The 44646-nt window shown below is 39.2% G+C and carries 42 protein-coding genes, 1 tRNA gene and 1 pseudogene; 13 read left to right on the forward strand and 31 right to left on the reverse strand.

The annotated features are described in order from the left end of the window. The first annotated feature begins 170 nt into the window (after positions 1-170). A pseudogene (locus C4E06_RS23740) lies at positions 171-601 on the forward strand (nucleoside deaminase). A 147-nt stretch (positions 602-748) separates the two neighbouring features. Here C4E06_RS23740 and glyA read toward each other — a convergent pair. Then, positions 749-2032, reverse strand: a complete 1284-nt coding sequence (gene glyA, locus C4E06_RS23745; protein ID WP_107670844.1) for a serine hydroxymethyltransferase — start codon at positions 2030-2032, stop codon at positions 749-751. A gap of 205 nt (positions 2033-2237) precedes the next feature. On the opposite strand from glyA, the gene C4E06_RS28425 reads away from it, so the two are divergent. The 3 genes from C4E06_RS28425 to C4E06_RS23760 all read left to right on the forward strand — a co-directional run bounded on the left by C4E06_RS28425 (position 2238) and on the right by C4E06_RS23760 (position 5908). After that, positions 2238-4676: an NACHT domain-containing NTPase gene (locus C4E06_RS28425; RefSeq protein ID WP_107670845.1), complete on the forward strand. Its 2439-nt coding sequence runs from the start codon at positions 2238-2240 to the stop codon at positions 4674-4676. Further along, on the forward strand, positions 4666-5037 hold the full coding sequence (locus C4E06_RS23755; RefSeq protein WP_107670882.1) for a nucleotidyltransferase family protein: 372 nt from the start codon (positions 4666-4668) through the stop codon (positions 5035-5037). Before C4E06_RS28425 ends, C4E06_RS23755 begins: the two co-directional genes overlap by 11 nt. 112 nt (positions 5038-5149) lie before the next feature. Further along, positions 5150-5908 carry a toll/interleukin-1 receptor domain-containing protein gene (locus C4E06_RS23760; RefSeq protein ID WP_107670846.1) on the forward strand — a complete coding sequence of 253 codons (759 nt, stop codon included), beginning with the start codon at positions 5150-5152 and terminating at the stop codon, positions 5906-5908. Between the two features lie 17 nt (positions 5909-5925). On the opposite strand, the gene C4E06_RS23765 is transcribed toward C4E06_RS23760, so the two are convergent. From C4E06_RS23765 to C4E06_RS23815, 11 genes are all read right to left on the reverse strand, one after another. After that, a complete protein-coding gene (locus C4E06_RS23765) occupies positions 5926-6192 on the reverse strand; it encodes a type II toxin-antitoxin system YafQ family toxin (protein WP_107670847.1) in 267 nt (88 codons plus the stop codon). Continuing rightward, positions 6192-6467: a hypothetical protein gene (locus tag C4E06_RS23770; protein ID WP_107670848.1), complete on the reverse strand. Its 276-nt coding sequence runs from the start codon at positions 6465-6467 to the stop codon at positions 6192-6194. Before C4E06_RS23770 ends, C4E06_RS23765 begins: the two co-directional genes overlap by 1 nt. Before the next feature lie 174 nt (positions 6468-6641). Further along, positions 6642-7586 (reverse strand): F0F1 ATP synthase subunit gamma, encoded by a 945-nt coding sequence (locus tag C4E06_RS23775; RefSeq protein WP_107670849.1) that lies wholly within the window; start codon positions 7584-7586, stop codon positions 6642-6644. Between the two features lie 88 nt (positions 7587-7674). Next, positions 7675-9186, reverse strand: coding sequence for a F0F1 ATP synthase subunit alpha (gene atpA, locus C4E06_RS23780; protein ID WP_107670850.1), 1512 nt, complete (start codon positions 9184-9186; stop codon positions 7675-7677). 44 nt (positions 9187-9230) lie between these two features. Further along, the gene (gene atpH, locus C4E06_RS23785; RefSeq protein WP_107670851.1) at positions 9231-9788 is read right to left on the reverse strand and encodes an ATP synthase F1 subunit delta; all 558 of its coding nucleotides are present in this window, start codon (positions 9786-9788) and stop codon (positions 9231-9233) included. A 2-nt stretch (positions 9789-9790) separates the two neighbouring features. Beyond that, the gene (locus tag C4E06_RS23790; RefSeq protein ID WP_107670852.1) at positions 9791-10327 is read right to left on the reverse strand and encodes a F0F1 ATP synthase subunit B; all 537 of its coding nucleotides are present in this window, start codon (positions 10325-10327) and stop codon (positions 9791-9793) included. Between the two features lie 30 nt (positions 10328-10357). Continuing rightward, positions 10358-10789 carry a F0F1 ATP synthase subunit B' gene (locus tag C4E06_RS23795; RefSeq protein ID WP_107670853.1) on the reverse strand — a complete coding sequence of 144 codons (432 nt, stop codon included), beginning with the start codon at positions 10787-10789 and terminating at the stop codon, positions 10358-10360. An 87-nt stretch (positions 10790-10876) separates the two neighbouring features. Next, positions 10877-11122: an ATP synthase F0 subunit C gene (atpE, locus tag C4E06_RS23800; protein ID WP_007303504.1), complete on the reverse strand. Its 246-nt coding sequence runs from the start codon at positions 11120-11122 to the stop codon at positions 10877-10879. Between the two features lie 258 nt (positions 11123-11380). Next, entirely contained in the window at positions 11381-12136 is a 756-nt protein-coding gene (atpB, locus tag C4E06_RS23805) for a F0F1 ATP synthase subunit A (RefSeq protein WP_107670854.1), read from the reverse strand. 38 nt (positions 12137-12174) lie between these two features. Next, the gene (locus tag C4E06_RS23810) at positions 12175-12594 is read right to left on the reverse strand and encodes an ATP synthase subunit I (protein WP_107670855.1); all 420 of its coding nucleotides are present in this window, start codon (positions 12592-12594) and stop codon (positions 12175-12177) included. Between the two features lie 247 nt (positions 12595-12841). Next, positions 12842-13633: an MlaE family lipid ABC transporter permease subunit gene (locus C4E06_RS23815; protein ID WP_107670856.1), complete on the reverse strand. Its 792-nt coding sequence runs from the start codon at positions 13631-13633 to the stop codon at positions 12842-12844. Positions 13634-13971: 338 nt separating this feature from the next. Here C4E06_RS23815 and C4E06_RS23820 point away from each other — a divergent pair, with 338 nt between their 5' ends. Next, entirely contained in the window at positions 13972-14436 is a 465-nt protein-coding gene (locus C4E06_RS23820; RefSeq protein ID WP_107670857.1) for a universal stress protein, read from the forward strand. A 126-nt stretch (positions 14437-14562) separates the two neighbouring features. Here C4E06_RS23820 and thrC read toward each other — a convergent pair whose 3' ends face one another. Continuing rightward, positions 14563-15693: a threonine synthase gene (thrC, locus tag C4E06_RS23825; protein WP_107670858.1), complete on the reverse strand. Its 1131-nt coding sequence runs from the start codon at positions 15691-15693 to the stop codon at positions 14563-14565. Positions 15694-15981: 288 nt separating this feature from the next. Between thrC and C4E06_RS23830 the strand changes: the two genes are divergently transcribed. Continuing rightward, a complete protein-coding gene (locus tag C4E06_RS23830; protein ID WP_107670859.1) occupies positions 15982-16638 on the forward strand; it encodes a DUF3386 domain-containing protein in 657 nt (218 codons plus the stop codon). A 90-nt stretch (positions 16639-16728) separates the two neighbouring features. Continuing rightward, positions 16729-16800 (forward strand) — tRNA-Gly (locus C4E06_RS23835). Between the two features lie 575 nt (positions 16801-17375). Here C4E06_RS23835 and C4E06_RS23845 read toward each other — a convergent pair. Together C4E06_RS23845 and miaB are read right to left on the reverse strand one after the other, a co-directional pair. Beyond that, complete coding sequence (locus C4E06_RS23845; protein WP_107670861.1) at positions 17376-18515, reverse strand: RRXRR domain-containing protein; 1140 nt, start codon at positions 18513-18515, stop codon at positions 17376-17378. Positions 18516-18747: 232 nt separating this feature from the next. Then, the gene (gene miaB, locus C4E06_RS23850; protein WP_107670862.1) at positions 18748-20094 is read right to left on the reverse strand and encodes a tRNA (N6-isopentenyl adenosine(37)-C2)-methylthiotransferase MiaB; all 1347 of its coding nucleotides are present in this window, start codon (positions 20092-20094) and stop codon (positions 18748-18750) included. A 223-nt stretch (positions 20095-20317) separates the two neighbouring features. Between miaB and C4E06_RS23855 the strand changes: the two genes are divergently transcribed. After that, entirely contained in the window at positions 20318-21040 is a 723-nt protein-coding gene (locus tag C4E06_RS23855) for a Crp/Fnr family transcriptional regulator (RefSeq protein WP_107670863.1), read from the forward strand. A gap of 10 nt (positions 21041-21050) precedes the next feature. Here the strand turns inward: C4E06_RS23855 and C4E06_RS23860 are convergent, their stop codons facing one another. Next, complete coding sequence (locus C4E06_RS23860; protein WP_107670864.1) at positions 21051-21413, reverse strand: hypothetical protein; 363 nt, start codon at positions 21411-21413, stop codon at positions 21051-21053. A 158-nt stretch (positions 21414-21571) separates the two neighbouring features. Beyond that, a complete protein-coding gene (locus tag C4E06_RS23865) occupies positions 21572-22285 on the reverse strand; it encodes a Crp/Fnr family transcriptional regulator (RefSeq protein ID WP_107670865.1) in 714 nt (237 codons plus the stop codon). Between the two features lie 341 nt (positions 22286-22626). On the opposite strand from C4E06_RS23865, the gene C4E06_RS23870 reads away from it, so the two are divergent. Then, complete coding sequence (locus C4E06_RS23870) at positions 22627-24234, forward strand: SpoIID/LytB domain-containing protein (protein WP_232826355.1); 1608 nt, start codon at positions 22627-22629, stop codon at positions 24232-24234. A gap of 206 nt (positions 24235-24440) precedes the next feature. On the opposite strand, the gene C4E06_RS23875 is transcribed toward C4E06_RS23870, so the two are convergent. From C4E06_RS23875 to C4E06_RS23900, 6 genes are all read right to left on the reverse strand, one after another. Further along, entirely contained in the window at positions 24441-25442 is a 1002-nt protein-coding gene (locus C4E06_RS23875; protein WP_107670867.1) for a phosphotransferase, read from the reverse strand. Between the two features lie 50 nt (positions 25443-25492). Next, positions 25493-27325 carry an ABC transporter ATP-binding protein gene (locus C4E06_RS23880; RefSeq protein ID WP_107670868.1) on the reverse strand — a complete coding sequence of 611 codons (1833 nt, stop codon included), beginning with the start codon at positions 27323-27325 and terminating at the stop codon, positions 25493-25495. A gap of 19 nt (positions 27326-27344) precedes the next feature. Next, on the reverse strand, positions 27345-28535 hold the full coding sequence (locus tag C4E06_RS23885; protein ID WP_198648997.1) for a glycosyltransferase family 4 protein: 1191 nt from the start codon (positions 28533-28535) through the stop codon (positions 27345-27347). A 55-nt stretch (positions 28536-28590) separates the two neighbouring features. Then, positions 28591-29808 (reverse strand): glycosyltransferase family 4 protein, encoded by a 1218-nt coding sequence (locus tag C4E06_RS23890; RefSeq protein ID WP_107670870.1) that lies wholly within the window; start codon positions 29806-29808, stop codon positions 28591-28593. Positions 29809-29859: 51 nt separating this feature from the next. Then, the gene (locus C4E06_RS23895) at positions 29860-31113 is read right to left on the reverse strand and encodes a glycosyltransferase family protein (protein ID WP_107670871.1); all 1254 of its coding nucleotides are present in this window, start codon (positions 31111-31113) and stop codon (positions 29860-29862) included. Positions 31114-31468: 355 nt separating this feature from the next. Continuing rightward, positions 31469-32368: an amino acid ABC transporter substrate-binding protein gene (locus C4E06_RS23900; RefSeq protein WP_198648991.1), complete on the reverse strand. Its 900-nt coding sequence runs from the start codon at positions 32366-32368 to the stop codon at positions 31469-31471. Positions 32369-32589: 221 nt separating this feature from the next. Between C4E06_RS23900 and C4E06_RS23905 the strand changes: the two genes are divergently transcribed. The 4 genes from C4E06_RS23905 to C4E06_RS23920 all read left to right on the forward strand — a co-directional run bounded on the left by C4E06_RS23905 (position 32590) and on the right by C4E06_RS23920 (position 36031). Further along, positions 32590-32853 (forward strand): DUF3146 family protein, encoded by a 264-nt coding sequence (locus C4E06_RS23905; protein WP_107670873.1) that lies wholly within the window; start codon positions 32590-32592, stop codon positions 32851-32853. A 136-nt stretch (positions 32854-32989) separates the two neighbouring features. Continuing rightward, positions 32990-33235 (forward strand): hypothetical protein, encoded by a 246-nt coding sequence (locus C4E06_RS23910; RefSeq protein ID WP_107670874.1) that lies wholly within the window; start codon positions 32990-32992, stop codon positions 33233-33235. 74 nt (positions 33236-33309) lie between these two features. Beyond that, positions 33310-34347, forward strand: coding sequence for a class II fructose-bisphosphatase (gene glpX / locus C4E06_RS23915; protein WP_107670875.1), 1038 nt, complete (start codon positions 33310-33312; stop codon positions 34345-34347). Between the two features lie 391 nt (positions 34348-34738). Beyond that, positions 34739-36031 (forward strand): glutamyl-tRNA reductase, encoded by a 1293-nt coding sequence (locus tag C4E06_RS23920; RefSeq protein ID WP_107670876.1) that lies wholly within the window; start codon positions 34739-34741, stop codon positions 36029-36031. Positions 36032-36203: 172 nt separating this feature from the next. On the opposite strand, the gene C4E06_RS23925 is transcribed toward C4E06_RS23920, so the two are convergent. From C4E06_RS23925 to C4E06_RS23960, 8 genes are all read right to left on the reverse strand, one after another. Continuing rightward, the gene (locus C4E06_RS23925; protein WP_107666397.1) at positions 36204-37385 is read right to left on the reverse strand and encodes an RNA-guided endonuclease TnpB family protein; all 1182 of its coding nucleotides are present in this window, start codon (positions 37383-37385) and stop codon (positions 36204-36206) included. 102 nt (positions 37386-37487) lie between these two features. Next, positions 37488-38411: a nucleoside hydrolase gene (locus C4E06_RS23930; RefSeq protein WP_107670877.1), complete on the reverse strand. Its 924-nt coding sequence runs from the start codon at positions 38409-38411 to the stop codon at positions 37488-37490. 17 nt (positions 38412-38428) lie between these two features. Beyond that, positions 38429-38626: a DUF2949 domain-containing protein gene (locus C4E06_RS23935; protein WP_107670878.1), complete on the reverse strand. Its 198-nt coding sequence runs from the start codon at positions 38624-38626 to the stop codon at positions 38429-38431. A gap of 399 nt (positions 38627-39025) precedes the next feature. Continuing rightward, positions 39026-39538, reverse strand: a complete 513-nt coding sequence (locus C4E06_RS23940) for a DUF192 domain-containing protein (RefSeq protein WP_107670883.1) — start codon at positions 39536-39538, stop codon at positions 39026-39028. Between the two features lie 59 nt (positions 39539-39597). After that, a complete protein-coding gene (nblR, locus tag C4E06_RS23945) occupies positions 39598-40278 on the reverse strand; it encodes a response regulator transcription factor NblR (protein ID WP_107670879.1) in 681 nt (226 codons plus the stop codon). Position 40279: 1 nt separating this feature from the next. Then, complete coding sequence (gene lptC / locus C4E06_RS23950) at positions 40280-41449, reverse strand: LPS export ABC transporter periplasmic protein LptC (RefSeq protein WP_107670880.1); 1170 nt, start codon at positions 41447-41449, stop codon at positions 40280-40282. A 150-nt stretch (positions 41450-41599) separates the two neighbouring features. Next, a complete protein-coding gene (locus tag C4E06_RS23955; protein WP_198648992.1) occupies positions 41600-43051 on the reverse strand; it encodes an NAD(P)/FAD-dependent oxidoreductase in 1452 nt (483 codons plus the stop codon). Beyond that, positions 43051-44646, reverse strand: a 1596-nt coding sequence (locus C4E06_RS23960) for an amylo-alpha-1,6-glucosidase (RefSeq protein WP_107670881.1), incomplete at its 5' end; no start/stop codon positions are given. The genes C4E06_RS23960 and C4E06_RS23955, both read right to left, overlap by 1 nt.

A 44646-nucleotide genomic window follows, 5' to 3' on the forward strand; every position in this document is an offset into this window, starting at 1 on the left:
TTCTGAGTTGCTGTGGCCTTCGGGGCCGGTTTCAAACGTAAATTAACTAAAACTCAGAAAAAATAGAAATAATGACTTTATAGAGAGAAGTTTCGTCCCTAATGATGGTTTCTTCTCTCTTTTTTCAGCTAAAATTATCAACTAATTCAGTCGTTGGGACAATTTTTATGATGGATAAGTTTATCCAAGCTGCGATCGCTGAAGCTAAACAAGGGTTAAAAACGGGGGTATTCCCATCGGTTCAGTGTTAGTCAAAGATAGTAAAATTATTGGTAGAGGACATAATAAACGAGTCCAAGATGGTGATCCCATTACCCATGCAGAAATTGACTGTTTAAGGAATGCTGGACGCATTGGTAATTATCAAGATACGGTACTATATTCGACGTTAATGCCTTGTTATTTATGTGCTGGTGCAGTGGTTCAATTTAATATTAAAAAAGTCATTGCAGGTGAATCAAAAACCTTTACAGGGGCGAAAGATTTTATGGAGTCTCATGGGGTGGAAGTGATTGATCTTGACTTAGCAGAATGTAAAGATTTGATGAGAGAATTTATTGAAAAAAATCCTCGATTATGGGACGAAGATATTGGTAAATAATATAATACGAACTCTGATTATCAAAGGTTACTAACGAAGACAGGCAAGAGGCAAAAGGCAACAGAGAGGTTATGTTAGTCTAATTTTAAAGTCTTTTGCATTCCTGTTGAGTAGGGGAATGAACCCCTACAACTGATTAAACTGAGTTTATGCTAGGACAGGAACAGGAATATTAAGGTGAGGATAAAGAGGAAAGCGATCGCATAATGCCTTAACTCGGTTTAAACAATCTTTTTTAACCGCTTCATCGTTGCGATTGAGTAAACAATCAGCGATAATATTACCAATTTCGGTAAATTCTTCAACCCCTAATCCTCTCGTGGTCATAGCTGGCGATCCCAACCTTAAACCACTGGTGACAAAAGGAGACTCAGGATCGAAAGGTACAGTATTCTTGTTAGCGGTAATATTAATTTCACTGACTAAGTTATTTGCTTCTTTCCCGGTCATGTCAATGCAGCGTAAATCAATTAACATTAAATGGTTGTCAGTGCCACCAGAAACCAGCTTAAAGCCTCGTTGTGTCAACTGATTAGCTAGAGCTTGAGCATTGGCAATTACTTGGCCAGAATACACCTTAAACTCAGGCTTAAGGGCTTCTCCGAAGGCGACTGCTTTCGCTGCAATCACCTGTTCTAATGGGCCCCCTTGCGTACCAGGAAAGACCGCCTTATCGAACTTCTTGCCCAACTCAGGGTTCTTGGTCATAATTAAACCACCCCTTGGCCCTCGTAGGGTTTTATGGGTAGTGGTTGTTACGACATCACAGTAGGGTAAGGGGTTAGGATGATGACCACTGGCTACTAAACCAGCAATATGAGCAATATCAGCCATGAGGTAAGCGCCTACTTCATCGGTGATCGCTCGGAATTTATCAAATTCAATAATTCTGGGATAAGCAGAGTAACCACAGATCAATAACTTAGGCTTCTCTTTTTTGGCTAATTCTAAAATAGCATCGTAGTCTAATCGTTCGGTGTCGGGACTTACGCCATAATGGGATACCTCGAACCATTTTCCTGAAACATTGACGGGGGAACCGTGGGTTAAATGGCCACCGTGGGATAAGTCCATCCCCATGATCTTATCGCCAGGGTTGAGAAGGGATAAGAAAACGGCAAAGTTGGCTTGTGCGCCGGAATGGGGTTGCACGTTGGCGTGTGCCGCACCGAATAACTCTTTAACGCGATCGATGGCTAATTGTTCGGCTTTATCAACCCATTCACAACCGCCATAATAACGTTTTTTCGGTAATCCTTCTGCATATTTATTGGTCAACACCGAGCCTTGTGCAGCTAAGACGGCGGGTGAGGTAAAGTTTTCACTGGCGATTAATTCTAAATGTTCCCGTTGCCGTTGTAGTTCCCCTTGGATCATGGCAGCAAGGGTGGGATCGGTTTGGGCTAAAAAATCTAAATTAGTATCAGTCACTGTTATTCAATCCTTTCGTTTTGGCTTACGGTGTTCCCAACCCCCAATTATACTTAATGTTTGCGTTACGGTTCAATAATACAAGATCAGTTTAATATTCAGGAGTCAGAATGCAGAATGCAGAATGCAGAATGCAGAATGTAGAATCTTTTCAAACTCAAGTTACTATAATCAAATCATGGTATTGATAAGTGTTTGATTTATCGTGACGGTTGATTTTTCGGGATATTTAGAGGCAATCTGCAATAATCCTAAGTATACGCAGTGGTGGGAGACTTACACTGTTACGGATGTTGTGGGCAAAGAAATCTCTAAACCTAGAAATGATAGTAAAACGCGATCGCCTTTTTTATTGGATTTAGATTTAAAGGTGCAAACAGTTCCGAAGAAGGAAGAGAGAGAAAATAGAGAAGAAGAAAAAGAAAAAATAGAAAGATTGGGGGTTTTAGAAGGTTTACGGAAATATGCAGCCAATCATGTCTTATTACGAGGAAAACCAGGATCGGGCAAGTCGACGGCGTTGGTTCGGTTATTGTTGGAAGATGGTGATCTTGCCCGAAGTCAAAAGGCAAAAGGCAAAAGTTCCTCACTCAGTTGCGGCGCGATCGCACAAAAGGAAGATAATATTAAAATTCCTGTATTGGTAGAACTTAGATCCTATAAAACATCAGTTCTAGATTCAATTCAAAACTTCCTATCACAAAATAAGTTAAATGTCAATACATCTGACTTAGAAACTTTATTAAAAGAAGGTAAATTGCTGTTATTGGTGGATGGGGTCAATGAGTTGCCCTCTGATGCAGCTTATCAAGATTTACAGCAGTTTAAGCAGCAATATTCCAAAACTCCGATGATTTTCACCACGAGAGAGTTGGGGTTACGGGGTGATTTAAACATTGAAAAAAAGCTGACGATGGAACCGTTAACGGAACCTCAGATGCGGCAGTTTGTTAAGGGTTATTTTGAATATTATAAGTTGCCTGAACAAGAAGCTGAGGCAATGTTAAAGCAGTTAGGGGGAAGAATTAAAAAGTTGGAAGAGACTCCTTTGCTGTTATGGATGTTATGTTCTGTTTTTGTACAGAATGAGCAAATTCCTGACAATTTAGGGGAGGTATTTCGGGTGTTTACTACCTGGTATGATAAAGAATTCAAAAAGAATGTTAGCCCAAGAATCACGATTAAATCAAAAGCAGATCCCTCAGTTTCAAAAAAGCAAATCGAAAAATGGCCAGATGTATTGCAATATTTGGCTTTTGAAATGACGAAGCGTAAGAATGAACCTGTCATCAGTAAAGCAGAAGCTCAGGAAATTTTAGGGGAATTTCTAACAAAATTAGGAGCTATCTCTGACCCTCTTATTAATGAGGTATTTTTAGAAGATTTGTTGAATTATCATCTCTTACAAGAACGGGGACAGGATGACATTGAATTTCGTCATCAGTTAATCCAGGAATATTATGCTGCAGAAACCCTAGTGCTAGAGTTTGATAAGCTAACCGATGAACAGTTGCAGTGGGACTATCTTAATTATCTCAAATGGACGGAACCGATGGCAGTGGTTGCAGGGTTATTGAGGGAGAAACCGCAAGCAGTTAGGTTAGTTAAGTTGGGGTTAGCAGTGGATTTACAGTTAGGTGCAAGGTTATCAGGAGAGGTAAATGATACATTTCAGGGTGAGACAGTTGATTTAGTCAAAAAGTTAGAGATTCCAGCATTATATAAAGTAGAGTTGTTGGGAAGAACGAAGTCTGACAAAGCTATTGAAAGTTTAGAAAAGGCTTTAAATGACTCTGATTATTACATTCGTAAAGAAGCAGTTTCTATATTAGAGGAGATTGGCTCAAAAACTTTTACTGAATCTTTTATTTCCGATTTGAATAACAATTTTAATTATAGTTGGGGCAATGATCCATTGAGTGATCTTGAGGAAGTTGCGGTAATATTAGCATCAAATAAAGGAGTTTTTTTAAAAGAGTCTCAAGATTTGATTATTGCTCTACTCACACTCAGAAGATGGATTATGATGAAAGCATCTCAAGCAATATCAAAATCAATTTTTTCAAAAGCAGATATCAAGCAGTTAATATCAGGTTTAAATGACTATGATTGGAATATTCGTGTGAGAACAGCCAACATATTGGGAGAAATTGGATCACAAATAGCGATTTTACCGTTAAACGATTATTTATTACATAATGATAGACAATATCTCAATCATAGTTTTTCTGATATCCTTAAAGCTTTAGAAACCATTCAAGATAAATGTCAAATCTATCAAACCCTTTGCTTACCATTCCTAAAAATCCCTCAAAATTCCCTTATCTCTGACACTAAGTTAACAGAATATTGCTTAAAATATAAACAAAATTATGATAAATCAAGACAACTAACTCAAGCAGGATTTACTCTATCGAACCCCCAACAACTCAAACAAACTATTCAGCAAATTATTAACCAGAATATCGTCAGTCAACATCAGGAAAATGATTATGGAATCTTGTACCACGTCAAAGGAGAATTAAACAGTATTAATGATGAAAAATTAACCATAATTACCGTTTGGTTAAAACGCAAAATCGATCAGAAAATTCAATTGATTAGTTTAAAAATCATCTCAGATGATGATGAAAATGAAAGTTAACACAAAACAGGATATCATCACCTTAATTCAACAAAATAAAAAACGCTTTCAAGACTTTGGAGTGTCCCGTTTAGGGTTATTTGGCTCATTTGTCAAAGAACAAGTTAATCAAGATAGTGATGTTGATGTCTTGGTCACATTTCATCCTCATTTAAAAACCTTCGATAACTTTATGAGTTTATCAATTTTTCTTGAAGATTTATTAGAACGAAAAGTTGATTTAATTACCCCTGAATCATTAAGTCCTTATGTTGGTAAAGAAATCTTACAAGAGGTTGAATATGTCTCCATCTTCGAGCGATTATTTAAGACATATATCAATCAGGTTTCAGTTGTGAGAAAATTAGCTTTATGGATTTAACACTGTTAAATCCCTACAAAGAAGTATTTGTAGGGACATAATACTATTATGTCCTATATTTTTGATGAAACTAATTATTTATAATATAATAGGTGGCTGAAAAAATAACATAATGAGTAATCTATATCAACCAGTTTATCTAACTCAAGATTTCCCAAAATATAACCTAAAAAAAGGTGATACTGCTATATTAGTAGATATTGTTCCCCATCCCCAACAAGGAGAAGACGGTTATGTATTAGAAATTTGTGAAGATAAAAACGACTCAATTAATATTGTTATTGTTCCTAAATCTACTGTTAAAATGATGACTAATACAGAAATTTTTATTTCCTATGCTTGGGGAGGAGACAGCGAAACCCTCACCAATGAACTAGATAACGCATTTCAAGCAAAAGGAATCACCATTATTCGAGATAAACGAGACTTAGGTTATAAAGGATTAATCAAAGAATTTATGCAGCGTATTGGACAAGGAAAATGTATCATTGTTGTTCTTAGTGATAAATATCTCAAATCTAAAAATTGTATGTTTGAATTGATAGAAATTGCTAAAAATGGTGAGTTTTATGACAGAATTTTTCCTATTGTGTTGAGGGATGCCAGAATTTATGATGATTTAGAACGCTTAGACTATTTACAACACTGGGAACAAGAAAAAACTAAATTACAAGAAAAATATAAACAAATTGATTTAGCTAATAGTTCAAAGATTATGGAAAGTCTGAATTTATATGATGAAATTAGACGGAATATTGATAATTTAACCGACACTTTAAAAAATATGAATACTTTGAATACAAAAATGCACCAAGAATCAGATTTTGAGGAGATTATTAAAGCTATTGAAACCAGATTAAATGAAAAGTAAAAATAGATTTTAAAATATTAAAATAAATCTGAGTGAGAACCTGAACGAACTAGAAAAAGATGACTTTCTGTAATTTTATAAATTAAAATCCAATCAGCTTCTAAATGACAATCTCTATATCCATTCCAATTACCTGTTAAAGCATGATCTTTATATTTCGGTTCCAATACTTCATTATTGAGTAATTTTTCGATAACTGCTTTCAGCTTTTCCATATCTTTACCACGCTTTTTTAACCGTTTAATATCTTTTTTAAAGCGAGTTTCAAAAATAGGAGATAACATCAGATATCCAACTCATTATAAAGATCATTTTTATCCTGACAAATGGTTAAATTTTGTTTTGTTTCAACATTATTGATCGCTTCTTGTGTTTCCTCATTAAAATCATCAATAGTATAACTTCCTTCTGCGATTCTTTTTTGTTTTTCAACTTGCTTTAAAAAGTCACTATTTTGGTTAATGCTAGGAGTGATTTCATTAACTAAACGAATCTTATCAACAGCAGATAGTTGTTTAGCAAGTTCTAAGACTAACTCTAATGTAATATTTTGATTCATTGATTTATATGTTATCTCTACTATAATTTAGATCCCTTTCTAAGTATAACATTTTAAAAATTTTCACAACTGATTACTAATTGCTATAGCTACTTAATTACTATAAAATTGTTGCCATGAAAAAAGCGTTTAGATCGCCTCTAAACGCCTCATATTGCTTCAAAAAATAATATCTTATAAAGCATTCGCACCGGCAACAACTTCCATTAACTGTTGCGTAATGGCTGCTTGACGGGCTTTGTTATAAGATAAGGTCAGCGTTCCGATTAATTGACCAGCATTGTCACTGGCGTTACTCATAGCGGTCATTCTGGCAGCTAATTCACTAGCGGCAGCTTCTTGCAGGGCTCTCAATAACTGGTTATTGATATATAAAGGTAACAAAGCGTCTAAAATTTGAACCGGGTCTTGTTCAAAGATCATGTCTTGAGGAAAACTACTCATATCTTGAGCGACAGTTTGCCGTTCAACGCCTAATTTACCTTCTTTGGTAACTAAACGGAAAATTTCATCGTCTTCTGTTTCTAACCCCTGCATGGTCAACGGGGCTAAGGTTTGCACCACGGGACGAGAACTAATTAAAGAGACAAAACGAGTGTAAACTAACTCGACCCGATCCACTGTTTCCGATAAAAACAAGGAAAGCAATTCATCGGCAATGGTTCCGGCTTCATCGGCGGTAGGAATTTGGTTTAACCCTGTATATTTATTGGCAATGGGGGCTTCCCGACGGGTAAAATATTGGGTAGCTTTGCGGCCAATGGTAATTAAACGATAATCAATTCCTTGTTCTTTTAACTCTTTAATGCGTTGTTCGGCCCGACGGATGACATAACTGTTATAACCGCCACATAAACCGCGATCGCCTGAAACAACCACGATACCAACGGTTTTAACGTCTCTTTGTTGTAATAAAGGTAAACTAACGTCTGAGAACTTCAAACGGTTCAGTAAGTTAAACAGAACGTTAGCCAACGCATCAGCAAAGGGACGAGTCGAGATAACTTGTTCTTGGGCCCGACGCACTTTAGCAGCAGCCACTAAACGCATGGCTTCTGTAATTTTTTTGGTATTCTTGACCGACTGAATGCGATCGCGAATTGCTTTAAGGTTAGGCATAATGTGAGAGTGATTCTAAATTAATACTTACGTTCTACTTCAAAGTCAGTGATCTTCTGGAGATCACTGACTTAACAACTCGACATTACTAAGCACTAAAGGCTTGTTTGTATTCAGAAATAGCTTCTTTGAGTAAGCTTTCTGCTTCATCGGTGAGTTTCTTCTCACTCTTGATGATTTCAGGGTATTTAGGCTTACTGGTCGCAATATATTCTCTTAAACCAGAAGCGAAATCAGTGGCTTTATCCACAGGAACATCATCAATGTAACCATTGAGTCCTGCGTACGCAACCGCTACCTGTTCCCAAACTGCTAAAGGAGAGTTTTCCGGTTGTTTGAGGATTTGACGTAACCGTTGACCCCGTGCCAGTTGTGCCTGGGTAGCAGCATCTAAGTCAGACGCAAACTGAGAGAACGCTTCTAATTCAGCAAACTGAGCCAGTTCTAACTTTAACTTACCGGCCACCTGTTTCATGGCTTTGGTTTGAGCAGCAGAACCCACCCGACTCACGGAGATCCCTGCGTTAATAGCAGGACGGAAACCAGCATTAAACAGGTCACTGGATAGGAAGATTTGCCCGTCAGTAATGGAAATGACGTTAGTGGGAATATAGGCCGATACGTCCCCTGCTTGGGTTTCAATGATCGGCAACGCGGTCATACTACCACCTCCGAGGGCATCACTGAGTTTAGCAGCCCGTTCTAATAGACGAGAGTGGATGTAGAAAACGTCTCCGGGATAAGCTTCCCGTCCGGGGGGACGACGGAGTAATAGGGATAACTGACGGTAGGCTTGAGCTTGCTTAGAGAGGTCATCATAGATAACCAAAGTCGCTTTACCCTTGTACATGAAGTATTCTGCTAAGGTGGCTCCGGTATAAGGGGCCAAATATTGTAAAGTAGCAGGGTCATTGGCGTTGGCAGCAACGACGATGGTATAGTCCATTGCGCCTTTTTCTTCTAACGTACCAATCACTTGAGCGACGGTAGAGGCTTTTTGACCGATGGCCACATAAACACAGATGACATCTTCTGACTTCTGGTTAATGATGGTGTCGATAGCGATCGCTGTTTTTCCAGTCTTACGGTCACCAATAATTAATTCCCGTTGTCCTCTACCGATGGGAATCATCGCGTCGATCGCAGTAATCCCGGTTTGCATGGGTTCACACACGGATTTACGGGCAATAATACCAGGAGCAGGAGATTCAATTAAACGGGTTTCTGAGGTGTTGATATCGCCTTTCCCATCGATGGGACGACCGAGGGAGTCTACCACCCGACCAACCATAGCGTCCCCTACGGGAACCTGAGCAATTTTGCCGGTGGCTTGAACGCTACTGCCTTCTTGAATATCTAAACCGGTTCCCATTAATACCGCTCCCACGTTATCTTCTTCTAAGTTGAGAGCAATACCAATGGTTCCGTCTTCAAATTCTAATAATTCTCCAGCCATACACTGTTCTAAGCCGTAAATACGGGCGGTTCCGTCCCCAACTTGGAGAACGGTTCCCACATTAGAGACTTGAACACTTTGGTCATAGGACTCGATTTGTTCGCGAATAATGCTGCTGATTTCGTCAGGTCTGATACTAACCATAGTGGGATCTTTTTAGCAATTGAATGAATTACAATGGGTTAAACTTATGACGCTCCGGTCAGACTGATGCTAATGCGACGAAGTTGTCCGCGCAAACTAGCATCAAAGACTTGGGAGCCAACTTTAATAATGACACCGCCGATTAACTCCGGGTCATTATCGGTTTTCAACTCGACTGATTCGGCTCCGGTCAAGGCTTTAATTTTATCGATCACGTCCCGACGTTGGCGATCGCTCAATTCCGTTGAAGCGGTAACTTCAGCGAGAACCGTATTAGTGAGTTTTCTTAGCAAAGCCAAGTATTGTTCACAAATGGCTTCTAGATAAACGATTCGTCGTTTATCCACCAATAGCATGATGAAATTCCGTAAATAGTGATGAATATCATCTCCTAAAATACGATTTAGAACCGATCGCTTATCCTCATCCTTAATGACAGGAGAGCTAATAAATGCCCGTAACTCCGCAGAGTCTTCTAAAATTTCTAAAATGCTACGGCAGTCTTCCCCAACCGAGCGGGTAATGTCGTGGGATTCTGCGAGGGACATGAGTGCTTGAGCGTAAGGCTCAGCAATTTCTGAACTAAACAGTGATCCTTTCACCCTTAACCTCCTAACCTAGTGATACTGCGATCAATAAGTCGCTGTTGGGTATTGTTATCAACTTGTGCTTTCAGTTGACTTTCTGCTTTAACAATGGCTTGTTGTGCAATTTGTTTTTTCAATTGCGCCATCACCCGTTCTTGTTCCGAAGACAAATCGGCGGCGGCGGTTTCTTTGAGACGAGCAATATCTCGTTCGCTTTGTGCCTCAATTTCGGCTCTCACGGTTTTCGCTCTCTCGATGGCAGCTTGGCGAATGCGTTCGGCTTCTTTTTGAGCTTGAGCTAAGTTTTCTTTTTCTTTAGCTAACGCTTGGGCTGCTGTACGTTGTTGTTCTTCAGCTTCTTGAATGGCTTGGGCGATTTGATTCCGTCGTTCGCTGAGGATATTTCCCACAACTTTACGACCGTAAAAGACCAAAACCCCGATCAGAATAGCTAAATTGAGAATGTTACTTTCTAAGAAGTCGAAGTGGAAACCAATCAGAGATTCCCCTTCGGCGTGACTTTCAGTGGCTAATAATAAAAAAGGATCGATCATACCGGTTATTGAAGTCAACAGACAGCATCGTTATTTGACTAATTCTGGCCCTAAAAGTTTTTCTAGAATTTGACGACTTAAGGTATCAACCTGTTGTTCTAGGGTTTTTAGAGCCTCTTGGCGTTCCTGCTCAATTTCTTGGGCAGCTGCCTCTTTTTTGGCTATGGCTTCTTTTTGGGCTTCGGCGACAGCTTCTGTTGCCAGTTGCTTAGCTTCTGCTTGCGCTTGGGCGACAATGTCTTGAGATTCCTTGCGCGCCTGGGCCAATTGTTGTTGGTATTTGGCCGCTAGTTCTTTAGCTTCGGCTAACTGTTTTTTTCCACCGCCTTCGTTTTGGCGGATGTAGTCAGCCCTTTCGTCTAATGCCTTATTTAAGGGCTTGTAAAAAATGGCGTTGAGAATAATCGCCAACAGAACAAATTGCAATGCCATCAAGGGCAAAGTTGCATCAAAATCAAACATGGTTCACCCATCTACGTCTTGGTTTTCTTAACGCTTTTTTTGATGCAGAGACAGCATAAGTTGCTGCCTCTACCATTGGATTAGGTTTTAAGCGAAGGGGTTAGCAAATAAAAGAACTAACGCGATTACGAGACCGTAGATGGTCAAAGATTCCATGAACGCTAGGGTTAACAATAGGGTTCCGCGGATTTTTCCTTCTGCTTCAGGCTGACGAGCAATACCAGATACAGCCTGACCTGATGCGTTTCCTTGACCGAGTCCAGGTCCGATGGAACCTAAACCTACAGCTAAAGCAGCAGCGATAACAGAAGCAGCAGCAACGGTGGGATTCATGTTAATTCTTCCTCGATTGATTTTCTTGACAGTACAAATTGCAAGCTAATGGTTAGCTTAAGCGTTTAGGAGCGCGAAGTTTCCCTCTTGGGTGACGAAGTATTAAGAACTCCCAATCGGTAAGGATTTGAGATGTCGCCAGAAAATGATTGATTTCACTTTCCCCTATACAACTTCTCATGTTATTGTCTTACGTTTTGGTCATTTTTGTTCAACAGATATTCGTCTATCTCCTTTTTCTCCCTAAAGATTTTACCTTTAAGCGTGTTCTTCTTCTTCTTCGGACTCGATGGCCTCATGTATATAAGCCCCTGCTAAGGTGGCAAATACTAAGGCTTGGATGGCACTGGTAAATAATCCTAAGGCCATTAGGGGTAATGGCACAAATAAGGGGACTAAAAATACAAGCACCGCTACTACCAATTCATCGGCCAAAATGTTTCCGAACAGACGGAAACTTAGGGAGAGGGGCTTGGTAAAATCTTCTAAAATTTTGATGGGTAGGAGAACGGGAATGGGTTGGACATAATTGGCAAAGTATCCTAGTCCTTTTTTACTCAAACCAGCGTAAAAATACGCCAGAGAGGTTAATAAGGCTAACGCTACGGTGGTATTAATGTCGTTAGTAGGGGCTGCTAATTCTCCTTCGGGAATTTCTATTAGTCTCCAAGGAACTAAAGAACCTGACCAGTTGGAGACGAAAATGAATAAAAATAACGTCCCGATAAAGGGCAACCAAGGACGATAGTGTTTTTCTCCTAATTGAGTTCTCGCTAAGTCCCGCAAAAATTCTAGAACGTATTCCATGAAGTTTTGCATTCCACTAGGAACCCTCTGAATATTACGGGTTGCTAGTAACGAAGCGATAATCAATAAGGCAATCACTACCCACGAGGCCATAAATACCTGTCCGTGTAGTTTTAAATTGCCAATCTCCCAATACCAGTGCTTACCCACTTCTAAGGCAGCAAGGGGTAAGGTGTCTAAAATGCGTAAACCATTTAACATTGTCATTGGGTAGAATTTACCGAATCTGGTTACGAAATTAAGGGTTAATCGCTGTTAGACTCTAAGTCCATGACACTCTGAATCGTGTAGGCGATTATGGCGACTTTATAAGTCAAAAATCCCAAGAAAACTGGGAGTATGTGCAGTTGTTGCCATTGACTGGCTACAATAATCGTGGCCGCAAATATGGCTAACCCTTTGGTGCCAACTTTTTGCTTGGATGTGCCAATTTTTTCTACTTCTCCTGCCAGCAATTTTAAATAAACAATGCCCACGCAAGCCCCTAGCAGGTAGTTAAGGGCTAAATTTAGAGAGTAGAAAATCCACACAGACACAAAAATAATTCCTGTTAAGACTAAACTCAATAGCAACAGGGAACGTTGCAGTCGATAATAGTCTTCCATGGAATCAGTTTTAGCTGGTGCTATTTCGTCAGTTTGGGATGTGGTTTCAGTCAATGGCATACAGTCACAACGAAAGTGCTATAAAACGTTTTATAGCAAACCAGTGGTAATAATATCACGTTGAGGTGACAACTTAAATAGGAGAGGGTTAAGTTTCCATCACGAAATTTAGATAATTTTGGCACATTCTCCCTTGCCTCGAAGTCACAAGTCACAAGTTTTTTCTTATCGTATCGTCTAAAGAATACCCATTACCTTGGCTGGTAGTGGTTCAAGTTTCATGACATTTTAGTTAGGTTTTTTAAGGTTAAAAGGATGAACTTCCTGTTCCTTGAAACATGACCCAAGATAAAAAGAAGTTAATCACGAAAACAGCTAATAAGGATGTTACCACGGCCGTTGTTGTGGACTGACCGACTCCTTTGGCTCCTCCCGTGGTGGTGAGTCCCCAACTACAACCAATAACCGCAATCAAGCCTCCAAACGCAACGGATTTAATAATAGAAGTGACTAAATCCCATAATTCTAAAAAGTTGCGGACTGAGGTTAAAAAAACATAGGGAGAAATATCATACAATCCATTGGCAATCAATAATCCTCCTGTCATTCCTGTTAATAACGAAAGGATATTTAAGACGGGTAACATGACACAACAAGCTAAGACACGAGGCAATACTAAATAGTCAATGGGGTCAGTTTTGAGCATATATAATGCGTCAATTTGTTCGGTAACGCGCATGGTTCCAATTTCAGCAGCAAAGGCTGAACCGACTCTTCCTGCTACGACAACGGCGGTTAATACGGGGGCTAATTCTCTGGTTAAGGCTAAGGCTAACACTCCCCCAACGGTTGAGGCTGCCCCAAAACTGATAAATTCTCTGGCGACTTGAATGGTAAACACCATCCCCACAAACCCGGCGGTAATTAAGGCAATGGTCACAGATTCTGGACCGACGACACTCATCTGTTCTAGGGTATTTCGTCGGTGAATCTTCGTTTTGAGCAGATGAAAGAAAACTTGACCCCCTAATAAAATTGCTGCTACTAATCGCTCAAACCAAATGCCGAGTCCTCTTCTTGTATGGGTTGGGTTTGTCATTACTCCTCACGAGGTATGGTTTTTTTTAGTTATAGCTTATTCTAGGGTTGACATCCGTTATCGTTGGGTTGGGGTGGCAAGAGAGCTTCGGAGTGGGGACAAGGGGAGATTATTTTAAATTATTTGTGGTCTCCTAATATTGCATTTTGTAACAAATTCTCATTAATTTAATATTTAAAATAATTAATCATCTAAACATAAGTCTTGTTTATTTAAAATAGCGATCGCTTACCTATCTAACTTAAATACTAATAAGTTATAAGAGTTGTCACCAACGGTAAAAAAATATGCTACTCTCCAAACTAGATTGATTTTTTTGTGTAAATTAGGGACTAAAAATGTACAATAAAATCCTAGTTGCTGCTGATAATTCTCCCATAGCTGAGCAAGTGATTGAGGTGGCTCTGACTTTAGCTAAGGGAGTTAATGGACAATTAATGTTAGTCAATGTTTTATCCCAAAATGCTGAAGATAGTCCCATTAGTTTTGCTCCCTATGCTAGTAGTTATAGTATTGATTTGATTGAAAAATTTAAAGAAGATTGGCAACAGTATCAAAAAGAAAGTTTACAGAAATTAGAAAATTGGAAACAAAAGGCAAAAAATATGAATATTAAGGCAGAATTACGTCAAGAAAATGGCAATCCTGGCCCTATTATTTGCCGTCTTGCTAAAGAATGGGAAGCTGAATTAATTGTGATAGGACGTAGGGGACATTCTATGGCCAGTGAGATTATATTAGGCAGTGTCAGCAGTTACGTTATCCATCGTTCTCATTGTTCGGTTCATATTGTGCAATCGTAAATTGAATTTTGCACATTTTTTTTGTTAATAAACGTGCTACTTTTAAGAAAAAAAATTATATAAATTAAATTCTGTAGGGGTTTAACCGTGTTAAACCCTCACAACTATTTTGGTTTTTTTTGGTTATTAAAAACCCATAACTTTAGCCACCTGTGATAAGTCAGGGTTAATGCCAGACTTCACTTGATTGTTACTATGTTGAATCGCACAGTCAGGATCTTTTAAACCATTGCCTGTCAAGACACAAACCACTGTCGCTTCAGCCGGAACGCGATCGCGAACCTTCAATAAACCGGCCACCGAGGCTGCACTGGCTGGTTCACAAAAGACCCCTTCATGGCCTGCCAAAAGACGATAAGCTTCTAAAATTTCGTCATCGGTAACGGCATTAAATTCTCCTTGACTGGCATCCTTTGCCCCCCAAGCTTTGTCCCAGTTGGCCGGGTTGCCAATCCGAATGGCGGTGGCTAAGGTTTCCGGTTTAGCCACCGGTTGCCCCCCAATAAATGGGGCTGCCCCTGCTGCTTGAAAGCCCATCATTTTCGGCAATTTATTAATTTTTCCTATGCTATGATATTGACAAAATCCCATCCAATAAGCACTAATATTCCCTGCATTACCCACCGGAATACATAACCAGTCGGGAGCATTCCCTAAGACATCCACCACTTCAAAGGCTGCGGTTTTTTGACCTTCTAACCGATAAGGGTTGACCGAGTTAACCAAAGTCACCGGATAATGTTCGGCCATTTGTTTGACCACGGTTAAAGCATCATCAAAGTTGCCATCAATGGCGATGACTTCGGCACCGTATAATAGGGCTTGTGCTAATTTTCCTAAAGCCACATAACCATCGGGAATAATCACAAAGGCTCGCATTCCGGCTCGTCTAGCGTAAGCAGCAGCCGCCGCCGAAGTATTACCGGTACTGGCACAGATAACCGCTTTTGCCCCATCTTCTTTGGCTTTGGAGATAGCCATGGTCATCCCCCGATCTTTAAAACTGCCGGTGGGGTTTAATCCATCGTATTTAACAAAAACTTTAACTCCTTTGCCTACTTGTTGAGAGATGTAGGGAACCGGAATGAGCGGGGTATTGCCTTCAAGAAGGGTAACCACTGGGGTATTTTCTGTAACGGGAAGATAGGGGCGATAGGTTTCGATTAACCCCGGCCAAGGTTTAACGTCTGATGAGGGTGTGATAACTGTTGTCGATGGGGAGACTGAAGGGAACGACGTTAACGATTGAACAGTCATAGGGTTTTAGGTGACAGATTTTGATGAGTTAAGCTAAGTAGGCTTATATTATTTATTGTACCTTATCTGTATAAAGCAGTTATCAGTGACCCGTTATCAGTTATCAGAACATAATGGTTGTTAGTTACGTCTTTTTAGAGAATTCACTGCTCACTCTTGATGACCCCAGTTGATGAGTTAAGATAAGATCACTTATCATTATTTTCAGCATTAACCCATAGGATAAGTGTACCTCTTGGGTCTTAATTTCCCTAGAATATTAAACATAACATAGGTAACAAGAATTGTATGAGTGCAACCACCCTTGATGCTAGAGACTTGTTTCGCGCTGCTTACGAGAACCGTTACACTTGGGATCAAGATTTTCCAGGTTATACAGCCGATGTCACCTTTAAGGATAATGATCGCACCTTTACGGGTCAAGTGAGAGTGAATGGCGATATGTCCACAGAAGTCTTTAACATAGAAAACGAAGAAGCTTTAAAGCAAGTGAAATCCCAACTTTGGGAAACGGCCATTCATCGGGTTCGTCGTTCCTTTGAAGATGTTCATGGTCAAAATACGTTTCGTTATGGTGAGACAGACGAAAGCGGTGCTATAGAAATTCTCATGGGGGGAAAATCAGAAGGCGATCGCTATAAACTTCGGGATAATGAGGTGTGTCATGTTCACCGTCATATTCATGGGGTTGTGGTTACCATCGATACTTTCAGTAGTCACAAGACAGAAGATGGCTATCTTTCCCACCGTTATGACTCGATTTATCATGACCCAAAAACGGGAGAACTAAAGGGGGGAAAAAGCTATTTTGAGGATAATTACGAAAAAGTAGGGAATTACTACATTTTAACCAGTCGTGTCATTACAGGGGAAGAAAACGGGGAAACCGTAACCAAAGAATTCGGCTTTTCTAATATTAAGTTATTACAACCTGCCATGGTTTAAGGGGTTGGGTGTTGAGGATGAGAGAGTCTCTTATTTTTGACACCCAACTTGGCAATAATAAGAATTTCTAGCAGTATAATAAGCTTAATTGCGGATGTAGTTCAGTGGTAGAACGTCACCTTCCCAAGGTGAATGTCGTGGGTTCGAGTCCCATCATCCGCTTATTGTAGGAAATTAAATTTTTATAACAAAAAAAACAGTTAGTCGCGCCTTCAAGTTGAATCTTAGAGAATTAAGTCATTTTCCTTTGGGGTAATCTGACTCAATTCTTTGATTTGTCGGAGATATAGGTGACAAATCATCAAGAATGTCCTGTCTGGCAGCTAAACTAACTGCTCCACTGTTGTTCCCTAACCACCTACCATGATGAGGCGTATTACTAGCTAATACAACCAAACTTTAGGAACTTAAGGCAGAAGTTAAGCATTTCTCGATAAAAATAGCTCAAACCCAATAGTGGAGACTGTTTTGACGATTTATCCCTTTGACAATTTTTTGCTTAAGTTCGGATCGAAGTTCCTTAAGTTAGGAAATTAGGTTGACTTATGTCTTGCACCCCCCACACCCCCCACACCCCCCTTTAAAAGGGGGGCAGGGGGGGTTAGGGGGCAGGGGGGGTTAGGGGCAGGGGGGGTATAGAGGGCAGGGGGGGTAGGGAACAGACAATTTAACTCATCGTAAAGTATGCGAGTGGAAACCCCGTCGTCTAAAAACGTCGGGGAGGAAACGAGCATCAACTAACAAACAGTTGCTCCAACGAAGTCCGTTTCCTGTTTACAAATTAACCCCGTAGAGCGTTGGAGCAACACTACTTTCGAGGCAGTAAATTGTCCCAGTCGTTTCCAATTGAAATCGGAAACCGAGATTTGTCTAGCGGTATCACCAGAACACCAGCCATAGAAAACTTTGTTGGCTTTAACTGCTTTAACAAAGTCTCCTTTTCTAATGCCATGACGGGTAATAGTTCCTCCGTACTTTCGTCTTTGTCCACCCTTGCTTGGTAGCATCAAGTGAAGTTGACGACGGCTAACAGGAGGTCTTTTAATTACCATGAATTGACAGGGAGTAATTAACACTTGCCCTTGCCAACTATGTCCATGATTATTAGCTGAATGATGAGCTTTATATTCAAGGAATTGATAACAAGCTAAAGCAACACCATCAACAGCATGAGAACTAGGTGTTTGTTCTGCTTTGTCTTTAGACTTCTCTAACCTAAGATGTTTTCTTAAATTAGAAGTTTGCCATCCGTAAATAGTATGAACATTAGCCAAATTTTCTAATTGTTTGAGCATCCATTTCTGTCCTACCATAACGGCTGAAAATCCTTTTCCTGATCTTGCTCCTTTCCGTCCAGACGTTAAGTCAACATCGGCTTTGACGTACTCAAAGTAAATATCAGTAACAGGAAATACTTTACACAATTCTTGAATTACTTTCAATTCAAGTTGTCGATTAGCTCTAATTGAAGGAGGTAATTTACCTTGCTTTCGGTTATTAAATCGTTTTTGACGGTGCGCTCTTAAGTGAAAAGGTAACTTACGGTTAATACGTCTTCCTCTCCTTCCTCGTCGCATCATTCGACGATTATCCATTCGTTCTTGAACCTTCTTAAAAGGAAGTTCAAGATGAGCCGTAAATAGAGTAAATTTAGCTGATTGAAGGGCTATGCCGGAAAAGTTATTGCCTGGGTCGTTTCCTAGAGAAATAGGTTGAGTTTTGCTATCAGCAAGTTTAGCAATAAGTTGAACATAAAATTGTCCTAACTTATTAAACTTTTTGATAGCTTTCCCTTCTTTAATCCAACGTCTAGCACGACTTGCTTTAGTCGGCATTAACGGGTTTCCTTCTGGAGATAAAACTGGAATTCGATACATAAGATAATTCCTCAAATTAATGAGTTTATTGTGTCTTCGCCCACCTAATCTAAGATGTCCTTTCTAAAAGCGTTTGCCTAAACAAACTTACAGATAACTCAAACTAGACAAGTATTTGAGAGTGTGTTCCAAGACTAGGCTCTACGGGCTATTCAACGCTTACGTTGCCACTTTTAGGAGTAGCAATCCCTAACTTCAACGTAGTAAAACGAAGTAAGTTAGGGTTGTTGAATTAAATCGCTTCTCCTGTTAAACTAAAGGCACGCACCTCAGTAATTTTTACTTTAATTAATTGCCCTTTTAATTGGTCAATATTACCTTTAAAAAAGGTGAGTCGGTTGCCTCGGGTTCTTCCCATCACTTGAGTGTTATCTTTGGGGTTTTGATCTTCAACTAATACCTCTTCGATGCGGTTTAAGTACCGTTGAGATCGTTGGGCTGCTTTTTGTGCCACTAAGTGGTTTAATCGTTGTAAGCGATCGCTTTTAATGTCTTCACTTAGTTGATTGTCCCAAAGGGCTGCCGGCGTACCGGGACGGGGGGAATAAGCGGCGGTATTGAGTTGATCAAAGCCGATATCATCGACTAATTTTAAGGTGTTTTCAAACTGTTCTTCTGTTTCTCCAGGGAAGCCGACAATGGCATCGGCACTAATAGAAGCATCGGGCATATATTGGCGAATTTTATCAATAATTTGTCGATATTTTTCGTGAGTGTAACCCCGTTTCATCGCTTTTAAAATGTCATTATCCCCTGATTGAAAAGGAATATGAAAATGTTCACAAACTTTAGGTAATTCGTGACAAGCTTTAATTAAGCGTTCGGTAAAATAACGGGGGTGACTGGTGGCAAATCTCAGTCTTTCAATCCCCGAAATATCGTGAACTTGATAGAGTAAATCCGTTAACGTATGTTGATGTCTTCCCGTTTCGGTGACTCCGGGTAAATCTCGCCCATAAGCATCAATATTTTGCCCTAACAAAGTTACTTCTTTATACCCCTGTTTTCCTAATCGTTCCATTTCTGCATAAATTGCTTCTGGAGTCCGAGATTGTTCGACCCCTCTGACGTTAGGAACCACACAATAACTACATCTTTCATTACAACCATAAATAATGTTGACCCAAGCGGTAACGGTACTATCGCGACGGGGTTTAGTGATATCTTCGACGATATGGATAGGTTCGGTAGCCACCACTTGATTGCCGTCAAAAACCTGGGTTAATAAGTCTTGTAAGCGGTTGGCGTGTTGAGGACCCATCACTAAATCTAACTCAGGAACCCGTCTTAAGATGGTTTGCCCTTCTTGTTGAGCCACACATCCGGCTACGACTAGGGTTAAATCTGGGTGTTCGTGTTTCCGTTTTGCCTGTCTTCCCAGATAAGAATAAACCTTTTGTTCGGCATTATCGCGAATGGTACAGGTGTTATAGAGGATTAAATCAGCATTGTTGGGATCTTCAGACCATTGAAACCCCATATCTTCTAAAATACCGGCCATGCGTTCTGAATCAGCTTTATTCATCTGACAGCCAAAAGTGGTGATATGGTAACGGCGTGGGGTAGAGGTCATGGTCATGAGATTATTTTAAACGTCCAACTTTTTATTATAGTAGGAATATTAGTTTATTGCTTGACCTTTCAACCATGACAAGGATATGAAATAATAGCCCATAAGTTTAAAAAACAAACCGATTGATAGTTAGAGAGATAGGGTGGTGATTGATATTTCTATCTATGGGTTTTGATTATTTTATTAATTGCTTGTTAATCATCACATCAGTATCTTCGGAATTATCTCAATGAATATCTCATATTCTCCTTTGAATAACCGTTTGTTGGCTGCTTTACCAGAACGGGAATATCAACGCATTTCGCCTCATTTAGAGTTTGTTAATCTTCGTCTGGGACAAATTCTTTATGAAGCCAATACATTGATTAAATGGGTTTATTTTCCTCATCGATCAATCATTTCTATTGTTTCGAGATTGAAGGGAAATGTTACCACTGAAATTGGGTTGGTTGGTTATGAAGGAATGGTAGGAATTCCTGTTATTTTAGGGGGACAATATGCTACTAATGAAACAGTGGTACAAGTGGCTGATGGGGCGTTTAAAATTAACGCAGATATTCTAAGACAAGAGTTTCAACGGGGAGAAACATTACACAAAATCCTCTTATTATATACAGAAACACGGTTGCATCAAGTTTCTCAAGTTGCTGTTTGTAAGTCTCACCACTGTATTGAAAAACGGTTTTGTCGCTGGTTACTCTTAGTCCATGATGGGGTAGAAAATGATCGGTTATTACTAACACAAAAATTTATGGCACAAATGTTAGGCGTTCGTCGGGCTAGTGTAACAGAAGCGGCTAAAAAAATACAAGAATTAGGACTCATTAGTTATAAAAGAGGAGAAATAATGATTTTAAATAGAGCAGGGTTAGAAGAAAGGGTTTGTGACTGTTATCATCTGATTCGTCAGGAGTTTGATCGCCTCATGGCTCTCTCTAGTTTTGACGAGTAAAAGCTTCTTTTTAATCATCTTCCCAAATTAAAGAAAGGTTAGTTTTGCTTCTTTCTTTGACTAAAATTTCACCGACTTTTTGATAATTTTTGGTTAATATTTTCGGAATGTTTTTAAGAATCAAGCTATCTATGATTTCTTTCTCTTTTAAGGAAGCATTCAGATAAGTATCATCATTGAAGAAGATTGCTTTGTCCTGAGTCATTAAACGATGGTTAGGAATTTGGGACAAAACTTTATGCAGGAGTTGTTGTTGAAAATAAGGGAGAGAAAAAAGGATTTTATAGGGATTTCCATCAGGATATTCCGCAAAAAAATTATCAATTTCTTGCTGGACTAAAATTGCCGTCACATTTATAATTTGTTCAGACATGATCATCGACATCGTTGATAATTCATAAATATCTAGGCAAAGAGGAAATTTCCTAAAAATATTTACCTCATCCTAGACATAACTATTAAAAAAAGTCTGTACGAAGCCGTACATATTTCAGGTTAACTGCAGATTATTTCTAGACAAAAGAATAAGCTTTAACCTCGTTTAGTCCCCAGTAAACGAAGTAATTCATCTCTTACAAGGTGATAACATTCACAAGAAGCTTTTTCTAATGCGTCGCGGTTGAGAATGGTAATTTTTCCTCGGTTATAGCGAATTATTTTTTGTTCTTGGAGACCTCTGGCCGCAGTGGTCACTCCCGAACGTCTCGTTCCTAACATATTAGCGATAAATTCTTGAGTTAGGGGGATTTCATCGCACAAGACGCAATCGTCAACGCATAATAACCAACGAGCAAGACGTTGTTCTATTTTGTGCTGACGGTTACAAGCGGCGGTTTGAGACACTTGGGTTAATCGAGCTTGAATGTACAATAAGAGCAATTTTTGTAAGCTATTACTTCTGTAGAACTCTTGTTCAAGAATAGAACCTTCTAGCTTTAAAGCGGTTCCTGGGACTTGTACAATGGCTTGATTCAGATGCTGTTGTCCCCCTAAAATAATGGGTAAGCCAACGATTCCTTCTTTCCCAATTAAGCCGATTTCAGTGGTTGCCCCATTCTCCATAATAGATACAATAGAAATCATAGCCGAACAGGGAAAATAAGCAAACTCAATCGCTTGCGTTGGTTCATAAATAATGGTTCCTCCAGTTAAATCCATAGAAGTTAAATAAGGGACTAACCTTTCATAATCAACACGAGGTAAGGCACGCAATAAGCGGTTTTCAACTAAATTTTGGGGTAACACAGATAATAATTAGTCCAAAACGAATTGATGACAAGGGCAAGTTAGGGAACTGGGAATCAAAATCTGTTTTTCCCAAAAGAACAACAGTGATTTTTAGGGATTTTTGTCTAATGGTTGCAGAAAATATGCAAAATTAAGTTTTTTTTCAACCAACTATCATCATATATTCTTGTTAAGTTTGTCCGTACGTTATCGTACATAAATTCCTTTAAGTGATTCCACGGGGAACTATTACAGTGAAAAAGAGGACACAATCAAAGAAGAGAAAAATCTTAACATCACTCCCCTCCCCTAAAGGTTATGGGGTTTATAATGCGAAAAAACGATGTATTGAAATGCTAATGACGAAGACGACTCAACCCATTAGGGGTAAACACTTATTTTTCACCCTGTTTTCCCTTCCGCTGTTGTGGGGAGGAATCTTAGGCTTACCCGCAACAGCCCAAGATATTGATATAGAGGTGGGTATCGTACAACGGTTTGGCGAAACAGAAGCAGAAAAGTTGTCTATCAGTGCAACCAATGGGGACACTTTAACGGTTAAGTTTCAAGATACCCAAGGACAAACCCAAACCTTAACCACCACTCAACTCACCCTGAACATTGTTGAAGCGTCCTTACCTCAATCTTTGTTAAAAGAATACATTGTTTTGAGTGATCATGCTACCTTTGAAACCGCAGAAGATAGCGCCAACCAATGGCAAGACAAAGGGATAAAAGCAGAAGTTACCCAACCGGGGAGGTGGCAAGTTTGGGCGAAACGGGATGTTTATGAAACCCCGTTATTACGCCGTTTGTTGTTAAAAAATCTCAAAGAAAAAGGTTACAGTGACCCTTACTTAGAATCAGCTATTTTAACCTCTAAATCTCAAGCGACTTTTACCGTTGCCGGGAAAAAATATCAGAGTGATTATTTAGAGATTATTCCTGGTAAAAATCCCATTCAAGTGAGTCATTCTCAACAAAAAACACGACGGTATGGGGGTAGTTTGAAGTTACAACCCAATTCCTATGGAACCTATACTTTAGTTAATGATGTTCCTTTAGAAACCTATTTAAGAGGGGTGGTTCCCCATGAAATTGGACCGAATGCCCCACAAAATGCAGCAAAAGCGCAGACTATTATCGCCCGTACCTATGCGCTGCGTAATTTACGCCGATTTAAAGCGGATGATTACGAATTATGTGCCGATACTCATTGTCAGGTGTATTATGGGTTAAGTGAAACCAGTCCTAAAGCCGATCAAGCGATCGCAGCCACCAAAGGATTAGTGTTAACCTATAATAACGAGTTAGTGGATGCCCTTTATTCTTCGACCACAGGAGGGGTAACTGCCAGTTTTAGTGACGCTTGGAACGGGGAAGAAAGACCTTATTTAAAAGCGGTTATCGACTCCCCTAAAAATGTTTGGGATCTCAACCAAAAGTCTTTAGCCGATGAACAAGCATTTCGCAATTTTATTGGTTTAAAACAAGGGTTTAATGAGAGTGGACGTAGTGTTTTTCGGTGGAACCGTCAAGCGACTTTAGATAGTTTAACTCAAGATTTAAAGAGATATTTAGAAAGACGAAAACATCCCCTTGCTGATCTTAAAACTATCAAATCAATGGCAGTCACAGAACGCTCTGATTCTGGACGTATTTTAACCATGAATGTGCAAACCGATCAAGGGACTATTGAGTTACAAAAAAATGAGGTTCGGAGTGCCTTCGGTCCGCCGAGAAGTACCCTTTTCTACCTTGATCCGATCTATAATAGCCAAAATCAATTAACTGGTTATGCCTTTGTTGGGGGTGGTTTTGGTCATGGAGTTGGCCTCAGTCAATTTGGGTCTTATAATTTAGCAAATTTGGGTTGGAGTGCTGAAAAAATCCTCTCTTTCTATTATCCTGGGACACAAATTATTCCGTTAGATAATTCCATTGTTTTTTGGAGAGAAGCCGAATAAACTATTGTAGGGTGGGCAAAGATTTGCCCACCATCACTTTATCTGTCATTCCGAGGAACGAGGAATCTCTACAGCATCCTAATAATAATGCTTAGTGCTATAGTTAGATTAAACTCTATATTCACATCTATTAAAAGATTTGGTATTTTTTGATATAATAGTATTTCCATTTATCGTAACACAGTCTTCTAGACTGTACAATAAAGTTAGATCATTTCTGTTTCTAAATAACTTTCACATAACCTGATTAAATCTTCTGTATAAGCATTACGTTCTTTGATTTGGGTACTAATATAAATGTGTCTAACTAAAGTTAGAAATTTATAGATCATAATACTTTTTCTGCTTTCTTCTCCTGTTAGTTGAATAAAAGCTTCTTGCAATGCTATTTCTCGATCTTTTAAGGCTTGAAAATCACCCAAAACCCTTAAACTATATTCAGTAATATGGGCGATAAAATTACCAATATCTAAACTGGGATCACCATAACAATATAAATCTAAATCCAGTAAATATAGACGAGAGTGATTAATGATAATTTGATCAGCGTAAAAGTCTCGATGAATACCCAGAGAAGGAATATAAGATAAACTTTTACCTAAGCGATCGCATTCTTTTAAAATCTCTCTAATTCTATGCTTCAAATGGGGATATAATTCACTTACTAAGGGTAATTTTTCATATAAGATATGCAGTTCATTATCAATGGTATGATAGCGATCTGTTTTAGCAGGAAATTGATGTAATTTATAAGCAGCGTAAGCAATTTTCTCCGCAATAGTAACCCCGTCGGGTTTACCTAATAAAAGGGTGGTGGTATATCCTGGAACTTTTCGCTGTAACCACATTTTCCACTGAGGAATAACCCCAATAGGTTGAGGAACAGAAACCGTATCTAAACTGTAATCATCAAAGCCATTTTGCCAGAGATATTTTTGTAAATAATAACTTTTTGTATCCGTTCCCTTAAACCTTACTTTCCCTAGTAAACTAAATTCTTTTTCCCCCTTAAATTGATATTCGATTAAACAACGTTTTTTTGCTTTGTAACGTACGACTTTGATACTAGATAAAGTATTATTTTTGATTAATTCAGGAAAATAGTTGTTAAAAATACTTTCAACTTTATTCGGTGATAAAGCATCTTTGAGAAAGGATAAATTAGGATCAGAAAGTAGCTTAAATGAATCGTTAACTTGAATATTCATAGTTTAATTTATCTTATTGGTAGGGTGGGGAGTGCATCGGCTTGATCAGGTTATTGGGCAATGACTAATGGTTCAAAAGACTGGTTATTTTTATTACATTGAAGTTTATACAACTGGCAATATAAACCTTTTTTCTGTAATAATTCCCAATGGCTTCCTTGTTCTAAAACTTTGCCTTTTTCTATATACAAAATCATGTCTGCTTGAGTCGCTAACGAAAGATCATGGGTGATTAAAAATGTTGTTCTATTCTTAGCTAATCTTTGTAAGGCTTCAATAACAGCTTTTTCACTTTTTTGATCTAATCCTGTTGTAGGTTCGTCTAAAATTAAGATAGGAGTTTGACGAATAGCCGCCCTAGCAATAGCGATTCTTTGACGTTGTCCTCCTGATAAAGTTGACCCTCTTTCTCCTACAAAAGTATCGTATTTTTGGGGTAATTTTTCGATAAAATCATGGGCGTTAGCTAACTTAGCAGCTTTGATAATTTCTTCATCACTAATATTGTTCAGTCCATAAGCAATATTCTCTTTAATAGTGGCTGCAAACAAGATACTTTCTTGTAAAACCACACTCATCTGAGAACGTAAAGAGTTTAACGTATAATTACGAATATCTTGCCCATCAATGAGAATAGTTCCTGATAGGGGATCATACAATCTCAGTAATAAACTCATTAAGGTTGATTTTCCACTACCCGACTGTCCTACAACAGCAATAAATTGACCTGGTTTTACATCTAAATTGATCTTATTTAGAATAGAATGGGAATGATTGTAAGTAAAACTTACATCTTGAAACGTTATATTTCCCTGAAAAGAGGGGGCAACTTTGGCATTAGGTAAGTCTTGAATCTCTGGGGTTTCATCTAATATGTTTAAAATACGTTCCCCAGAGGCGGCAGCTTTAGCTAACCGTCCCGTATATTTGGCAAAATTTTGAATGGGTTTGAAACTATTTTTAAGGTAGGTTAAAAAGACAATGACATCCCCTGGTGTTAAGGCATCTCGTAACACTAACCATGATCCATACCATAAGACGATCGCCATTCCTAAAGCAATGATGCCATCCACTACCCGTTCTAAAGAGGCGGATAATTGTTGTGTTTGCACACTTTGAGTTAAACTCTGCTTATTTTGCCTAGCAAAGTTGTCAGCAAAGGCATTTTCTAAGGATAACGCTTGAATAAGCTTAATAGCTGCTAACGACTCCGATGCAGTAGCCGCCACTTCTCCCTCTTGTTGTCGTTGGGCCACAGAAGCAGCCCGAATACGTTGACTGAGACGTTGAGACGCAAAAATAAATAAAGGAAAGGTTAACAGCGATAATAGGGTTAAATCGGCATCTAACCAAAACATAACCCCCACTGTCCCCAATAATGTCATAATACTAATGACCAGGGGAAGTGTCGCTGTGATCAAAATTTCTTGCAGACGACTCGCATCACTACTCAAGCGAACAATGAGATCCCCACTTCTGGCCTGGTTATGATAAGTTAGGGACAATTTTTGCAAATGACGATACACCTGTTCTCTAACTTGGATCATCACCCGACTGCCTACAGTGGCTAAAGAAACCGTACTCCAGTAAGCGGAAAACGCCCTTAAACCCGTAATACTGATGCTTCCTAACGCACAAAGGGTTAACACAGTAAGGGGGCTTATCGCCTCAAAAACGGTCAATGAGGACTGATCTTGGATGAGAACATGGTCAAAAATAAATTTTAGGGGCCAAGGTTCGAGAATGCGTAACACCACATCCCCCGTCACTGCAAACATAGCTAACCCTAACCGTGACTTTTCCTGGCATAAATAGGGCCAAAAACGCGCTAAAATTCGCCCTAAACTGGGAATTGTACTTTTTAATGATTTTGTTGTCACCATTACTTATTTCTCCATTTCACTACGCAACTTTAATATTGATTTTTCTCCCTTCTCCCTTCTCCCTTCTCCCTGCTTCTTTTGCTAACTTCAAAATCTTCTCTACCACCTGATCCCAGGTATAATGATCGAGAATGGTTTGACGGGCAGATATGCCTAACTGGTGACGCAGTTGGGGCGATCGCATTAAACGTGCAAAGGCTTTTGATAAGGCGTTAATATCTCCAGGGGGACACAATAACCCATTGTTTTCATGCTTGATAACGTCGCTTATTTGCCCGATATTACTCGCTACCACTGGCAACCCTGCGGCCATGTATTCATAGACTTTTAGAGGGGAAAAATAGAACCTATCGAGGGGTGGATAAGGGGCAACGGCCACGTCCATTTGTTCTAATAGAAGAGGGATAGCGTAGGGAGGAACTGCCCCAGTTAACTGTACCACTGAGTTAAGATTTTTCTGATTAATTTCCGTTTGTAGGCGATCGCTTTCGGGTCCTTTGCCGATAATTAATAGTCTACTTTGGGGATACTGATGATGAAATTGTTCAAAGGCTTCTAATAAAATAGGTAAGCCATGCCAAGGTTTTAATGATCCCACAAAACCAACAGTAAAATAAGCATGAGGTGTTATCTTTTTAGGATGAAACCGATCAGCGTTTACCCCATTAGGAATAACTTTTATTTTGTCGGGGTTGTTAACATATTGACTGACATAATTTTTCACTTCATCTGATACAGCAATAATAGTTGTCGCTGCATTAAATACTTTGATGGCTACGGTTTGGGCTTCTTGCAAATGGACTAAACTACGGTGTTTTTGTTGTTCTAAAATCAAAGGTGCATTAACTTCTAAAATCCCAGGAATCCCTTTTTTTCTCGCATATTCCATTCCTCCATAACTCCATAAAGAATACCGTTCATATACGAGATGAAAGGGTTCTGCATAGTCTAACGCTGCATCTATTTCTGAATTCATGGATAGGGCAATTTTTTCTCTTAACCCTTGGGCTACTTTCGGAATGGGTAATAGTTCATGTAATTTTATGGCTTGTAAATCATCGGGTTGTTCATCACCAAAGCGAGGACTAAATAAATGGACTTGATGATTTTGTTTTAACAACCCTCTCATAATTTCTTGTACATGAATAGAACATCCTTTTTGTCCAAAAATAGGAACACCAGAATCAGCACAAACATAAGCAATACGCATCATTAATTACCTCATATTTTAAATTAATTCCTGGTCACTGATAACTGTTCACTTTTCACTGAAATAACTTCCTTAAAGTTGCAGCATTTTGCTCAATATTAAACTCAGTTTCCATCAGTTTTCTAGCTTTTTCTGCTAACTGAACTCTCATATTTTCACTGGTTAATAAGGTTCGCAATGCCATGGCCAAAGCTTCTGCATTATTTTGAGGAACAATTAACCCTGTTTCTTCATGTTTAATCATTTCAGGTATTCCCGTAACATCAGTTCCAATACAGGGAGTTCCTAAGGCCATTGCTTCTAATAATACAGTGGGTAAACCGTCCCTATTCCCATCTTTTCCAATAATATAAGGGGCAGCAAAAACCGCACTCTCTTGAATTAGCTTAAATACTTCATTTTGAGGACGCGGGCCAATAATTTTAACATAATTATCTAACTTTAATGCTTCAATTTGCTCCTTTAATTTAGTTTCTAAGTCACCGGTTCCCACAATTTGACAATGAAACTCACAACCCCATTGTTTTAATAAAAAACAAGCATCAATTAAAATAGAAGTGCCTTTTTTTTCGACTAAACGCCCTACAGAAATGATGAGAGGAGGACGATTTTTAGGAGATTGATAATTAAGTTGCGATAAATTCAATCCATTGTAAATTTTTTGCACTTTTTCAGCTACTTTTCCATAAGTTTGTTGCAAGTATTGTTGATTATAATAACTCACAGTTACAACAGTCGACGCATCCCTAAGTTTTCGGGTCATGTCATCAATATCTACACTTTCATGAAAAATATCTTTAGCGTGGGTTGTAAACGTATAAGAAACATCCGCAAAGTGAGACGCTAAGCGAGTTACACTGGTAGCAACTGAACCAAAATGGGCGTGTAAATGGGTAATTCCTCTTAATTTAACTTCCCTGGCCAACCAAGCAGCTTGATAAACTGTACTAGCTGACTCCCCTTGTGCCATAGATAGCTTACTCCAGAAATCAGGAACTAATTTAGCTAATTCTTGTAATTCTGCCCAAAAATAACTAGCGGCCGTCGGAGATAAACTATTAAGAGACTCACTAACCCGTCCCTGGATAGGTTTACGAATATAAGTCACACTGGCCCTAACTTGAGAAATACAGTTTTGAAAATGGCTGTCACAAGGGGGACGCAGGGCAAAAATATCGATATTTAATCCTGCTTTTTCATGGGCTAAAATTTCATTAACCACAAAAGTTTCTGAATAACGAGGATACCGTTTAACCACATAACCAACACGCATAAATTAAGTTCCTCACTGACTAAGTTTACTGTTGACAAATTGTTCTATTTTTTAGCTAACTTTGAGAAATCTAGGGTCATATCCTTCTAAAATTTCTCCTAAGTATTGAGGAATACGCTGTAATCCCTGAAAATCAATTTTTTCATGTACGTTAGGAGTAGCAACCTCTTGACATAACCACTGACTTAAAGCCTCAGAGTTAACATTATTAGGATGTAACAGATCAACTAACCCTAATGCTTGTAACCGTTGCGCCCGAATTAACTGTTCTTCCCTAGGTTGAATACGAGGAACAATTAACGCCCGTTTCTCAAAAGATAAAATTTCACAAGTGGTATTATAACCTCCCATGGCCACCACAAAATCTGCTTTTTCTAGCCATAAAGTGGGTTCAGAAACATAATCTAATACCTGTAAATTAGGTCTATTTTTTGCTTCATAATGTAACTGTTGACGCAGTTGACTGGGCATCAAAGGACCTGTTATGATAATTCCATGACTATTCTGGGGTAGCTCTGCTTGGGCGAACCCTTTTGCTAATTGATAACCGTCCTGTCCTCCACCTACCAAACAAAGGGCTAGACGTTCATATTTTTGGGTTATGGGCTGTTTTTCCTGGGATTTTGTGTAGTTTAAGCGATACCGTTGGTCTAAATACCCTGTGTAACGGATTTTCGCTGCAACTTCAGCAGAAAAATGGTACTCTTTAACGAGATCGTAAACATTGGGATTACCATAAATCCAAACGTTATCATAATAACGGGCGATCGTCTCTTCATTTTTAGCCTTCTTCCAGCTTGGGATAATGACCTCTGGTTGATCTAAAATATCCCGTAACCCAAGAATACAGTGAGTTTTACCCTGGTTGCGTAGATATTTCAAAGTCCGATCTAATTCTCCGATGGCCCCTCTAGGAACATTATCCACAATGAAGACATCCGGCTGGAAATTCTTCATGGTTGCGCGGATAACCTGCGATCGCAGTTTAATGATAGCATCTAAGGACATATCTAAGCGACGGGCTTGATATTGCCCCTCTTTGGTCTTATATAAAGCCGGTAAGGTAATATATTCAATGTTAGGATGAGTCCCCACCTTGGTCAGATCACTCATCCCACTGATCACCAGGATGTCTGCATTCAGGGGAGAATGGGCTAAACTTTGGGCAATTAAGAGATTTCTGCGTTTATGGCCTAACCCCATTGTATCGTGGGAATAAAGGGCAATTCTGACTTTTTTGGATTTTTTGAGGTTAGGCAAGGATTGAAGAGGGATAGTCGCCGTTTTAATCGTAGTTAAGGGCATAATTTGAGGAGGGTGCAATACAATAGGGTGGACAAAAAAGATAAAAGTATCAATAGAGGAGTCTCAAGAGAGGTTACATCATTAATATTTATGGCGTTGTTAAATACGGGATAACCTGGTCTTAGTATAAGGTCATAAAACCTGAGATGTCAGTCCCAAAAAATAGGGAAAAAAATCCCCTCAAAGAGAGGGAAATAGTCAAATCGTTCTACTTATGTCCTATTCTTTCTACTTATTTCTATGTTTATTCATACCCCTCTAACTCCCCCTATCCCCCCAACCCCCCTTTTAAAGAGGGGCAACAGGGAACTCCCAATGTTCACTAATAACTGATGACTGGTAACTGTTCACTGATTTAGTAGCTAATTAAAGGAATCCACTCATAACTATCCACAATCCCTTGAAAATAATCATTAATGGCCTCTCTTGAATAAGGAGTTACCCCGATTTCTTCTCCAAACCATCTGTCATAAATTTCTACCTGTTGCGGTTGATCGCTAATAATCCCTTCCATAAACTTCACTAAACTATAATTAACCATTCCTCGCCAAGCTGACTCATCTTCAGGAATCATACAAGCATAGGCTTCATACATATAAGGAAATTCTGGAACTACTTCAAATTGATCAGCATTATTATTTTCTAATTTTAATCCTTGTAAAACAATGCCATCCCCTGCGATCGCTTCAATTTCCCCTTTTTTCAGTTTTTCTAATCCTTCGGTTCTATCTTTAATGGGAACAAGAATAGCAGCCGGTTGTTGTAATTTAATAGCTTGTTCATTCGTGGTATTAGGAATCACCCCAATTCTACGCCCGGCTAAAGAGTCAATTGTCCCTAAATCACTGCCTTTTTTTCTGAAAATTTTTGTTCCACTGGCAAAATAACTGACGGAAAAATCAACAATTTCATCCCGTTCCCAAGTAAAAGTAGAGGAGGCACATTCGATGTCAATCTCTCTATTTTTAACTTTATCAAAACGATTTTGTGGTGTGACTTCTACTAATTTTAGTTGAATAGGTTTCCCTAATTTTTTTTCGATATCTTGACGAATAATTTCTAAAACATCAATAGAATAGCCCACCCATTCTCCTTCCTCATTGACATAGGCAAAAGGAATGGCATCTTTACGAGTTCCTGCGGTAATGACCCCTGTTTGTTTAATTTTTTCTAGGATTTCTCCAGCTAAACTTGCACTTTGAGAACTAGCCGTTAATAATAATGTCAAGGCTAATAAGACAAATTTTTTCCTCATCACTTGTTTCCTCAGACCATTTTAAGGTCATAGACTGCAACCTGATGAAGTAAGTTTCAACTCAATGCTGTTTTTTAGAAGAAGTTATCCTTAATAATTTATGACCGATTATTCTATTTTTGTTGAGGAAAGGATTCACCTTTTTTAGTCGTGTTTTGACTGACAAAATAAAAGAGATTTGCTATGGTGAAAATCTACAGACATAAAGGATTTACCCCACTGTGAGTTCTAATCATCTACCCAAAACTACTGCTTATGTCCGTATTACTCAACAGTCTTGGCAACAAGGACAAATGGAAGGAGAAGTCAGGGCCGCAGAATATCAATGGCGGTTTAAATGGCATTTTCGTCAGGGACAATTATCAGTACAACCGTCCTTAGGCCGTGCCTTAATTTATGAACCCTTGGGACGGTTTTTGGAGCGATCGGACTATCAATTAGAACCTGGGGGAGATTATGAGTTTACTTTGCGATCGCAACTTTAATAAAAATTACTCAGGGTGTCATCAGGAATTTCACGGTAGCTGTGATTTGCCTTACAGTCAAACCAGAAAATCAAATATATTCTCGATAGTACATAGATGTTGTGTCTAAGATAATTTTGATGCTTCTGTGAAAGAGATGTCTAAGTCTACTATTGTGTCCACTATCTGTACAAAAAGTCTCACTCAAGTTTTACCTTCGTGTAGCATTTCTCTGTTAGTCTTATCTGGCTATTTTTCTATTTTATTGGGTGGCTTAATGATTAGCTTAGGGGGTGCAATGTTTTATCAAGCGTTGCGATCCAATCAAGAACAAAAATTAGAAAAAACCGTTGTCGCTACATCTAATTCTCAGAAAACTTTCAATGAGATCCCCGAACTCTGATAGACTTTTGACTAAGGTTTAAATTTTAAGACCACGTCTGAGAACATAAGATAAGCAGATAGGGAGGACATACCTTGGAAAGCACACTAGGTTTAGAAATTATCGAAGTCGTTGAACAAGCGGCGATCGCTTCGGCAAAATGGATGGGTAAAGGCGAAAAAAATACTGCTGACCAAGTCGCAGTAGAAGCCATGCGCGAAAGAATGAATCAAATTCATATGCGTGGTCGCATCGTTATTGGGGAAGGGGAGCGCGATGACGCTCCGATGCTCTATATTGGTGAGGAAGTGGGCATTTGCACCCGTGAAGATGCGAAAGCCTATTGTAACCCCGAAGAATTAATTGAAATTGACATTGCCGTTGACCCTTGTGAAGGAACGAACCTGGTTGCTTACGGACAAAACGGTTCTATGGCGGTATTAGCCATCTCCGAAAAAGGCGGTTTATTCGCTGCCCCTGACTTCTATATGAAAAAATTGGCAGCACCCCCTGCAGCTAAAGGTAAAGTTGATATTAACAAATCAGCCACCGAAAACTTAAAAATTTTAGGCGAATGCTTAGAACGCAGTGTTGAAGAATTAGTGGTTGTGGTGATGGATCGCCCTCGTCACAAAGAATTAATTCAAGAAATTCGCGACGCAGGCGCCAGAGTTCGTCTCATCAGTGATGGAGATGTTTCGGCTGCCATTTCCTGTGGGTTTTCAGGAACTAACATTCATGCCTTAATGGGAATTGGTGCTGCTCCTGAAGGGGTGATTTCTGCTGCTGCGATGCGTTGTTTAGGGGGTCATTTCCAAGGACAACTTATCTATGATCCTGAAATCGTTAAAACCGGTTTAATTGGAGAAAGTCGTGAGGGTAACTTAGCTCGTCTCAAAGAAATGGGCATTGACGATCCTGATCGGGTTTATACCGATAGTGAGTTAGCGAGTGGAGAAACCGTACTCTTTGCTGCTTGTGGTATTACCCCTGGTACCTTAATGGAGGGAGTTCGTTTCTTCCACGGTGGTGCCAGAACTCAAAGTTTGGTTATCTCGAGTCAGTCTAAGACAGCCCGTTTCGTCGATACTATCCATATTCAGGAACAACCTAAGTATATCGAACTTAAATAGGACATTGGTAACAAGGAGACAAGTTAATTGTCTCCTTTGACAACTGCCTCAATGTCACAGAGAATTGAGGGAGAAGATAGGGGTAGATAATATCTCTATCTCTTCATGCTAGAAACGTTAATATATCGATTAAAAAATAATAATTTTCCCCTTGTCTTGACTGAACAAATTCTCGTTAAGTGATAACATGATAAGGGTCTTATGAGCTAAAGACACTCATATTACCTTGTGTCACTGGCTCAGAATGAACACACTTTTTTAAAGTTTTATAAAGATTCTTGTCAAACTATTTGTGATTGGCACAACTTGGGTCTAAATTGCAAAAATTAGAAACAGTAGCACTTATTTTCCTTTTTGATTAACGCAAGCTTAAAACCTTGTAGGAGAACTTATGAACATTGCAGTGGTGGGCCTAAGTCACAAAACCGCCCCAGTTGAAGTCCGCGAAAAGTTAAGTATCCAAGAGGCAAAAATTGAAGAAGCCTTGATCCATATAAAGGGTTATCCTCATATTGAAGAAGTGGCTGTCATCAGCACCTGTAACCGTCTAGAAATTTATGCGGTGGTGACAGACACAGAAAAAGGAGTTGTCGAGATTACTCAATTCCTCTCAGAAATTGGTCATATTCCCTTAAACTATCTGCGTCGCTATTTATTTACCTTGCTTCATCAAGATGCGGTGCGTCACCTGTTAAGAGTGGCGGCAGGGTTAGAAAGTTTAGTGTTAGGGGAAGGACAAATTTTAGCCCAGGTGAAAACCACCCATAAATTATCCCAAAAATATAAAGGCATTGGCCGATTACTTGATCGCCTCTTTAAACAAGCTATCACCGCAGGAAAACGGGTGCGTAGCGAAACTAATATCGGTACAGGTGCTGTGTCTATTAGTTCGGCGGCCGTAGAATTAGCCATCACCAAAGTCGATGATTTAGGGACCCGTAACATTAGTATTATCGGTGCGGGGAAAATGGCTTGTTTATTGGTTAAACATCTTGTGGCCAAGGGAGCAACTTCGATTACCATTGTTAACCGTTCTCAGCGTCGGGCTGAAGAATTGGCCAAGAAATTTCCTCAAGCTGAGTTAACCCTGGTTTCTTTGGATGAGATGATGAATGTAGTCGGTCAGTCTCATCTGGTGTTTACTAGCACAGGGGCCACTGAACCGATTTTACATCAAGACAATCTCAAAGAAGTGGTGTCGGTGGAACAACAATTAATGTTATTTGATATTTCTGTTCCTCGAAATGTGGCCACCAATGTCCAAGAGATGGATATCGTCGAAGCTTATAACGTGGATGATTTAAAGGCTGTGGTGGCTCAAAATCATGCCAGTCGTCGTCAAATGGCTTTAGAGGCTGAAGCCTTACTCGAAGAAGAAGTTGAAGCCTTTGAACTATGGTGGCGTTCCTTAGAAACCGTCCCAACCATTAGCTGTCTGAGGACAAAAGTCGAAAGCATCCGCGAACAAGAACTCGAAAAAGCCTTATCTCGTTTGGGAACGGAGTTTGCTGAAAAGCATCAAGAGGTGATTGAAGCTTTAACCAGAGGGATCGTTAATAAGATATTACACGAACCCATGGTGCAACTGCGGGCGCAACAGGATATAGAAGCTAGACAAAGATGTTTACAGTCTTTGCAAATGTTATTTGATCTTGAAATTGAGATCGAGAAACAATTTGGTTAAACATTAGGGATGTTTCACAGTATCGATTGTTAAATATCCCAGATCAATTTATATTCTCTCGTTGAAGCAAAATTTAACGAGAGATTTTTCTTTTTACTCATATTTTGCATCTTCGATATCTGCTTCATGAAACCTAGACAAACCTGGACAGGCTTGTTGTTCAATTCCTGCTTCAACCAAGGGAGACGGCTCCTTCTTGTCCACAGGCGTTCACCGATAAGCCATCGGCATTCTTGATCCAACCTTCGATATTTTTTGAGGCGTTGAGATCCCTGTCCATAACTTGGCCACAATTTTGACAATAATAAACTCTTTCAAATAAGGGCATATCTTGTATATTTCCGCAGACTGAACAAGTTTTTGAACTGGGGAACCACCTATCTACTATGGTTAACAAAAAGCCAAAACATTCTTGTTTATAACTCAACAATTCTCGAAAACGATACAATCCTAAATTAGATAAGGCATCGGATAATTTGTGGTTAGCCATCATCCCTTTTATGTTTAAATCTTCTATGAGAATATGTTGATAAGTTTTGGCCAATAATGTGGTGGTTTTTTGCAGAAAATCTTCTCGAATGTTGGTTATTCTTTTATGCTTTTTTCTTAGTTTCTGGTAATATTTAACCGCATTTTTAGATGCAGAGATTCCAGAACGACGGTTGCTGTGTACCTTATTTCTGTTTCTCCATTGTATCTTTCCTAGCTTGGTTTTCGCTTTTTTGATGGAAGATGGAGCCTCCAAGGTGTTTCCGTCACTAAGAGTGGCAAAAGTTTTTATTCCTAAGTCAATTCCTACTTTTTTATGGCAGTGTTTCATCTCAGGTCTTTTACAAGCTGAAACGGCAAAACTTATATACCATTTCCCTGCAGACCTCGATATAGTAAAGGTTTGAGAAACACAGTTATAAGGGATAGCCTCTTTTAATCTGAATGTTCCCAAAGTAGGAATTTTTATCTTTTTTCCCTCCTTGACTAATACCTTACCGTTAGAACTATCTACTGTAAAACTACAGTGATCTTTCTTCTTTTTAAAACGAGGTAAGTCTGCTTTTATTTTAGGCTCTCTCCAACGGGAAAATGCTTTTTTCAAGTCCCTAAAAGCATTCTGATAAATGCGAGATGAATATTTATTTGTCCATAAATATTCTGTTTGCTTTTTAGTAATGTTTGTAAAGACTTTCTTGATAGCATCTAACCGTTTTGAGTCACTGCCAGAAATTTCGGGAATATCCCAGGTGGATTTGAGTAAAGATAAGCCATGATTGTATACAAAGCGAGAAAAGCCAGCACAGCCAGCAAAAAAGCTCTTTTCTTTGTTATTCAGCTTTAATTCTCTCTTAATTGCGTACATGATTAGCTCTTTGACTCCCTACCCCCCCTGCCCCTAACCCCCCTGCCCCTAACCCCCCTGCCCCCCTTGTAAAGGGGGGTGTGGGGGGTGTGGGGGGATAATCTAAAATTGTGACCATTGTTGAAGGATATAATTATGAAACTCATCTCTATCAACTGTCTCCATCGCTAAAATTTTTCGTCCTTTTTCAACCACTTTAATTCTTCCCTGAGAACTGCCGGTTGTCATTACTTCCGTTTCCCATTCTTTGAGAGAAAATAAGTCTGAACGATGTAAATAAGACGTAGCTAAAACATCCCAACAATAGTAGTCTTGGGGAATGGCTAAAGCGTAACAAAGTCCGGCTAAATCTGAGAGTTGATGCTGTCTTTGTTTCGCTAATTTTCTGATAAACTCAGCCGTTACCGGCACGGTATTGGTAATATCTAAAGAACAAAGGATTAAAGGAACATTACTTTGCCAAACCCTCTCAACGGCGATCGCATCCCAATAAGCATTCCATTCGGCACTGCCATCATGTTCCGGGGCAAATTCTTTTTCGACATTCCCGGCCACATTTAACGCCCCTCCCATCCAGACAATTTCTTTAATTTTCCCTTCAATGGTGGGATCAATGTCTAAAGCAGTGGCAACGGTGGTTAAGGGCCCTGTCACCATCAATGTGACCGGTTCAGAGGCACGGTGCAACGTTTCTACCATAAACTGTTGTCCAGTTTGGGACAGTAAGGGCGTTTTAAGGGTATCTTCTTGATTAAGAATAGGAAAATTATCCATAATCAAAGAATCACGGCGATATAGTGCTGGAAAGGGATGAATCCCTCTTACGGTACTTTCAGCCACCGGAATATGATGACATTCCATCAAATCCAGCAGTTTTCGGGTCACATTCACAGCAGCATTAATATAACAATCAGCAGGAGTGACAATAATGCCCAAAACCTCTACATTGGGCATGGTCATTAATAATAAGGTTGCCAGAATATCATCGATCGCCCCGTCGTGATCCAACAAAACTAATTTAGACATACTTGAAGTGAATAAAGTTAAACCGATGGATCTTCTAACCAATCGTAAATTTTATCCAATTGGTTTAAATTAATGAGACCATATTGCCAGAGCAACATGGGTAAAGGACCTTGGGTTTGTTCCATGGAACGTTGGGCGATCGCAATAGAATCATGGGACAATAAAAGTTCTTCGTGTAGAAAACGCAAAAATTGTTTATGGGTGATGTGTGACATAGTCATTTTACCTTAAGAATTCATCGTTAATGAGGGTCTTGTCTTGAGAATTCAATCAGGATCTTTTCTGGTTTTGGCAATTTGGCGATCGTCGACGGTATTGATATCAACGAAGTTTTTCCATAAAGAGCGAACGGTATCATTCCTAGATGACTAGGATCTGGCTCAATCGTTATCCTGTGTTTCCTTCTCAAACCTTCACGTCATTGGAAAAACAGCTTTTTAACCAAAATCATCAAGTTGTTTTCCTCTTTGTTTCTTCACACCACTAACTCCCAACGGGACAAGCGCCCTAGGAAGTCATTTCTTCTCTCCATATTATGTGTAGATTGTATTATAAATAATTTAGAAAATCTATAGATATTTGTAAAAGCTTACATTTATCAAACTTATTATTTTTTAAGGATTAGGGGATGTATTTTCTATAAACTCAATGTCTAGTTGATCCCCTGGTTCAATTCCTAATTCTGTCGCCCGTCCTCCTGCTAGTTCAATCACTTGGTTCACTAAGTTTTCAGGTCCATAAGTAGGACAGGGATCAACGCTACAGGGAGGAACATTGGGGAAAACAGCCCTAACCCTGCCATTAGCTAAGAAAATCATATCTAAAGGAATATTGACGTTTTTCATCCAAAATCTAACCGGTCTTAGCTGTTCAAAGACAAAAATCATCCCTCGATTTTTTTCTAAAGATTGACGATACATTAAACCCATTTGTTGTTGTTCGGGTGTTTTTGCCACTTCTAATTCGATTACAGTTTCGTCAATTTTCACCATCGCTTCGATAGGAAGCTTTTGACCTTGTTCTTCAATATTTTCGGTTATATCTTTATTATATTCTGCTTGGGTAGACGGAGTACATCCCATCAAAACAAGGGTGATAATCAGAATTGAACTAATTGTTTTAAACATAACTTTTTCTACTTCTTTATCATCTAAAATAATCAATTTAACTGTTGTTATCTCTACGGTTATCCTTCTCGTAAAACATACCCTACCCCTCGAACGGTATGAATTAAGCGTTTATGGTCTTCATTTTCTATTTTGATGCGTAAATAACGAATATAAACCTCAATGACATTAGATTCTCCTTGAAACTCTTCTCCCCAAACATTTTCTAAAATTTTCTCTCGACTTAAAACTTTTTGGGGATGGGACATGAGATATTTAAGCAACTCAAATTCCTTCATGGTTAAATCGATGGGCTTATTATTAATAAAAAGTTGTCGAGTGGTTAAGTCTAGAACAATATCACTATATTGTAATTGTTCTTTCACTACTTTAGGCGGGGTTAAATAAAAGCGGACTAACTTCAATAAAGCGGGACTATAATCGGTTTTCAATAGATAATCATCGGCCCCTGCTTCTAAACAAGCTACCCTTTCTTCTACGGTTTCTGTATTAATCATCATAATTAAAATCAAGGACTTTTGTAATTGTCGCAACTGAGTGCAGAGGGTGAGTCCAGTGTTATCATTAGGGTGACAATTAATCACCACCATGGCTGGTTGATGGATAGTGACATTTTCGATGGTTTGACGAATATCATTAATAATAATGGGTGTATAGCCTGCTTCTTGTAACTCAGGGCAGATACGTTGATTAAAATTATGATCAAGTTGTACTAAAAGAATACAAGGATTTAGAGTCATTTTACTCAGGAAAAATTTCTGTTACTACCCGTTCTTGGCGATCGCTATTGGTGACAACAATATTATTATCAACTAAAGTACCGACGGCTTTTTCTCCGGTTAAATTTAATTTAGGGTTTTGATTTTGTTCGTAAATGACATTGCCATAAGCTTCAATGGTTTGGGCGACCATATTCCAAGTTAGGTTATTGGAGTATAACTTACTATCATTGGCTTGACTGATTCCTTGAACCCCTCCTTGAAGATAAGCCATATTGTCTGCCAAGTTAACATGGCCTTGATTGCCGGTTAGGGTAATATTTTGTTCATACTGGATCAATTGAACGGGTTTACTCGCATAAACTTGACGGGTTTGATAATGCCAAACAATTTCATTGGTGGCCACTTGTAGGGGAGGTTTAAGGGATTTATATTCAATATTTTCTTTGACGATCACTTGTTTTTTATCGAGTAACACCCTGGCCTGTTTGGCCACTAAGCGATCGGTGATCGTCTTGTCTTGAAATTTGATCAGGGTTAAAAGGCGATCGCCAATAATCGTTTGTTTAGGCACTTCCCAGATTAAATGTTCTGTTTTTAACTGTAACTGTTTTTCTTCAGAAGTGGCTTCAATTTTTCCGGTTAATTCTAATGTTTGCTCACGGGTATTATATTTTCCTTCTTCGGCGGATGCTTCGAGTTGAGGATGGGACCCTCGCACATTTTTGCGAATGGTTAATAGAGAGGCTTCCGGTTGCCATTGGACTTCTTCGCTACGAAGAACCGCTTCGTTACGGGGGTCTACCGCCACCACGTTTTCCCTCAGAAAAATCTCGGCCCCATCTCGGTCGATTACTCCATAGTCAGATTTTACTCGTAATACCACTTCCCCGTCTTGCAAAATATTGCCTTTGACTGCTGTTAAATTAGCTTTTTTACGATCTGGACTATATTGTGCTTCATCAACCTGTATTTTCCAAAGAAGTTCTCCTTTAGCATTGGATTGTTCTAAGGTGGCATTTTGTAGTTTTAAATTGGTTTCTTCTCTGGTTTCTCCTGAGGTTTCTAGGGTTTGGGACTGTTGTTTTCCTGATTGACAAGCCACTAAGCCCAATAGCAACACTAAGATCACCCCTTTCAGGCAGTTTAGAGGTAAATAATGTTTTTGTTTTAATGGATGGTGTTGGTTCATTTTTGTTTAATGATAGTTTGATCAGGCTGATGCTAACGGGGACAATTGTAACGTTTTGTGCAGGGGTTCAGCATTGTGACGACTCTTTACATCGAACATCTATTGTATCGTTCAATCAAGCCTTATTAATTATTAATTGTTAATTATCAATTATTTTATCCATTTTCTGCGCCAAAAAAGTAGAGTTTCTAAACAGTTATTTAATAATTGATTTTGTTTATTTTTTTGCTCATGCCATTGTTGAGCAATTTGAAACAATATTTCACTGATGGTTCCATAGGGAGGAAATAATTTCTCAATTTTCTGAATTTTTATCTTATTTTTCATAGCTAAAGCAACTATATTGATGATTTCATCACTGTTATTCCCAATAATATGACAGCCTAAAATTAGACCATTGCGACGAGTAATTAACTTGCAAAATCCTGTGGTTTCGTCTAAGTTGGTTGCTTTAACTAAACTTTTATAGTTTTTTTTAATAATGATTAAGTCATTTTCATATTCTTGTTTGGCTTGGGTTTCTGTTAGTCCCACTCTTGAAAAAATAGGATCAATCAACATCCGAACGGGACAATGATCATAATTTACTTTAAAAATGGGATAAAAAATCGTGTTTTTAACAGCAATTGTACCTTCATATTGAGCCATATTAGATAAATTATATTGTCCCATTGCACGACCACAGGCATAAATATTAGGGTTAGTGGTTTGTAATTTATGGTTAGTTTTTATTTTGTTATTTTCTATTTCTACTTTAACCCCTTCTAAATTTAATCCTTTTATATTTAATTTTCTTTGATTCATCATAATAATTTCATCGGTTTCTAGGGCTTTATTTCCTGCTTGAATCCATTTTTTACCTTCTAGTTTTCTAACTTGAGTAATGGGACAATTGATGAATAATTGGATGCCTTCTGCTTCTAAGATAGCTTGAATCAGTTGTACAATGTCCTTATCTTCTTGGAGTAAAATATTAGAAGCTTCAACAATTAGAGTAATTTTTTTACCTAAACGGTTTAATGCTTGTGCCAGTTCAACCCCTAAAGCAGTTTGAGATACAATAACGATAGTTTCAGGTAATTGATCGATATTTAAGGTTTCTGGAATCAGATAACCCACCTCTGCTAATCCTGGAATTGGGGGAATAATAGTAATAGAAGGAGTGGCTAATAAATAACGACGCGATCGCAGGGTTCTATTTTTCAGAACAAAACCTAACTTAGGAAGACGACAAAATTCTCCTGACTCTTCAATAATATCGACTCCCAAGTTAGCTAATTTTTCTTGATTGGTTAATGCTTGTATATCTTGTTTAACAGCATCTTTCCACTGTTTGAGGTGAGTATAATTTAAGGGAGAAACTGAATCTAAATTGAGATGCCATTGGTTAAAATTATGCCAATGGCCATGAAGAAAAGTAAAATAATTAAGAATTAAACTCTCTGTTTCGAGAGAATAATGATTAGGGGTGGTTCCTAATACTAAAGCTACTCTGGTTTTCAACTTTATGGCTTCTGACGCAGCAAAAAAAGCTTCTGGGGTATTACCAATAATAACGAGATCGTAATCTAAACTCATTGGGGAATAGGGAACAGTTATCATTAATAAGAAGGCTCATTAATTTTAGCCCAAACCCTTAACACTTCGCCCACACTCCAAGCTTGGGCAAAACAGCCTCTAGGGATCATGGGGGCATCTCCGTCAAAAATCTCGCTAATACTGCCCACACAACCATCATTGAGGTGGTTGGCCATGGGTTCAAGAAAACTATTGGCTAAGGTGCGATCGCCATAGACGCGGAAATGGGCTTCCACAAACGGTCCAATTAACCAGGCCCAGACGGTTCCTTGATGATAACTGCCGTCTCTCGAAACTTGATCGCCACCGTAACGGCCCCGATATTGGTGATGGGTAGTACAAAGCGATCGCAGGCCATGGGAAGTAATTAACATTTTAGCCACTGTATCCACCACTGACTTTTGTTGTTCGGGTTTCAGTAAGGGTTGAGTGGTTTTATTGTGGGGTAAGGAAACGGCAAAAATTTGATTAGGCCGCATGGACTTATCGTGGCCGTTGGGACTATCTAAAACATCGTGACAGTATTTTAAGGAAGGATGCCAATATCGCTGAAAACCGGCATGGGTATCACGGGCCATGGTTTTATATTCTCCGGTGGGTTGTCCCAAGATGTCCCCTATTTCGATCATAATGGTTAAGGCGTTGTACCAAAGCACGTTCACTTCGATGGGTTTACCGTGACGGGGAGTCACCACCCAGTCTCCGACTTTGGCATCCATCCAGGTTAACTGGGTCCCTTCTTGACCCGCATAGATTAAATGATCGCTATCGAGATGGATATTATAACGGGTTCCTTGACGGTAAGAGTCAATGACCTCTTGTAGCAGGGGATAAAGGTATTTTAATAAGGTGATATCTTTGGTCAGACTATAATAGGTGCGAATGGCTTCAAAATACCAGAGAATGGCATCAACGGTGTTGTATTGGGGGGTTCGATCATCATCGGGGAAGACATTGGGTAACATTCCCCCGTCTAGGTATTTAGAAAAGGTACTGAGAATATCGTGGGCAATATCGGGGCGGTTGGTGGTCAAGGTTAACCCTGGTAAAGCAATCATCGTATCCCGTCCCCAGTCGGCAAACCAAGGATAACCAGCGATAATGGTTTTACCATCGGGGTTATGGGTTGAGGGACGGTTAACAATAAATTGGTCGGCCGCGAGGACTAATTGTTGTATCCAAGGAACCGAAAAATGAGAACAGTGTTTGAGTAACCCGTCTTCGTATTCGTAGCGTTCTTGTAACGCTTGTTTTCCATCTAAAGAAGATTGGGGGTTGGTACTAGCGACGATGGTTAGGGAGTCTCCCGGCTGCAAGGTTTTGTTAAAGGTGGCTGCATTATAATGATCGTCTCGATCCCATAATCCCCGATATCGTTCCATGGCTAAATCGTAACCTAAATGCCAATGATAGTTTAAGGTCACTTCTGCCCCATCTGTCCAAAGATAAAAGGGGGTTGCTTCGGGATAAGCACTCACACAAACGCCTTTTGGCACTTCTTCGACTAACATTTTCCACTGTCCTGACTGGGTGGTCCCGTGATGGTCACGATAGTTTACTAAGGCTTTAATGGATAATTGTAGGGATTTACTGCCTCGTTTGAAGGTATAACGGGTATA

The organism is Cyanothece sp. BG0011 (genome assembly GCF_003013815.1).
Taxonomy (GTDB): Bacteria; Cyanobacteriota; Cyanobacteriia; order Cyanobacteriales; family Microcystaceae; genus Crocosphaera.

Coding starts and splice junctions, on each gene's coding strand:
- C4E06_RS23755 (WP_107670882.1), top strand. CDS start 4,666: ATGAAAGTTAACACAAAACAGGATATCATCACCTTAATTCAACAAAAT.
- C4E06_RS23760 (WP_107670846.1), top strand. CDS start 5,150: ATGAGTAATCTATATCAACCAGTTTATCTAACTCAAGATTTCCCAAAA.
- C4E06_RS23765 (WP_107670847.1), bottom strand. CDS start 6,192: ATGTTATCTCCTATTTTTGAAACTCGCTTTAAAAAAGATATTAAACGG.
- C4E06_RS23770 (WP_107670848.1), bottom strand. CDS start 6,467: ATGAATCAAAATATTACATTAGAGTTAGTCTTAGAACTTGCTAAACAA.
- C4E06_RS23775 (WP_107670849.1), bottom strand. CDS start 7,586: ATGCCTAACCTTAAAGCAATTCGCGATCGCATTCAGTCGGTCAAGAAT.
- atpA (WP_107670850.1), bottom strand. CDS start 9,186: ATGGTTAGTATCAGACCTGACGAAATCAGCAGCATTATTCGCGAACAA.
- C4E06_RS23790 (WP_107670852.1), bottom strand. CDS start 10,327: ATGATCGATCCTTTTTTATTATTAGCCACTGAAAGTCACGCCGAAGGG.
- C4E06_RS23795 (WP_107670853.1), bottom strand. CDS start 10,789: ATGTTTGATTTTGATGCAACTTTGCCCTTGATGGCATTGCAATTTGTT.
- atpE (WP_007303504.1), bottom strand. CDS start 11,122: ATGAATCCCACCGTTGCTGCTGCTTCTGTTATCGCTGCTGCTTTAGCT.
- atpB (WP_107670854.1), bottom strand. CDS start 12,136: ATGACAATGTTAAATGGTTTACGCATTTTAGACACCTTACCCCTTGCT.
- C4E06_RS23810 (WP_107670855.1), bottom strand. CDS start 12,594: ATGCCATTGACTGAAACCACATCCCAAACTGACGAAATAGCACCAGCT.
- C4E06_RS23815 (WP_107670856.1), bottom strand. CDS start 13,633: ATGACAAACCCAACCCATACAAGAAGAGGACTCGGCATTTGGTTTGAG.
- C4E06_RS23820 (WP_107670857.1), top strand. CDS start 13,972: ATGTACAATAAAATCCTAGTTGCTGCTGATAATTCTCCCATAGCTGAG.
- thrC (WP_107670858.1), bottom strand. CDS start 15,693: ATGACTGTTCAATCGTTAACGTCGTTCCCTTCAGTCTCCCCATCGACA.
- C4E06_RS23830 (WP_107670859.1), top strand. CDS start 15,982: ATGAGTGCAACCACCCTTGATGCTAGAGACTTGTTTCGCGCTGCTTAC.
- C4E06_RS23845 (WP_107670861.1), bottom strand. CDS start 18,515: ATGTATCGAATTCCAGTTTTATCTCCAGAAGGAAACCCGTTAATGCCG.
- miaB (WP_107670862.1), bottom strand. CDS start 20,094: ATGACCATGACCTCTACCCCACGCCGTTACCATATCACCACTTTTGGC.
- C4E06_RS23855 (WP_107670863.1), top strand. CDS start 20,318: ATGAATATCTCATATTCTCCTTTGAATAACCGTTTGTTGGCTGCTTTA.
- C4E06_RS23860 (WP_107670864.1), bottom strand. CDS start 21,413: ATGTCTGAACAAATTATAAATGTGACGGCAATTTTAGTCCAGCAAGAA.
- C4E06_RS23870 (WP_232826355.1), top strand. CDS start 22,627: ATGACGAAGACGACTCAACCCATTAGGGGTAAACACTTATTTTTCACC.
- C4E06_RS23875 (WP_107670867.1), bottom strand. CDS start 25,442: ATGAATATTCAAGTTAACGATTCATTTAAGCTACTTTCTGATCCTAAT.
- C4E06_RS23880 (WP_107670868.1), bottom strand. CDS start 27,325: ATGGTGACAACAAAATCATTAAAAAGTACAATTCCCAGTTTAGGGCGA.
- C4E06_RS23885 (WP_198648997.1), bottom strand. CDS start 28,535: ATGCGTATTGCTTATGTTTGTGCTGATTCTGGTGTTCCTATTTTTGGA.
- C4E06_RS23890 (WP_107670870.1), bottom strand. CDS start 29,808: ATGCGTGTTGGTTATGTGGTTAAACGGTATCCTCGTTATTCAGAAACT.
- C4E06_RS23895 (WP_107670871.1), bottom strand. CDS start 31,113: ATGCCCTTAACTACGATTAAAACGGCGACTATCCCTCTTCAATCCTTG.
- C4E06_RS23900 (WP_198648991.1), bottom strand. CDS start 32,368: ATGAGGAAAAAATTTGTCTTATTAGCCTTGACATTATTATTAACGGCT.
- C4E06_RS23910 (WP_107670874.1), top strand. CDS start 32,990: ATGTCTAAGTCTACTATTGTGTCCACTATCTGTACAAAAAGTCTCACT.
- C4E06_RS23920 (WP_107670876.1), top strand. CDS start 34,739: ATGAACATTGCAGTGGTGGGCCTAAGTCACAAAACCGCCCCAGTTGAA.
- C4E06_RS23925 (WP_107666397.1), bottom strand. CDS start 37,385: ATGTACGCAATTAAGAGAGAATTAAAGCTGAATAACAAAGAAAAGAGC.
- C4E06_RS23930 (WP_107670877.1), bottom strand. CDS start 38,411: ATGTCTAAATTAGTTTTGTTGGATCACGACGGGGCGATCGATGATATT.
- C4E06_RS23935 (WP_107670878.1), bottom strand. CDS start 38,626: ATGTCACACATCACCCATAAACAATTTTTGCGTTTTCTACACGAAGAA.
- C4E06_RS23940 (WP_107670883.1), bottom strand. CDS start 39,538: ATGTTTAAAACAATTAGTTCAATTCTGATTATCACCCTTGTTTTGATG.
- nblR (WP_107670879.1), bottom strand. CDS start 40,278: ATGACTCTAAATCCTTGTATTCTTTTAGTACAACTTGATCATAATTTT.
- lptC (WP_107670880.1), bottom strand. CDS start 41,449: ATGAACCAACACCATCCATTAAAACAAAAACATTATTTACCTCTAAAC.
- C4E06_RS23955 (WP_198648992.1), bottom strand. CDS start 43,051: ATGATAACTGTTCCCTATTCCCCAATGAGTTTAGATTACGATCTCGTT.